The sequence below is a fragment of the Paraburkholderia sediminicola genome (assembly GCF_046026855.1).
GTDB lineage: Bacteria > Pseudomonadota > Gammaproteobacteria > Burkholderiales > Burkholderiaceae > Paraburkholderia > Paraburkholderia sediminicola_A.
In genome coordinates this window covers 114,604-172,274 of the sequence record NZ_JAQQET010000010.1, presented here as the reverse complement: position 1 = coordinate 172,274, position 57,671 = coordinate 114,604, and the positions used below count along the sequence as shown (strand labels likewise).

51 protein-coding genes and 3 pseudogenes (2 of these 54 only partly in view) are annotated in these 57,671 nt (G+C 61.2%); 43 read left to right on the top strand and 11 right to left on the bottom strand.

Annotated features, from left to right (window positions below):
* The 6 genes and pseudogenes from PQR40_RS13630 to PQR40_RS13605 form a co-directional block, all read left to right on the top strand.
* A protein-coding gene (locus PQR40_RS13630; protein WP_408509180.1) for an aldehyde dehydrogenase family protein crosses the window boundary here: on the top strand, nt 1-622 show its 3' portion. It extends 809 nt beyond the left edge of the window; 622 of the gene's 1,431 nt are visible here — the last part of the coding sequence; its start codon lies off the left edge, out of view; its stop codon occupies nt 620-622.
* 162 nt (nt 623-784) lie between these two features.
* Entirely contained in the window at nt 785-1,870 is a 1,086-nt protein-coding gene (locus PQR40_RS13625; protein WP_408509206.1) for a DSD1 family PLP-dependent enzyme, read from the top strand.
* A gap of 53 nt (nt 1,871-1,923) precedes the next feature.
* Nucleotides 1,924-3,102, top strand: a complete 1,179-nt coding sequence (locus PQR40_RS13620; protein ID WP_408509179.1) for a porin — start codon at nt 1,924-1,926, stop codon at nt 3,100-3,102.
* 13 nt (nt 3,103-3,115) lie between these two features.
* Nucleotides 3,116-3,301, top strand: a pseudogene (locus PQR40_RS13615) (IS6 family transposase); the annotation flags it as partial.
* Nucleotides 3,302-3,965: 664 nt separating this feature from the next.
* Nucleotides 3,966-5,453 (top strand): catalase, encoded by a 1,488-nt coding sequence (locus PQR40_RS13610; RefSeq protein WP_408509205.1) that lies wholly within the window; start codon nt 3,966-3,968, stop codon nt 5,451-5,453.
* Nucleotides 5,454-5,521: 68 nt separating this feature from the next.
* Entirely contained in the window at nt 5,522-6,136 is a 615-nt protein-coding gene (locus tag PQR40_RS13605; RefSeq protein ID WP_408509178.1) for an ankyrin repeat domain-containing protein, read from the top strand.
* Nucleotides 6,137-6,158: 22 nt separating this feature from the next.
* Here the strand turns inward: PQR40_RS13605 and PQR40_RS13600 are convergent, their stop codons facing one another.
* The 4 genes from PQR40_RS13600 to PQR40_RS13585 form a co-directional block, all read right to left on the bottom strand.
* Nucleotides 6,159-8,423 (bottom strand): xanthine dehydrogenase family protein molybdopterin-binding subunit, encoded by a 2,265-nt coding sequence (locus tag PQR40_RS13600; RefSeq protein WP_408509177.1) that lies wholly within the window; start codon nt 8,421-8,423, stop codon nt 6,159-6,161.
* Nucleotides 8,423-8,872 carry a (2Fe-2S)-binding protein gene (locus PQR40_RS13595; RefSeq protein WP_408229441.1) on the bottom strand — a complete coding sequence of 150 codons (450 nt, stop codon included), beginning with the start codon at nt 8,870-8,872 and terminating at the stop codon, nt 8,423-8,425. The genes PQR40_RS13600 and PQR40_RS13595 overlap by 1 nt, the downstream gene beginning before the upstream one ends.
* Before the next feature lie 73 nt (nt 8,873-8,945).
* Nucleotides 8,946-9,257 (bottom strand): high-potential iron-sulfur protein, encoded by a 312-nt coding sequence (locus PQR40_RS13590; RefSeq protein ID WP_408229438.1) that lies wholly within the window; start codon nt 9,255-9,257, stop codon nt 8,946-8,948.
* A gap of 16 nt (nt 9,258-9,273) precedes the next feature.
* Complete coding sequence (locus PQR40_RS13585; RefSeq protein WP_408509176.1) at nt 9,274-10,272, bottom strand: aldo/keto reductase; 999 nt, start codon at nt 10,270-10,272, stop codon at nt 9,274-9,276.
* Between the two features lie 157 nt (nt 10,273-10,429).
* Between PQR40_RS13585 and PQR40_RS13580 the strand changes: the two genes are divergently transcribed.
* The 5 genes and pseudogenes from PQR40_RS13580 to PQR40_RS13560 all read left to right on the top strand — a co-directional run.
* Entirely contained in the window at nt 10,430-10,864 is a 435-nt protein-coding gene (locus tag PQR40_RS13580; protein WP_408509175.1) for a winged helix-turn-helix transcriptional regulator, read from the top strand.
* 113 nt (nt 10,865-10,977) lie between these two features.
* Nucleotides 10,978-12,195 carry an MFS transporter gene (locus PQR40_RS13575; RefSeq protein ID WP_408509174.1) on the top strand — a complete coding sequence of 406 codons (1,218 nt, stop codon included), beginning with the start codon at nt 10,978-10,980 and terminating at the stop codon, nt 12,193-12,195.
* On the top strand, nt 12,192-12,710 hold the full coding sequence (locus PQR40_RS13570) for a helix-turn-helix domain-containing protein (protein WP_408509173.1): 519 nt from the start codon (nt 12,192-12,194) through the stop codon (nt 12,708-12,710). Before PQR40_RS13575 ends, PQR40_RS13570 begins: the two co-directional genes overlap by 4 nt.
* 87 nt (nt 12,711-12,797) lie before the next feature.
* Nucleotides 12,798-12,884, top strand: a pseudogene (locus PQR40_RS13565) (ABC transporter ATP-binding protein); the annotation flags it as partial.
* Nucleotides 12,885-12,967: 83 nt separating this feature from the next.
* Nucleotides 12,968-13,051 (top strand): annotated as a pseudogene (locus PQR40_RS13560) (IS6 family transposase); the annotation flags it as partial.
* A 4-nt stretch (nt 13,052-13,055) separates the two neighbouring features.
* On the opposite strand, the gene PQR40_RS13555 reads toward PQR40_RS13560, so the two are convergent.
* Nucleotides 13,056-13,673 (bottom strand): hypothetical protein, encoded by a 618-nt coding sequence (locus PQR40_RS13555; RefSeq protein ID WP_408229426.1) that lies wholly within the window; start codon nt 13,671-13,673, stop codon nt 13,056-13,058.
* A 43-nt stretch (nt 13,674-13,716) separates the two neighbouring features.
* Nucleotides 13,717-14,412 (bottom strand): NADPH-dependent F420 reductase, encoded by a 696-nt coding sequence (locus tag PQR40_RS13550; RefSeq protein WP_408229423.1) that lies wholly within the window; start codon nt 14,410-14,412, stop codon nt 13,717-13,719.
* 112 nt (nt 14,413-14,524) lie between these two features.
* On the opposite strand from PQR40_RS13550, the gene PQR40_RS13545 reads away from it, so the two are divergent.
* A complete protein-coding gene (locus PQR40_RS13545; RefSeq protein ID WP_408509172.1) occupies nt 14,525-15,433 on the top strand; it encodes a LysR family transcriptional regulator in 909 nt (302 codons plus the stop codon).
* A 70-nt stretch (nt 15,434-15,503) separates the two neighbouring features.
* On the opposite strand, the gene PQR40_RS13540 is transcribed toward PQR40_RS13545, so the two are convergent.
* Entirely contained in the window at nt 15,504-16,406 is a 903-nt protein-coding gene (locus PQR40_RS13540; protein ID WP_408509171.1) for a LysR family transcriptional regulator, read from the bottom strand.
* Nucleotides 16,407-16,663: 257 nt separating this feature from the next.
* Here PQR40_RS13540 and PQR40_RS13535 point away from each other — a divergent pair, with 257 nt between their 5' ends.
* From PQR40_RS13535 to PQR40_RS13525, 3 genes are all read left to right on the top strand, one after another.
* Nucleotides 16,664-18,433: an adenine deaminase C-terminal domain-containing protein gene (locus PQR40_RS13535; RefSeq protein ID WP_408509170.1), complete on the top strand. Its 1,770-nt coding sequence runs from the start codon at nt 16,664-16,666 to the stop codon at nt 18,431-18,433.
* Nucleotides 18,434-18,619: 186 nt separating this feature from the next.
* The gene (locus PQR40_RS13530; RefSeq protein ID WP_408509169.1) at nt 18,620-19,345 is read left to right on the top strand and encodes a YczE/YyaS/YitT family protein; all 726 of its coding nucleotides are present in this window, start codon (nt 18,620-18,622) and stop codon (nt 19,343-19,345) included.
* 315 nt (nt 19,346-19,660) lie between these two features.
* Nucleotides 19,661-20,737, top strand: a complete 1,077-nt coding sequence (locus PQR40_RS13525; RefSeq protein ID WP_408509204.1) for a porin — start codon at nt 19,661-19,663, stop codon at nt 20,735-20,737.
* Nucleotides 20,738-20,851: 114 nt separating this feature from the next.
* On the opposite strand, the gene PQR40_RS13520 is transcribed toward PQR40_RS13525, so the two are convergent.
* Nucleotides 20,852-21,694: a helix-turn-helix transcriptional regulator gene (locus tag PQR40_RS13520; RefSeq protein WP_408509168.1), complete on the bottom strand. Its 843-nt coding sequence runs from the start codon at nt 21,692-21,694 to the stop codon at nt 20,852-20,854.
* Between the two features lie 295 nt (nt 21,695-21,989).
* Between PQR40_RS13520 and PQR40_RS13515 the strand changes: the two genes are divergently transcribed.
* From PQR40_RS13515 to PQR40_RS13480, 8 genes are all read left to right on the top strand, one after another.
* The gene (locus tag PQR40_RS13515) at nt 21,990-23,111 is read left to right on the top strand and encodes a polyamine ABC transporter substrate-binding protein (RefSeq protein WP_408336118.1); all 1,122 of its coding nucleotides are present in this window, start codon (nt 21,990-21,992) and stop codon (nt 23,109-23,111) included.
* Nucleotides 23,112-23,147: 36 nt separating this feature from the next.
* Nucleotides 23,148-24,686 (top strand): DUF3138 family protein, encoded by a 1,539-nt coding sequence (locus tag PQR40_RS13510; protein WP_408509167.1) that lies wholly within the window; start codon nt 23,148-23,150, stop codon nt 24,684-24,686.
* Between the two features lie 57 nt (nt 24,687-24,743).
* A complete protein-coding gene (locus PQR40_RS13505) occupies nt 24,744-26,036 on the top strand; it encodes an NAD(P)/FAD-dependent oxidoreductase (protein WP_408509166.1) in 1,293 nt (430 codons plus the stop codon).
* 73 nt (nt 26,037-26,109) lie between these two features.
* Complete coding sequence (locus tag PQR40_RS13500; RefSeq protein ID WP_408229397.1) at nt 26,110-26,541, top strand: cupin domain-containing protein; 432 nt, start codon at nt 26,110-26,112, stop codon at nt 26,539-26,541.
* Between the two features lies 1 nt (nt 26,542).
* On the top strand, nt 26,543-27,970 hold the full coding sequence (locus PQR40_RS13495) for an amidase family protein (RefSeq protein WP_408509165.1): 1,428 nt from the start codon (nt 26,543-26,545) through the stop codon (nt 27,968-27,970).
* 109 nt (nt 27,971-28,079) lie between these two features.
* Nucleotides 28,080-29,573, top strand: a complete 1,494-nt coding sequence (locus PQR40_RS13490) for an aldehyde dehydrogenase (protein ID WP_408392800.1) — start codon at nt 28,080-28,082, stop codon at nt 29,571-29,573.
* A 232-nt stretch (nt 29,574-29,805) separates the two neighbouring features.
* Nucleotides 29,806-30,000: a heavy-metal-associated domain-containing protein gene (locus PQR40_RS13485; RefSeq protein WP_408229388.1), complete on the top strand. Its 195-nt coding sequence runs from the start codon at nt 29,806-29,808 to the stop codon at nt 29,998-30,000.
* 389 nt (nt 30,001-30,389) lie between these two features.
* Nucleotides 30,390-32,564, top strand: a complete 2,175-nt coding sequence (locus PQR40_RS13480) for a carbohydrate-binding protein (protein WP_408336135.1) — start codon at nt 30,390-30,392, stop codon at nt 32,562-32,564.
* Between the two features lie 338 nt (nt 32,565-32,902).
* Here PQR40_RS13480 and PQR40_RS13475 read toward each other — a convergent pair whose 3' ends face one another.
* Nucleotides 32,903-33,460: a sugar O-acetyltransferase gene (locus tag PQR40_RS13475; protein WP_408229383.1), complete on the bottom strand. Its 558-nt coding sequence runs from the start codon at nt 33,458-33,460 to the stop codon at nt 32,903-32,905.
* A 599-nt stretch (nt 33,461-34,059) separates the two neighbouring features.
* On the opposite strand from PQR40_RS13475, the gene PQR40_RS13470 reads away from it, so the two are divergent.
* From PQR40_RS13470 to PQR40_RS13395, 16 genes are all read left to right on the top strand, one after another.
* Nucleotides 34,060-35,262 carry a pyridoxal phosphate-dependent aminotransferase gene (locus tag PQR40_RS13470; RefSeq protein ID WP_408509164.1) on the top strand — a complete coding sequence of 401 codons (1,203 nt, stop codon included), beginning with the start codon at nt 34,060-34,062 and terminating at the stop codon, nt 35,260-35,262.
* A 100-nt stretch (nt 35,263-35,362) separates the two neighbouring features.
* Nucleotides 35,363-36,547: an acetylornithine deacetylase gene (argE, locus tag PQR40_RS13465; RefSeq protein WP_408509163.1), complete on the top strand. Its 1,185-nt coding sequence runs from the start codon at nt 35,363-35,365 to the stop codon at nt 36,545-36,547.
* A gap of 81 nt (nt 36,548-36,628) precedes the next feature.
* Nucleotides 36,629-38,017 (top strand): MFS transporter, encoded by a 1,389-nt coding sequence (locus PQR40_RS13460; protein ID WP_408509162.1) that lies wholly within the window; start codon nt 36,629-36,631, stop codon nt 38,015-38,017.
* 109 nt (nt 38,018-38,126) lie between these two features.
* Complete coding sequence (locus PQR40_RS13455) at nt 38,127-39,215, top strand: porin (protein WP_408336150.1); 1,089 nt, start codon at nt 38,127-38,129, stop codon at nt 39,213-39,215.
* Nucleotides 39,216-39,271: 56 nt separating this feature from the next.
* Nucleotides 39,272-40,414 (top strand): aminotransferase class V-fold PLP-dependent enzyme, encoded by a 1,143-nt coding sequence (locus tag PQR40_RS13450; protein ID WP_408509161.1) that lies wholly within the window; start codon nt 39,272-39,274, stop codon nt 40,412-40,414.
* A gap of 61 nt (nt 40,415-40,475) precedes the next feature.
* Nucleotides 40,476-41,894 (top strand): amino acid permease, encoded by a 1,419-nt coding sequence (locus PQR40_RS13445; protein WP_408229365.1) that lies wholly within the window; start codon nt 40,476-40,478, stop codon nt 41,892-41,894.
* A 14-nt stretch (nt 41,895-41,908) separates the two neighbouring features.
* On the top strand, nt 41,909-42,145 hold the full coding sequence (locus PQR40_RS13440; RefSeq protein WP_408509160.1) for a hypothetical protein: 237 nt from the start codon (nt 41,909-41,911) through the stop codon (nt 42,143-42,145).
* Complete coding sequence (locus PQR40_RS13435; RefSeq protein WP_408509159.1) at nt 42,142-43,239, top strand: LLM class flavin-dependent oxidoreductase; 1,098 nt, start codon at nt 42,142-42,144, stop codon at nt 43,237-43,239. The genes PQR40_RS13440 and PQR40_RS13435 overlap by 4 nt, the downstream gene beginning before the upstream one ends.
* Before the next feature lie 11 nt (nt 43,240-43,250).
* The gene (locus PQR40_RS13430; RefSeq protein ID WP_408336165.1) at nt 43,251-43,436 is read left to right on the top strand and encodes a hypothetical protein; all 186 of its coding nucleotides are present in this window, start codon (nt 43,251-43,253) and stop codon (nt 43,434-43,436) included.
* 83 nt (nt 43,437-43,519) lie between these two features.
* On the top strand, nt 43,520-44,221 hold the full coding sequence (locus tag PQR40_RS13425; RefSeq protein WP_408229353.1) for a GntR family transcriptional regulator: 702 nt from the start codon (nt 43,520-43,522) through the stop codon (nt 44,219-44,221).
* Nucleotides 44,222-44,289: 68 nt separating this feature from the next.
* On the top strand, nt 44,290-45,036 hold the full coding sequence (locus PQR40_RS13420) for an HpcH/HpaI aldolase family protein (protein ID WP_408509158.1): 747 nt from the start codon (nt 44,290-44,292) through the stop codon (nt 45,034-45,036).
* An 86-nt stretch (nt 45,037-45,122) separates the two neighbouring features.
* Nucleotides 45,123-46,466 carry an MFS transporter gene (locus PQR40_RS13415; RefSeq protein WP_408509157.1) on the top strand — a complete coding sequence of 448 codons (1,344 nt, stop codon included), beginning with the start codon at nt 45,123-45,125 and terminating at the stop codon, nt 46,464-46,466.
* A gap of 5 nt (nt 46,467-46,471) precedes the next feature.
* Entirely contained in the window at nt 46,472-47,896 is a 1,425-nt protein-coding gene (locus PQR40_RS13410) for an FAD-binding oxidoreductase (RefSeq protein ID WP_408229344.1), read from the top strand.
* 97 nt (nt 47,897-47,993) lie between these two features.
* On the top strand, nt 47,994-50,216 hold the full coding sequence (locus PQR40_RS13405; RefSeq protein ID WP_408509156.1) for a thiamine pyrophosphate-dependent enzyme: 2,223 nt from the start codon (nt 47,994-47,996) through the stop codon (nt 50,214-50,216).
* On the top strand, nt 50,209-51,843 hold the full coding sequence (locus PQR40_RS13400) for an indolepyruvate oxidoreductase subunit beta family protein (RefSeq protein WP_408509155.1): 1,635 nt from the start codon (nt 50,209-50,211) through the stop codon (nt 51,841-51,843). The genes PQR40_RS13405 and PQR40_RS13400 overlap by 8 nt, the downstream gene beginning before the upstream one ends.
* A gap of 120 nt (nt 51,844-51,963) precedes the next feature.
* Entirely contained in the window at nt 51,964-52,743 is a 780-nt protein-coding gene (locus tag PQR40_RS13395) for a cyclase family protein (RefSeq protein ID WP_408484644.1), read from the top strand.
* A 154-nt stretch (nt 52,744-52,897) separates the two neighbouring features.
* On the opposite strand, the gene PQR40_RS13390 is transcribed toward PQR40_RS13395, so the two are convergent.
* Nucleotides 52,898-53,536, bottom strand: coding sequence for a TetR/AcrR family transcriptional regulator (locus PQR40_RS13390; RefSeq protein WP_408509203.1), 639 nt, complete (start codon nt 53,534-53,536; stop codon nt 52,898-52,900).
* A gap of 227 nt (nt 53,537-53,763) precedes the next feature.
* Between PQR40_RS13390 and PQR40_RS13385 the strand changes: the two genes are divergently transcribed.
* Nucleotides 53,764-54,165, top strand: a complete 402-nt coding sequence (locus PQR40_RS13385; protein WP_408229329.1) for a nuclear transport factor 2 family protein — start codon at nt 53,764-53,766, stop codon at nt 54,163-54,165.
* Nucleotides 54,166-54,206: 41 nt separating this feature from the next.
* A complete protein-coding gene (locus tag PQR40_RS13380; protein ID WP_408509154.1) occupies nt 54,207-54,962 on the top strand; it encodes an SDR family oxidoreductase in 756 nt (251 codons plus the stop codon).
* A gap of 128 nt (nt 54,963-55,090) precedes the next feature.
* Here PQR40_RS13380 and PQR40_RS13375 read toward each other — a convergent pair whose 3' ends face one another.
* The gene (locus PQR40_RS13375; protein WP_408509153.1) at nt 55,091-56,095 is read right to left on the bottom strand and encodes an aldo/keto reductase; all 1,005 of its coding nucleotides are present in this window, start codon (nt 56,093-56,095) and stop codon (nt 55,091-55,093) included.
* Between the two features lie 434 nt (nt 56,096-56,529).
* On the opposite strand from PQR40_RS13375, the gene PQR40_RS13370 reads away from it, so the two are divergent.
* Nucleotides 56,530-57,432 (top strand): LysR family transcriptional regulator, encoded by a 903-nt coding sequence (locus PQR40_RS13370; RefSeq protein ID WP_408229320.1) that lies wholly within the window; start codon nt 56,530-56,532, stop codon nt 57,430-57,432.
* A gap of 126 nt (nt 57,433-57,558) precedes the next feature.
* On the top strand, nt 57,559-57,671 hold the start of the coding sequence (locus PQR40_RS13365; protein ID WP_408229317.1) for a glucose 1-dehydrogenase. Its footprint extends 649 nt past the window's final position; only the first 113 of its 762 coding nucleotides appear in the window; it begins with the start codon at nt 57,559-57,561; its stop codon lies off the right edge, out of view.

Sequence of the window (57,671 nt, the reverse complement as noted above, 5' to 3'; positions counted from 1 at the left end):
GATCCTGCAAAACGCAGGTCAGACGTGCTCTGCCGGTTCGCGGTTGCTGGTCCACGAGAGCCTGCACGCCGTGATGGTGGCGCGCGTTGCGCAGGCCTTCGCCAACGTGGAGATCGGTCCCGCGCTGAATGACCCGGCACTGGGCCCGCTGATTTCGAAGATCCAGCGCGGCCGCGTCATGTCGTTCGTCGAACGGGCTCGCGGCCACGGCGCAAAAATCGTCGTCGGTGGCGATGCGCTCAACGGCGGTGCACTTGGCGACGGATTTTTCTTTCAGCCGACACTGATCGACAACGTCGATCCGTACAGCGCGATCGGTCAGGAAGAAGTATTCGGGCCGGTACTGGCCGTCACGCCGTTCCACGATATTGATGAGGCGGTGCGCCTCGCGAATGGTACCGACTACGGTCTTGTCGCCGGCGTATGGACGCGCGACATCGGCATCGCGCACCGGATGATCCGGGAGGTGCTGGCCGGACAGGTCTTCGTCAATACGTACGGTGCGTCCGGTGGCGTTGAGCTGCCCTTCGGCGGCTTCAAGCGCTCGGGCTACGGCCGCGAAAAAGGGGCTGAGGGGCTGCGCAGCTTTGCCCAGATCAAGACCGGCGTCGTCGCGCTGTAAGTGCGTTCACTTCTTTCTACATTCCGACTCATGACCAGCATCATGCCAACACCGCGCTCGCGCGGTGAGCCGAACATCGTCGGCGATTCGCAATACGTTCCTGCTTCAACCCGATCAATCGAACATCTGGCCACGCCCTCGCTACTGCTCGACGAAAGCCGGATGACCCGCAACATCGCCCGTCTGCGGGGAATGCTCACGGGGCTCGGTGTCAATTTGCGTCCGCACCTGAAAACGGCGAAATCTCTCGACGTTGCACGCCGTGTCATGGATGGCCCAGCCGGCCCAGCGACGGTATCGACGTTGCGCGAGGCCGAGCAATTCGCGGAGGGCGGCGTGCGCGACATCCTCTATGCCGTCGGTATCGCGCCGGGCAAGCTCGAGCGCGTGACGGCATTGCGTCGGCGTGGGATCGATCTGTCGGTGGTGGTCGACAACCTGGATGCCGCCCACGCGGTCGCGAAGCAGTCACGCATCAGTCGCGATCCCATTCCCACGCTGATCGAGATCGACTCGGACGGTCATCGTGCTGGCGTAAGCCGCAAGGCCTCTGAGCAACTCGTGGCCATCGGTCGTGTGCTGCGTGAGGGCGGTGCGCTGTTGCGCGGCGTCATGACCCATGCGGGCGAGTCGTACGGGTGCGACACCGTCGAAGCAATCAGCGCGATGGCCGAGCGCGAGCGTTCGGAAGCGGTTGCGTGTGCGGCCGTGTTGCGCGATGCGGGTCTCCCCGCGCCGGTAGTGAGCGTGGGGTCGACGCCGACGGCTCACTTCGCGCGTGATCTGAGCGGCGTCACGGAAGTACGCGCCGGGGTGTTCGTGTTCTTCGATCTCGTGATGGCGGGTCTCAACGTGTGCGCCATCGACGACATCGCGCTCAGCGTGCTCGCGACCGTGATCGGCCATCAGCCCGACAAAGGCTGGATTCTGGTCGATGCGGGCTGGATGGCGATGTCGCGCGATCGAGGCACGGCCTCGCAGAAGCTCGATCAGGGCTACGGCGTGGTCTGCGATGTCGATGGCGTGCCGTACCCCGACTTGATCATGGTCCAGGCGAATCAGGAGCAGGGCATTCTCGCGCTGCGCAGCGGGGCGGACGCCCAGTTGCCGCGGCTGCCGATTGGGTCGCTGGTGCGCATTCTGCCCAATCATGCGTGCCCGACCGCCGCCCAGCACGATCACTACACGGTCATCAGGACGGGATCGCATGAAATTCTCGATCACTGGTCGAGATTCCGGGGATGGTGAAGATGCAGCCGCATTTGGCAGAAGCCGTTCCAATTCAACGAAGAAGAGATCAGATGAAGATTAAACTCCTGGCTGGGCTAGCATGCGGTGCGCTGGCCAGCGCCGCACAGGCGCAAAGCAGTGTGACGCTATACGGCACGCTTGATACCGCCATCGGCTACGTGAGCAATCTGCCGAAAACGAATGGCGGAACGGGCAGCGCGTTCCAGATGATAAACGGGACGCTGAGCGCCAACTCCTGGGGCTTGAAGGGCACGGAAGATCTGGGCGGCGGACTCTCCGCGGTATTCAGGCTCGAAAACGGCTTTGTTCTCAGCAACGGCGCGCTGAACAACAACGGGCGGGAGTTCGGCCGCGTTGCGACCGTCGGCCTGGCGAGCGTTCCGCTCGGCACCGTCACGCTCGGACGGCAATTCGATCCGCTAGTCGACCTCATCGAACCGCTGACGGAGGACGCGATCTTCGGTTCGGCGTTCGCGACGCCGGGCGATCTCGACAACTACGACGAAAGCCTTGGCGTCAATAATGCCGTGAAGTATGTGAGCCCGAGTTACGCGGGCTTTCAGTGGGAAGGAATGTATGCGCTCGGCGGAGTCGCGGGCAACGCGTCGAGCGGTCAGACCTATGCGCTTGCAGCGGCATATGCGAACGGTCCACTGAATCTTGCCGCCGGGTATCTTCACGCGAACTTCGCGAACGATTTCGTGTTGACCGGCAGCGGTGTGTCGCTCGCACCGGGCGCTAGCGCACCGACGACCGACAACCCCTATTTTTCGAGTATCAATCGCGGACTATTCTCGGCAAAGTCGGTGAGCATGATTCGTGCGGCCGCGAGTTATCAATTCGGCTTGTTCCAGTTCGGCGCGGCATACAGCAATGTCGCATACGGAGAAGGGTCGCTGTCGGCCGATACCCACTTTAACAACGCTACGGTCTATGTGAACTACAAACCGGTTCCCACGACGACACTGGGCGTCGGCTACAACTTCACCAAGGGCGACGGCGGCGCGCAAACCGACGCAACCTACAATCAGGTCAGCCTGGGTGCCGATTACACCTTCTCGAAGCGTACTGACGTCTACGCGCTCGCTGCATATCAGAAGGCATCTGGTCGAACGGCCGATGGCACAGGCGGCAGTACGGCAGCTACCGCGTCAATCGGCTCCTATGGCCTCGATTCGGGGAAGAACTCGGAGACGATGGTACTGCTCGGCGTGCGGCATCAGTTCTAAAGCGCAGCGCTGTCGCTTGCGTGGCTTTCGCGATCCCGAACCCACGCAAGCGTTGCTGTCGAGCTTCAACCCGATTCGCCAGCACTACGCGCTCAGGCGACATCTACTGTGCATCCCGCTCTATCGAAAACGACTCGGCGAGCGCTTTGTTGCAGGAATGGTTATCGATAGCACCTCAATTCACATTCGAGACGATTGATGAAATCAGGAAAGGCATCTCCAATTATTGGTGCGCATGCCTGCGGTCCTGATTTAATTGTCATTATTTCGTGCAATGATAAGGTTAACTTAAGGCGATTTATAAAATAATTAAACGTTTTCTGGATGTGATGGATAAAAACATATCATTCATAAGGGTATGCGCGAAAATAATAAATGAAGTTTAAATTATTCGAACTGAATAAAGTGCACACGGCGCCTGCCCACATATCGATCACGTGGCTTGCCCGGCATATCGTCGCACCAGGTTATCCACACGGCATACCACGGCTCAGTCCGACGAGCCACGCACGGCGCCTAGGCGGGCCGCCACGCGCATGACGCGGCGTCATTGTTGGGAAACGGCAATGCAACAAGACCCATGACAGATTCTCTCTTCGAAATTCCGAATAATCTTTTAATTCATATTTTCGTCATGGAATCCGCAATCTATTTTCATTTCAATTCGTTTAAATTGTCAACTTTATTTTTGTAATTTTTATTTTTCAGGGTAATTCAGTGGCTATTGAAATGATAGGAAAAAGAGATTGGATAATCGAATGACTGAGTCATAGGATTCTTCTGGTTTCCCCATGAACCAGGAATCCAACGTGAAAATACTGAAGACACAGATTGCAGCAAGCATTTTCTCGATCGTCTCGGCAATGGCGATCGCTCAGCCGGCGTATGCCGTGGATATGACCCAGGATAGCGGGTCGCCTGTCGGCGATAACCAGAACTCCCAGACGGCAGGCCCCGAAGGTCCGGTTCTTTTGCTGGACTCTCATCTCATCGAGAAACTGCAGCGCTTCGACCGGGAACGGATACCCGAGCGCGTCGTGCATGCGCGTGGCACAGGTATCTTTGGCGAGTTCGTGCCGACTACAGACCTCAGTTCGCTGACCGCTGCCCAGGTGTTCACGCCTGGAACGAAGACCCCGGTCTTCGTCCGATTCTCGACGGTGATGGGCTATCGCGGGTCGCCCGAGCAGGCACGAGACCCGCGCGGTTTCGCTATCAAGTTCTACACGCAGCAAGGCAACTGGGACATGGTCGGCATCAACTGGCCGATCTTCTTCATTCGGGACGCCATCAAGTTTCCAGACTTCGTGCATGCGAACAAGCCATCGGCAGTGACTGGCGTGCAGGATCCGAATCTGGCGTTCGACTTTTTCGCCCATTCGCCCGAAGCGACGAACATGCTGACGCACCTCTACACGGACGAGGGCATGCCGGATTCGTATCGCCACATGGACGGCTACGGCGTGCACGCCTTCAAGTTCGTCAATGCAAAAGGGGAAGTTCACTACGTGAAGTTTCACTGGAAGAGCCGTCAGGGTATCGAAGGCATTCGTCCCCAGGATATCCCGCATTCGATCGGCGCGGACTGGAATCTGATGACCAATGACCTGTACAACTCGGTCAAGGCGCATTCGTATCCACAGTGGGATCTTTACATCCAGGTGCTCTCGCCGAAGGACCTGGACAAATTCGACTTCGATGCGCTGGATGACACGAAGGTGTGGCCGTCCTCCATCCCGGAGCAGAAGGTGGGCACGATGACGCTCAACCGCATTCCGGACAACTATTTTGAGTCCACGGAAGAGTCGGCTTTCGCGCCGTCGCGGCTCGTGCCGGGGATCGAACCTTCCGAGGACCGGATGTTGCAGGGCCGCCTGTTCTCCTATGCCGATACGCAGATGTATCGCCTCGGCCCGAACTACAACCAGTTGCCGATCAACCGCCCCATCGTCCCGGTCTACAACAACAACCAGGACGGCTTCATGAACGAGGGGGATCGAAAGGGCGAAGTGAACTACGAGCCGTCCGGAGTCGCCGAAATCTCGCAGCAGGACAAGTACAAGTCCGTGCAGACGCCGCTGAAAGGGACAACCCAGCAAAGAGCGATCCACAAGACGCTCGACTTCCGTCAGGCCGGCGAGTATTACCGGACGCTGTCTGAGTCCGGCAAGACCGATCTGATCACGGCGCTGTCGGGCGACCTTGGCCGCGTGACCAACGATGCGAACAAGTACGCAATGCTCTCGTACTTCTATAAGGCCGATGCCGACTACGGTCCCCGCCTCGCGCGTGCGACCAACGCGGATGTCACCCGTGTGAAGGATGCGGCAGCACACCTGAGCGATAACTGAAGCATGCACGGGAGCCTGCGCAAGCAGGCTTCCCAGCTGATTAGACAGGCTTTCTTACGGAGAACGTAATGCGATGCTCTTTTACTGCCCGACGCCTTGTTCGGACCGTGGCGGTCGCCACCCTGGCCGCACTGTTGACGGCGAGTTGCGCACAGCATGTGTATCAGCCGGGAACGTATTCGGCCGTGACGGACACGCCGCGTTACACCGAAGACTGGTTTGTCGCGGCGCGTGCAGGACGCACGGATATCGTTCAGGCGTTGATCGATGCCCATTTCCCGCTCGAGACAACGACACCCGAAGGCTATACCGCGCTGATCCTTAGCGCGTATGACAATCACCCGGAGACATTGAAGGTCCTTCTTTCTGCAGGCGCCAACGCTTGCGCTGCCGACCGGCATGGCAACACGGCACTGATGGGGGCGCTCTTCAAAGGCGAGACGAATATTGCGACGATGTTGCTCGACACGCATTGCGACATCGATCAAACCAACAACGCGGGGGAAACGGCATTGTCGTTTGCCGCGCTATTCGGCCGGCTCGATATGATTCCGGTGCTTGTCGCGCGCGGCGCCAACGCGAATCATGTCGATGCGCGCGGCGGGACCGCGTTGCAAATGGCGATCGCACAACACAACCCGGCTGCGGAGGATGCATTGCGGCACGCCGGCGCGACACAATGAGACGTGACCGATAACGCACCGTTCACGCCCGCTTTAACAACGCGCTATCGACCGGCAACGCCCGAATCCGCGTGCCTGTCGCATGGAAGATCGCGTTGCAGATCGCAGCCATTGCCGGCGGCACACCCGGTTCGCCAACACCGCCAGGCGGTGCAGCGCTCGGCACGATATATACGTGCGTTTCCGGCACGGAGTCGATACGGGCGACACGGTAGTCGGTGAAGTTCGACTGGTCGGCCGCGCCGCTACTGAAGGTCAGTTCGCTGTATAGCGTGTTGCCGAGCGCCATCACGACAGCCCCTTCGAATTGCGCGATCACGCGATCGGGATTGACGATACGTCCGCAGTCGACCGCCAGATCGATACGCGTCACGCGCACCGAGCCATCGTCGGCAACCTGCACCTGCGCGACGGCGGCGACGTACGACAGAAAGCTGCGATGAACAGCGATGCCGCGCCCATGGCGAGCGGGCAACGTGGCGGACCAGTTCGACCGCACCGCGGCCGCGCGGACCACCGCGGCATAGCGTGCGGTATCGATCGGATACTCGTCGATCGACGCGCCGTAATTCGGATAGTCGACCCCCAGCGCATGCAGATCGACATGGCGCGGACTGCCCAGCAGCGCGAGCAGATGCTGCACCGGATCCTGTCGCGCAGCAGCGGCGAGTTCGTCGACGAACGAGCCCAGCGCGAAGCCGTGCGGAATGTTGTACACCGAGCGATACCAGCCGATACGTGTATGCGCCGGCGCCGCCCCGTTTTCGCACTGCACGTTGGCGACGTCATAAGGCATGTCGGTCACACCCTGACCGAGTTCGCCCGCCGAACCATAAACGACGTTCGGCGTGAACGTCGAACCGATCGACGGAAACACGCTCCGGTGCAACCACGCAATGGTCCTGCCCTGCGCATCGAGTCCGCCTTCCATGTGCTGCGCGCACACGGCATGGAAGTAGTCGTTTCGAATGTCGTCTTCGCGTGTCCACGTCAGCTTGACGGGTGTGCCGACTTCGCGCGCCAGGAACGCGGCTTCGGCCACATAGTCCGGTTTCGACTTGCGGCCGAAGCCACCGCCGAGCAACGTGACATTGATCGTCACGGCCTGCTCCTGCAGGCCGAGCACCTGTGCGACGGTTGTACGCGCTTGCTGCGGATTTTGCGTCGCGGTCCAGACCTCAACCACGCCGTTCGCAAACGATGCAGTCGCAGCCAGCGGCTCCATCGCCGCGTGCGCCAGATGCGGCACGTAATAGTCCGCTGACACATGTCGTGCAGCGTTTTTCAGCGCGCCCGCGGTATCGCCGTTGTTGCGCACAACTTTCCCAGGCTGCCGCGCGGTGTCCTCAAGCGCCTTGCGATACGCGTGGCTATCGTAAGTGCCGTTCGGCCCGAGGTCCCATCCGAGCTTCAGTTTCTGACGCCCTTGCTGCGCGGCCCACGTGTTGGTCGCTATCACTGCAACGCCGCCCAGCGGCCGGAAGCCGGCGGGCAGCGGGGTGGAAGCAATGCGCACCACGTGCAACACGCCGGGCACCTTCATCGTTTCGGTCGAGTCGACGCTTTTGAGCGTTGCACCGTACACGGGCGAACGTTCGACCGACGCATACGTCATACCGGGTAATACGACATCGATGCCGTACGTCGCACAGCCGTGAACAATGTCGTCGAGATCGACGATCGGCAGCGACTTGCCGATATAGCGCCACGTGTCCTCATTTTTCAGGTGCAGCGTGTCGCGGCCGGGCACTGGCTGACGCGCCGCGGCTACGGCCACCGCGCCGTATGAAAGGCGCCGCCCACTCGCCGCATGCACCACATGACCCGGTTCAGTCCGGCAACTCGCCGAGCTCACGCGCCACTGCGCAGCGGCGGCGGCCATCAACATCTGGCGCGCGGAGCCGCCTGCCTCGCGCAGTGGCTGGAAGAACTGGCGGATGCTGCGCGAGCCGTCGGTATTCTGGTCGCCGTACTTCGCATCGCCTTGTGCCTGCACGACCTTGACGGTGTTCCAGTCGGCATCGAGTTCGTCGGCGAGGATCATTGCGAGGCTGGTGCGAATGCCGGTGCCCATCTCGGAGCGATGCACGACCAGCACGATCTCGCCCGACGGCGCGACCGATACATAGACGTTCGGTGCAAATACCGTTCTGGCGCCGCTCGCCGAAGCGAGCGGGCTCGCTGCGAACGCCATGCGTGCGCCGCCGACTTGCAGGCCCAATACCACCCCGCCCGCCAAAGTGCCCTTCAGCACCCGGCGCCGGCTCAGATTGACAATCTCGCTCATTACGCCTGCTCCGCCGCTGCCTTGATGGCAACCTTGATGCGTTGATAGGTGCCGCAGCGGCAGACATTGCCGGACATCGCTTCGACGATCTGCTCATCGCTCGGTTTCGGCGTCTGTTTTAGCAGCGACGCAGCCTGCATCATCTGGCCAGGCTGACAGTAGCCGCACTGCGGCACATTCGCGGCTTTCCACGCTCGCTGCACGGGATGCTCGCCGCCTTTGCCCAAGCCTTCGATCGTCGTCACGGGCTTGCCCTGCACATCGCTCAGTGAGGTGACGCATGAACGCACCGCCACGCCGTCCAGATGTACGGTGCAGGCGCCGCATGCGCCCACGCCGCAGCCAAACTTGGTGCCATGCAGGCCTAACAGGTCACGCACCGCCCATAGCAGCGGCATGTTCGCGTCGGCGTCGAGGTTGTGATGCACGCCATTCACAATCAGTTCCATCGGTTCACTCCTTGTTGTCGACGCACGCCACACCCGTCGGCGCTGCCTGGCATCGCCTACCTGCGCACGCCGTTCATGCTCTTGCCTGATAAGCGTTGCACCATCCCGTACCGCTCACTTGTTTTGCGCCGAACAGCGCACAGAGCGCGCTGGTGTCGGCTGGCTTGCCCTGGAAGAACTGGCAGTTCGTACAGCGCTGGTTGTCGCTGAAATGGGGATATTTTGTGCGGTCGACATGGGCTGCATCGGTCTTGTACCCGAGTGCCTGCGCAGCGGGATCGCTCTCCAGAAGCTGCGGGGGCGCCGCCCAGACGGTGCGTCCGCTGATCGCGAGCGCTGCGGCGCCGATTGAATGGAGCATGAAGGTGCGTCGATGGGTTCGCATGTTCGATGGCTCCCTGTCATGCTACGAGCACACGTTCTGGGGGCGCCATGAATTCCGGCCCAACCGGATCCTTGACGAACTGCGCAACAATCGCGTCAATTTGCTCGAACGCCTTCTCGTCGAGGCGCCAGCCGAACACATCTTCAATCCCGTCCAACTGTGCCGGGCGACGTGCGCCCCACAGCGCGATCGTCGGGCCGCGGTCGAGCACCCAGCGCACCGCCAGCGCGAGCACCGATTTATCGAAGTTATCGCGCGCGAACACGTTGAGTGCTTTTACGGCCGCGACATACTGCTCGCGACGCGGCTCGCGAAACTTCGGGTCGCGCTGGCGCAGATCGTCGCCCTCGAACCGCGTCTCGACACCGATGCGCCCGGCCAGCAGTCCGCGGCATAGTGCCCCATAGGCAAGCGCGACGAGCCCATGCTGTTTTGCGTACGGCAGCACATCACGATCGATATCGCGCTCGAACAGGTTGTACGGCGGTTGCGTGGCTGACAGCGGCGCCACGCGCCGGAATGCATCCATTTGCGCAGGCGAGAAGTTGCTGACGCCCAGCGCCTGCACCTTGCCTTCCTTGCGCAGATCGTCGAGCACCGCGGCGGTCTCTTCGATCGGCACGAGCGGATCGGGCCAGTGCACCTGATACAGATCGATGTAATCTGTCCGCAAGCGCCGAAGCGTATCCTCTACTTCTTGACGAATGCGCTCTGGCGACGAATTGCGGAACACCGCACCGTCGTGCCATTCCAATGCGACCTTGGTCGCGATGACCGCCTTGTGCCGATACCCATCGGCCAGCGCCTTGCCGACAATCTCCTCCGAAGCGCCGAAGCCGTACACCGGCGCTGTGTCGATCAGATTGACACCGCTGTCGAGCGCCCGGCGGATCACCGCGATCGAGTCTTTCTCGTCGGTGCCGCCCCACATCCATCCGCCGATCGCCCAGGTGCCAAGGCCGATGCGTGAGACGGGGGTCGTTAAACCTTCAATTGCGATTGTTTCAATAGTCATGTGAAGCTCTCTAATCAAAGCACTACGTAAAGCACCGCATCCGGGTCGAATGCAATCTGACTAACGGCGACGTGCCCATCGGACGGGCAGGCAAGTCGATTATTTCAGCGGCATCCGGCGATCACAAGAAGGCACCTGACGGTTTCATACTTTCCCCATGGAAACTAATTGCTACGACGGCGCTTACGCGCACGACAACCCACAAAAAAAAACCGACGACCTGGCGCGGAACATCATCGAGCAGATCGCGGACAAGTGGACGATCCTCGTCATCGACGCACTCGGTACGCATGGCGAGATGCGTTTTTCGCGGCTGCGCGAAGTGGTGGAGGGCGTGAGCCAGAAAATGCTCACCAAGACACTGCGGCAGCTCGAGCGTGACGGCCTCGTTACGCGCTACGTGCATCCGATGATCCCGCCGCGGGTCGACTATCAGCTGACGCCACTGGGGCGGAGCCTGCTCGACAAGATCTGCGGGATATGGGATTGGGTCGAAGTCCACATGAGCGAAATGGAATTGGCGCGGCGCGAGTTCGACCACGGCGAAAAGCGGGTCGATCACCTACGTCCGCGTGAGGTGCCAATCGCTTAGCGCCGCCGCTGGAATGCAAGGTCGAAGCTGACCGCCACGGTCGAGCCGCCAGCAAGGCCGTGAGAAATTGCCCATAATTGCCCGCAATCTTCGAGCAACCGTTGGGACGTTTCATGAAAGCAGCTGCTGTCACACCGCAATCCCCGATTGCATTTCTGGCTGTCGCGTTGGCGTTCGCGATCAACATGATGGGTACAACGCTACCGACGGCAATCTATCGGTACTACCAACTGCAGTATGGTTTTACACCGACCATCATCACGGTGATCTACGCCTCGTATGCAGTCGGGGTGCTGGGTGCACTGCTACTGGTCGGCAACTGGTCCGATCAGCTAGGCCGTCGTCGTATGCTACTGGCGGGACTGTGTGCGTCGGCCGCATCAGCGCTGACGTTCCTGCTTGGCGACGGGTTGGTGCTTCTGATGCTCGGCCGCCTGCTGTCGGGAATTTCCGCCGGCATCTTCACAGGAACCGCCACCGTAGCCGTGATCGAACTCGCGCCGCCTGCGTGGCGCGGCAAAGCCATGCTCGCGGCCACGGCGTCAAATATGCTCGGGCTGGGTTGTGGTCCTTTGCTAAGCGGCATCCTCGTCGAATTATTCCCCTGGCCAACGCGCTTGCCCTATGCGGCGCATCTCGCGTTGGTGGGCGTCGCCGCGCTAGTTGTCCTTGGCGTGCCGGAGACCGCTACGATTCCTGCCCGGGTGAAGCTCGGCATCCAGAAAATTTCGCTTCCTGCCGAAGTACGCCGTGCGTTTATTCCTGCCGCGCTGGCGGGGTTTGCCGGTTTCGTCGTGGTGGGCTTCTTTGCGGCTGTCGCCCCGCAACTGATTCGGGTCGTACTCGGCTTTCACAGCGGCATCGTGACCGGCGCGATCGTGTTCCTGCTGTTCGCGTGCTCCGCACTCGGGCAAATCGTACAGACGGTCATTGCTGCCCGATGGAGGCAAGCGGCTGGCTGCGTTGGACTCGTCGTGGGACTGATATGTGTTGGTCTGTGCGTGCCGGAGCGCTCGCTCGGTGCGCTTTTGCTCGGCACCGCCCTGGCAGGAATCGGGCAGGGCATCAGCTTCCGCGCCGGGTTGGGCGAGATCGCGTCCGCGGCGCCGGCGCACAGGCGAGCGGAAGTCACGTCCAGCTTTTTCGTCGTGCTTTATGTGGCGATCTCACTACCCGTGATTGGCCTTGGCATCGCCGTGCAGCTCGCCGACATTCAACGCGCGACGCTGCTCTTCGTTGGCTTGACGATCGTGCTTGTGCTTATCGCGCTGCTCCTGCTGATGCGTGAGCAGGCGAACCAGGGGCAGGACAATGAAGCGATCCGGGATTGAATGCGAAACTCCAGCAGATCAGCTGCCGTGTTGTCTTTCGACGCGATTCCACGCTCGGTTCAGGCACCTTGATTCTCGAAGCAATGCTGGTGCCGACCGAATACGAGTTGGGCGGACGCGACGAGCGTCTGATGCTGCTGATTCTCGACGAGATGGTGCGTCTGCCGACCGCGCCCTTGTACCTGCGGATGCCCGCCGATGAACGTCTGCTACGCGTGTGCCGCGCGCTCGTCGCAGCGCCCGACGATGCGTGCGACATGGACGAGTGGGCTGCTCTCGCGAACATGTCGCGTCGCACGTTTACGCGCACGTTCAGGAACGAAACGGGATTGAGCTTTTCGGACTGGCGCCAGCAGGTGCGGATCTTCGAGACGCTGGCGCTGCTCGCGACGGGGAAGTCGGTCACGGCGACGGCACTCGAAGTCGGCTACGGCAGTGTGAGTGCGTTCACGGCGATGTTCCGCCGCAGCTTCGGCATTGCGCCAACCGCGTATTTGAATGAGCGTGTGGACTAGGATGGACCCTTGTTGTCTGCGGCCGGCCGTGCTGGCGATCGTTCGGCGCTACGGTGTTTTGTTCACCGGGCGTACGCATGCAGATTTGTTTCTCAGTCGCACGCGCTCTGTCCGCGCATGACGCTGTACGACAACATGGCGTTCGGCCTGAAACTCGCGGATGCAAGAAAACCAGGCTCGCCTAGGTAGGTCATGTCACGTTGCTGAGATGGTCGAGTAAGGTCGCGTGAGGAAGAATGCGAGATCGCTTTACCACGATCAAGGCTGCGCGTCGCAAGCCTGGCTCGACCTGGCACCTCGACGAAATGTGCGTGACACTGTGCGGCGAGTCTTATCTGCTCAAGTTCATTGACGACGCGTGTAGCTATAGCGGTTGCCAAGCCACTTGATGGGTGCACTCCCGGCAGCCGTGAAGTACTGGTCCTTCAATTCATGATCGGCGTCCTGACGCAGGATCACTTGCTCCATGCGGAGCATTTGCCCGTTTGCGCCGGCCCCGGTGCCGCTCGGCGTGGCGAAGGGCAGGAAGCTCATGAACACGCGCTGCTCTGGGTCCGCGTCGAGGCTCCAGGCAGACATCAATCCGTCCGGAACACGGCTGTCCATGGACATATATTGCCATCGCCCTTCGAGCCGATTGAAGGTCAAATAGTCTGCACGACTGAAGGACGCCCTGGTTGTGCCAGGACTCGGTTGCAGGACCTCTTCGAGCATCGGCCCGATCATTCGGCGTTCGGCCACGAGCCCAGTGATGACGACAGGCGCAGCGCCCGGCGCATCCCAACTCGTGATCGTGACGTCCCAGGTTCCGACGCGTCGGGCCAGGGCCTCGGCTTCCGGGCCCGCCTGGTTCAACCGTTCGATCAGCGTTGGCGGCTCTTTGGCCACTGCGTGCACGCCGGCGAGGTTCGACGATACAACCAGAATGGCCGCAAGGGTGCGGAGAGAGCGATTGAGGTTCATGGGAGATCCAGGTGATGACACAAGCAACCGGCGATGCGCTGCCTCAAATAGGCGACTCGAACGAGCCCGGGCTGCTCGCGGTCCCGGACCACTCGGCGGTACGCTCTCGCCGAGCCTGCTGCAGCGCTGCGCGCACTCCTGCGGAGTCAAAGTCCTGGAGGTAGCCTGGCGTGCCCGGTTGCTGGCGCCAGGAGTCGGCGATCGTGCCGGCATCCACGGTGTCGAAACCGATGTCGTCCAGCAGCTTCATGACGACAGTTTTCTCATCCGCCTCGTCGCCGGCGACCGCCAGCGCAATCCGCCCCGGCGTGCCCGCGGGCCGTCCGTTCTCAACGAGACTCTGCGCCAGGATCGAGTTGAACGCCTTGACGACGCGGTGTCCGATACGTTGCTGCACCCAGCCACTTTCGGTGGTGCCGGCTTCGATATCGCCGATGCGACCGTCGCGCTGACGCGGATAGTAGTTGCTGGTGTCGATGACGATCGGGCCACGCGCTGCACCGGAAAACAGACCGGCGGGCAGGGACTCGACGTTCTTCAGAGGTATTGACAGGACCACGACCTCGGCGCTTTGCGCGACCTCGTTGACCGAAGAAGCGCGTGCACCAGTCTCGCGCTCCAACTCGGCCAGGGAAGCCGGGCCACGCGAGTTGGCAACGGTGACTTCGTGTCCGGCCGCGCGGAAAAGGCGCGTGAGGGCGCCGCCGATGTTGCCTGATCCGATGATTCCGATTTTCATGTTCATTCCTTTCGTCCGTGTCGATATGACATCCGATGCGTTTGAGTGTATCAATCTCGTTTTCGATAATAATTACTCAATTGAGCATTAGTCTCACCACCGGGAGTAGTGAATGGATCGGCTTGCCAGCATGACCACGTTCGTCAAGGCCGTGGACCTGGGTTCGTTCGCCGCCGCGGCCTCAGCCCTCACGATGTCGCCGCAAATGGTCGCCAAACACGTCAGCTACCTCGAAGCGCGCCTTGGCGCGCGGCTTCTCAACCGCACCACCCGGCGCCAGAGCCTCACCGAGATCGGCAAGACCTACTACGAGCGCTGCAAGCTGGTGCTGGCGGAGGCAGAATGGGCGGATGCGGCTGGCGACAACGCTACAGGCACCCCGCGAGGGCGTCTGCGAGTCAATGCCCCGGTGTCGTTCGGCACACACACGCTGATGCCTCTCGTGACCCGCTACCTGCGCCAATATCCCGAAGTCGAGATGGAGTTGATCCTCACCGACCGATATGTCGATCTGGTCGAGGAAGGTTTTGAGGCCGTCTTCCGGATCGGCCGGCTGGCAGACTCGTCGCTGACGGCGCGCGCGCTGCGTCCATTCCGCCTGGTCGCCTGCGCATCACCGGCGTACCTGAATCAACGGGGAATCCCGCGCGACCCGACAGACTTGAAGGCGCATGAATGCCTTGGCTATGCCAGCACGTGGGCATCGTCAGTCGACTGGCGATTCTTGCGCGACGGTCGCAAAATCGACGTCCGGGTTCGCAGTCAGCTACAGGTGAACAACGCCGCCGCCTTGCTCTCAGGAGCGCTCGAAGGGTTCGGGATCGCCTTCATCGCTGAAGATCTCGCGCGAGCATCCATCGCCAGCGGCGAGCTCGTCCGGATCCTGCCGGACTTCGACACCCCGTCGCGACCGATGCACCTGCTCTTCCACGCCGACCGGCGGCAGACCACGAAGCTGCGCAGCTTCGTGGACGTTGTCATGCGGGAACTCGGCTCCGAGAACATTGCGAAGGCACCCTGAGTAAAAATTCAGGAGCCCAAATATTTCCTGAACGACTTAACGCGACAGATCCCCATTTCATGGGCCAGCGTCATCCGCTCATTGCCCCCAATACGCCCATGATTTCCTCAGCGAGCAGCAAGCTCGCAAGGCCGTGTCCGAGCTTTTCGCGGCGCACGAGGGAGAGGACATTCTTGCTGAAGACGCGGTCACGAATCTGTCGGTAAGTGAGAATCTCCTGGCGGTGCTCCTCCGCGATGTCGAACTTGCTGAGAAACGCAATGCTTTCGCTCGCAGCGGCGAGGCGTTTCATCGTCTCGATCGAATTCGTTCGAAAGGCTGGCTCGACACTGAGTCCCGCTTCCACGAAAGTATCGGCGACGATGCCGTGCATAAGCATGGATCGGTCGGCGAAGATGAGTGGATAAGAGGTGCAGTAGGCGAGCGGTATGGACTCCATTCGCGCCAATGCATGGCTCGGTGCGATCACAGCACCGAGGCGCGTGTCCATCTCCCAAAGGATTTCGAGTTGTGGCGATGGCGCCAGGTTGAAGCCCAAGCCCAGATCGGCTTCACCGCTGACAAGCGCGTCCAGGATTTCGCGCGCGGACATGGCCGTGATCGAAATCTTGATATGAGGGTGGTCCGCACAGAAACTTGCTGCTGCAGTGGAGGCGATTCCGCTGGCCAGCCCGGTCACGGTGGCAATGATCACCTCGCCCTTCTGCAGCGTCTTGAGGTCGCGTATCTCGGCTTCGACCTGGCGGTATTCCAGAATGGTTTTGCGCACATGGGCAAGGAGGATTTCCCCTGCCTGCGTCGGTCGCAGTCCGCGCGGCAGGCGCTCGAACAGCGGTTCGCCGATCTCCTCTTCAAGGAGCAGCAGATGCTTATTGATGGCAGAAGGGGCAATGTGCAGTTTTTCGCCAGCACCGCGGATCGAGCCGGAACGTGCAACTTCGTCGAGGTAGCGTAGCAATCGTGAATGGAGCATGTTCGGCGGCCTCCCTGGTCGGCATAGCGTACTCGAAAAGTGCACGCTCCGTGCAAAAAACGCTTCTTTTTAGAAACGCTCACTTCAGTCTTAATTGCACCAGTCGCGTTGGTTGGCGATTGGATGTGAAAGATGTCGATTAAGCATGCTTTCGACCTGCCTTTCCGTGAATATTGTTCCGCATCTACGCTGACCAATTTGTTCGTCGCGACGCGGCAAGAAGCAGGCTCAAACTAATTGATGAAAGTGAGACAACCATGTATCAAGAAGTCAGCGAGAGAAACGTCACAGCATCCGGGCAACATGGCCAGGCGAATACCCACTATGACCAGGTGAGAGCGATTTTCGAGGTTCTCAATGGAAGAAAGGAGGCCGATCTTCTCCTGAAGAATCTGAATATCCTCGACGTCCACAGCGAAACCGTCTATCAAGGATCCATTCTTATTTACGACAAGCGCATCGTTGCATTGAATCCTGACGAAACGGCTATCAAGGTGCGCGAGGTTTTTGACGGTGAAGGCCTTTATGCCATCCCGGGCCTGATCGACGCCCACGTTCACTTCGATGCGCAATTGGCCCATCCGGCAGCGTTTGCCGAGGCCATCGTCCCTTGCGGTACGACTACCATTTTTTCCGAATGCCTCGATTTTGTGAGTGCGGCGGGCTCAGAAGCGGTGCAGGCCACCGAGCAACTGTTCAAGAACCACGAACGCCTACCCTATCGGGTGTATGCGTTCGCACCAGGAAAGAAAACTTCCGTGGAGGTCACCGATGCCCTGCTGAAGATGGATCCGGTGATCGGCCTGGGCGAGCTCGCGCACCTGACCTATAGCGTGGGCAATGACGACGACTTCCGCAAATCGGCCTTGGGGCGTGCCAAGGGCGGTTTCATGAACACTCACTGGGGCGTGACTGCGCTATCGGACATGATGCTGAACTACATGCCCGCGATCGGCGCCTTCGCCAACCACGATGTCTGGAAGGAGGACGACATCGAGAAAAGCGTCCGCTACGGGCTTCAGACGCAAATCAAATTCGGCGTCGGCAGCAGCGACGTGATTAAAATCATGCTGCGCGCGATTGTCAAACGTAAGTGGCCTGCCGAGAATTTTCAACTGTGCGCGGACAATATCTCGGTCGACCGCCTGTTGACCAAGGGCCACATGGACTGGATCGTTTCGCTGTGCGCCGAAATGGGCATCGATCCGATCAAGGCGATCAAGATGGCGACCCTTTATACGGCGCGTGCATTCCGGATGGACAACAAGTTCGGTTCGCTGACACCAGGCCGGTTTGCCGATATCGTGCTGACCGACAGCCTGTCGAAGATTAACCCGCGCTTTGTTTTCAAGGATGGCGAACTGGTCGCCAAAGATCGCAATCTGTTGAAGCAAGCCGATATCGACTATTCCAGCATGGTGAAAAAGCCGGTTCCGGGTCTTGGCGATCTGACGCCGGAACAACTGGACCTTGTTCCGCTGGAGATCTCGGCAGATGGCGAGCAGGCGAAGGTGTACCTGTTCGACGTCTATGGCCGCGGCCACGAGAAGTTCTATCAGGAAGTCTGGGTGCCGTTGCGGGACGGCAAAGTCGTCGCCGAAGTAGGGGGCGTCAAGCTCAACCGGATTTCGGTCGTACAGCGCTATGCCGACGGCAAGCGCCATGTGGTCAACGGTCTGTTCAAAGGCGTTTACATCGATCGCGGCGCCGTGGCAACGTTTTGGCCTGCGCCCAAAGCTTACTTCGTCGCGGTCGGACAGGACAGCGCAGAAATGTGCCACTGCCTTCAACGGGTCGACACCTATGCGGGTGGGTGCGTCGTCACCGACAACAAGGAAATCAAGGCGGTGTTGCCCCTCGACATCTACGGCATCCAGGCCAACATGAACCTTTCCGAGTTGCTCAGCGCGACCCGCGCCGTCGACGCCGCGTTGGAGGCGATGGGCAACCGCAATGAGGGCGAGCCCGTGGTGAACAAGCTTTTGACCTTGTTCATCTCTCTCGACCGGTTCGGTTTCATGGTTTGATGTTAACCCGATAGGAAGAGAAGGCCGGCGGGTGCGCTAGATTCCCGCCGGCCGTGGGAGCTGAGGATGGAACCGGCACGTTCACTCCGGTACATCGCGGAAAACGCCTCACCATAGCGCGGTGCCCCATCATCAAGAAAGGCGAACAGCACCGCACAAAAGCAGGAAGACAACCAAGGGGCAGTAATGGCGCACCATGCAAGGGAAGCTGAAGTCATTGATACCGGGAGCCTGAAACGGCGCTGGATCACCTACGTCATTGGCATTTACATACTGACCTTGGGCATCAGCCTGGCGATCAGGGCTGGCATAGGCATTTCACCGCAAAGCAGCCTGACCCGGACGATGACCCTCGTGTACCCGCGTCTGAGCCAGGGAACGTACAACTTCATGCTTGAGTTGTTCATGCTGTTCCTGACTTATCTGGCCGCGCGGAAAGACTTCAAACTGAAGAACTTCGCCTCGTTGATTCCGGCATTTGTGCTGGCTACGTGCCTGGATCTGAACCTGATGCTGACCAGGTCGATCGGTTTTCAGGACTATCTCCCGAAATTCTTCCTGTTAGCTTTCGCAGATGCATTGCTGGCTTTCGGCCTGTTCCTGATGATCCGCGCGAACCTCGTGCTCATGCCGATCGACATGTTCGTCAATACACTTTTCAAGCGCACGGGACGAAAGTGGGGTGACATAAAGTCGGCCTTTGACTGCACGCTTTTGATCGTCAGTGCGGTGATCGGGTTCACCCTGCTTGGCGGCCCCAAATTCATCCGCGAAGGCACGTTCATGAACGCCATTCTGGTGGGGCAGTACATCAAACTCTATTTCTTTCTGTTCCAGAAAATCAAAACTGCGATCGTGTTGTATCACCGAAGATCGTTGGAACATCGGTCCTATTCGCGTCAGCGCTTCTGAACCAGGGCGGCTGCCAGCGACGGAGTCGATGGCAATCGTCCTGGCTTTGCGTGTCGCACCAAACTCGACGCTGCACACATACCAACGCGGGGAACATCAAAGGCGGCTCCCCAAACAATCGATTGTTTGTGATCGTGTGATCGCCTGCAGGTCGCATCCGGCACGCTGCCGCATTTGATTGGCGGCCAGACCACCGGCCTTGAATTCCGCCTCAGGTATAAGTTGCGCCCGCAATTACCCCCGGCTTCGAGACGTCAATCATGACGTCGGCATCCATTCGTCATTTAAAAGAGCGAAAGAGGTAATACTATGCTTATAGAAAGTGCTTGCACTGTTTTGCTGAAAAGGATCTGCCGCATTGCTGCGATAATCGTCTTTATGGTGGTAGGCGCTCATTCATACGCGCAATCGAGCGTGCAGCTGTATGGCATCGTCGATACATGGGTCGGCGTCCAGAAATATCCCGGCAAAGCTGCTAGCTGGCAGGAAGGCGGCGGTGGTCTGTCTACTTCGTTCTGGGGCTTCGGTGGTCAGGAGGACCTGGGTGGCGGCTACAAGACGATCTTTGCTATCGAGGGATTTTTCCGTCCTCAGAATGGCGCGTACGGCTCCTTCAACGGCGATCCGTTTTTCTCACGTAACGCCTATGTCGGTCTCACGACACCCGCCGGCACTGTCACGCTTGGACGCCAGAGCAGTCTGCTGTATTTGCAGGCATGCCAGTTCAATCCGTTTTACGCTTCTTTCACGTTCTCGCCGACCATCGCCCAGATGTATGCAGGCCTTGGCACTTATCCGGCGTACAAGACAGATCAGGGGATTGTCGGCGGGACCGCCTGGAGCAATGCGGTCCAGTACGCCACTCCCGATCTGCACGGATTCACCGGTCACGCGATCTACGCGTTCGGCGACAGCAACTCGGGGAACGGCAGCAAGCAGTATTCACTGCAGGCTTCTTATCGGAACGGTCCCTTTGCCGCCGGCGCTGTCTACCAATACGCGAACTTTAACTCGACGGCGGGCGACCTGAATTCGCTGCTGAAGGGTTTTCACAGTCAGACGGCGACTCAGCTCGCGGTTTCGTACGAGTTTTCGTTTGCGAAGCTATACGGCGAATACACCTATACGGACGACAACGTGGTCAGCAAGGATTTTCACGTCAACATGTTCGAAGGCGGCGCGGCAATCGCTGTCGGAACGGGCAGGATTCTGGCGTCGTATGCGTATTCGCGCGATTCCGGCGGACTCAATCAGACCCGCCAGACTGCATCGCTCGGATACGACTACCCGCTCTCCAAACGCACCGACCTGTACGCCGTATATATGTACGACCATTTTGCCGGTTTGTCGTCTGGCGAGACTGCGGGAGTGGGGATTCGCGCGCGGTTCTAGGCATAAGCGGCACCGCCATCAAAGTCCACCGGACGGTGGCGGTTTTTAGCAGATCCGTTTCTCGAGGAAAATACCCACGAAGCCCGTCGGACAGCCGCGCGTCATCTGGCTCCACTAAACGCCCTCGCTGTCATGTCTTAGCGGTGCGCTCTTCAGCACGAGCGCCATCAACTGTCGCCGCGAATCGACGCCGAGCTTCGCTAATGCCCGCTTCGCATAGGTCTCGACGGTCGAGGGTTTCAGTCCCATCGATTGCGCGATCGCCGGTGTCGTCATTCCCTGGATGAACGACGAGCACACGTGCGTTTCGCGTGACGTCAGCTTGCCGTGCAACTGCGGAAGCCACTGCGCGAGCAGGTTGTTGTCCGACGTATCCGGGCGGCCATCGTCCGGCGAGATCGCGCCGATCAGTCGCTTGTGTACCGCCGACAGCGGTAGCACGACGTGCGCGAACTGCTTCAGCAGGCTCAACTCCTTCAGCGAAAACGATGGCAGGCGCCGTGAGCGCGCCATCGATATCGAGTATCGCGTGCCGTTCGTCACGCCGAAGACCACGCATTCGTCGTGGATGTTGCCGATGTCGAAGAACAGATGCCGGAGCTCGCTCGCAACCTTCTGCGCGGAGATCTGGATCAACTGCACGTCGCGCCTGTCGCCGATTCCTTCGTATGTCGCGTCCTCGCTCGCATAGCTCCGGTAGTAGTGCCGCATCACCTGCTCGACGAGCTCACGATCGCGACCGAAACTCCCGATCCAGCCGATGCTGCGCTGGCCGGACGGGGACACACGTTCGTAGTCCAGATGCACCGCGTCGAAGTCGACGAAACGCACGAGACTTTCATACACGACCTGAATGAACTGCGGAGCGCCGACGGCTTGCGCGACGTCGCCCAACGTCTCGGTCACGAACGCGACCTGACTGAGCTGGAGATCCGGGGAGGTGGGCGCGGCGTTCATCACTTCGGCTCTCGATGGTTTCTGGGTGGCGCTACTGGTACCACGACAAATTCCCCATGCCTACACGGGAATGCACCCAAACCGCCGTCATAGGCGATGACGCTTGTCCTTTGTTCCAGGGACAGACGATGCGTACCCCGATCTTTACAGTGCGATACAGCACCGCGCGCCGATACCCGTTACCCAACGTTCTCTCTGCACGTCGACGATTGCCTCGCGACGCTTTAACGACTTTGCTTATCGGCAGTATCCGCATTGAACGGGGCGGCCGACTCACCCTACCAGGAGATTTTCTATGCGTGCCCGTTTTCGTCGCCGCCCGATCGTCAGGATCGTGTTCGCCGCATCAGCCAGCCTCGCGTTCGCGGCGAGCCAGTCCGTCCAGGCCGGCGACACCAATCTGAACGTTTACAACTGGTCAGAGTACATCGCGAAGGACACGGTGCCAGTCTTCGAGAAGCAGACCGGCATTAAGGTGCGCTACGACAGCTATGACAGCGACGATACGCTGCAGACCAAGCTGCTCACCGGCAGTTCCGGCTACGACATCGTCGTGCCGACGTCCAACTACCTCGCGCGGCAGATCCAGGCGGGCGTCTACCAGAAGCTCGACAAGTCGAAGATCCCGAACCTTGCGAACCTCGACCCGGCGCTGATGAAGATGATGGCGAAGGCCGATCCGGGCAACCAGTACGGCGTGCCGTGGGCGTGGGGCACGACGGGGGTTGGCTACAACGTTGAGGCCGTCAGGAAGCGGCTTGGTGACAACGCGCCGACCGACAGTTGGGCGCTGCTGTTCGATCCGGCGAACGTGTCGAAGCTGAAGGGCTGCGGCGTGTCGCTGCTCGACGCGCCGGACGCGGCATTCGCGGCGGTGCTGCAATACATGGGCAAGGATCCGGAAAGCAGGAACCCGGCGGACTATCAGGCGGCCTACGACGTGCTGAAGACGATTCGTCCGTACATCACGCAGTTCAATTCGGTGGGCTATGCGGACGATCTGGCGAACGGCGACGTGTGCGTGGTGCTCGGCTGGTCGGGTGACGTCAGCCTCGCGCGGCGGCGCTCGGCGGAGGCGAAACACGGCTACGAGGTCCGCTACGTGAATCCCAAGGAAGGCGGCCTGCTGTGGTTCGACGCGATGGCGATCCCGAAGGATGCGCCGGATCCCGAGGCGGCGTTGAAGTGGATCAACTACATCGAGGATCCGAAGACTAACGCGGCAATCACGAACGAGATTGCCTACCCGACCGCGAACAAGGCCGCGCGCCCGTTCGTGAAGCCGGAGATCTCGCAGGATCCGGACGTCTATCTGCCTGACAGCGTGCTTGCCAGAATGTCGCTCGCGATGCCGATCAGTGCCGAACTCACGCGTTTGCAGAACCGCCTGTGGCTGCGCTTGAAGTCCGGCGGTTGAGGAGTCCGAATCGAACAACAACAAGGAGACGGTTTCATGAAGAAGAGGTTAATCAGCGCGCTGGTGGCCGGGGTGCTGCCGGGGCTGGCCGCGGCGAGCCCGACCGGCGATCAGATCAAGGCGCTGCAGCAGCAGCTCGCCACGCTGCAGCAGGAGGTCAGGGGGCTGCAGTCGCAGCTTGCCGCGAAGCCCATCGCCGCGCAGGCGCCAGCGAGGACGGCCGCAGTCGATCCGTCGTCGGCGGACTACGGCCAGGCGCCGGCAGTATTGACCAACGACGACGTCGCCGAGTTGAAGCAGCAGACCGCGAGCCAGCAGCTGAAGGTCGATGCGCTGACCGACGCTGCTCAAACTGGCCCGATTGCGGGGCTGTCGGTGACCGGCTACATCGATCCCTCCTATCTGTATAACCGTGCGGCGGGCACGTCGTCGTTCCAGTTCGCAAACCACGAGAACGCGTACCAGTACTACAACAGCACGTTCGGCGATCTGTACCTCGACATCAAGAAGACGTTCGGCGGTGGTCCGATGGCGCCCTCCGTCGAAGTGACCTTGATGCCGAACCGCGGCGCCGGGATGTACCTGATGAACGAACACGGCGACAGCGGGCTCAACATTCTGAACACCGCGATCGCGACGGTGCCGCTGACACAGACCACGTCGGTCGTCGCCGGCCTGATGGCGGGGCTGAGCGGCTACGAGATGCAGCAGTCGAACCAGATGCTGGCGCTCACGCACAACCTGCTGTACGACTTCTCGGATCCGGGCAGCTCGATCGGCGCCGGCGTGAACTACACCGGTGACCAGTGGGCATGGAAATTCCTGCTCGGCAACGAGCAGTTCCGCACCGCCGGCTCGGTTACCCAGACCGGCACGAACGCGCTCGGTGACCCGATCACGACGAGCAACCGCATGCCGACGTTCACCGCGCGGGTCGACTACTTCCGCGGCAGCCAACTCGACGTCGGCGGCTCGTTCGCGGTCGGACGGCAGACGCTGCCGAGCGCGATCGACCCGCCGACAGGCTCGGTTAGCTACGGCTGGGGCGGCCAGGCGTCGAACGGCTACGGCACGTTCTTCTTCACCGAGGCCGATGCGACGTACGCGCTGGCCGACGTACAGTACAACGCCGAAATCGACTACGGCCAGCAGCAGAACGCCGCGTGGAACGGCGGCCAGGCGCAGTGGTACGGCCTGTCGCTGCTCGCGCACCGGAAGTTCAGGCTGCCGGTGATCGGGAGGATAGGCGTGACGGCCCGCTACGATCTGCTGGTCGACAGCAAGAGCGGCGGCGGGGGCGGCGGGATCGCCCTCAACGGCAATGGCATGGATCCGTATAACGGCTTCGGCATCGACGTGAATTGCCTGGCGGCTTCGAGCAACCACGGTTTTGAGTGCAAGGGTGCGACACGCCAGGACGCCGCGCTCGACCTGCTGTTCTATCCGACCCAGCAGGTCACAGTGAAGGTCGAATACCGGCACGATTGGGCGAGCCATCAGGTGTTCCTGCGTAGTGACGGTACGTATGCGAAGTCGAACGACCTCCTGGCCGCGCAATTCATCTACTCTTTTTGATGCGATGCCGGCGTCGGCCTGAGGAAACAGGGCCGCTGCCGATCGCGAGGCTTTTTCATGCTCAAGTTCGAAAATCAAGCACACGTCCCGTCGTATTACGCGGCCACCGCGAACGACCGGACGTGTTATCCACCGCTCAATGCGTCGGTATCCGCTGACGTCTGCGTGATCGGCGGTGGACTCACTGGCCTTTCCAGCGCGCTCAGTCTCGCGGAGCGCGGTTACTCGGTCGTGCTGCTCGAGGCGTCGAAGATCGGCTGGGGCGCCAGCGGACGCAACGGCGGCCAACTGATCGCGGGCTATTCGTGTGACATCGATACGTTCTCGTCCTACATGTCGCAAGAGGACGTGCGGCGCGTCTGGGCAATGGGGCTCGAGTCGGTCGAGATCGTCAAGGAGCGGATCGCGAAGCACCAGATCGATTGTGACCTGACTTTGGGCTACGTGACCGCGGCAAACAAGCCGCGTCACGTCGACGCGCTGCGTGCCTGGCGGGAAGCCGCCGAGAAGCGCTTCGGTTGTAGCGCGTACCGGTATGTCGAGCGTGACGAGATGCGCCAGGTGGTCGCTTCGGATCGCTACCTGGGCGGGCTCCACCATGCCGGCAGCGGCCATCTGCATCCGCTCAACTACACACTCGGTCTGGCGCGCGCGGCGCGCGACGCAGGGGTGTCGATCCACGAGGACACGAGCGCGCACGCAATCGTGAAGACCGCGCAAGGCCATCGGGTGACGTGCGCGCTCGGGCTGGTGGACGCGCGCTACGTCGTGCTCGCGGGTAACGCCTATCTCGGCCGGCTGGCGCCGGCGCTTGCGCGCAAGATCATGCCGGTGGCGACCTACCTGATTGCGACCGAGCCGCTCGGCGACGCGAGGGCGGCCAACACGATGCCAACGGACGTGGCGATCAGCGACTGCAATGCAGCGCTCGACTATTTCCGCCTGACGAAGGACCGCCGGATGCTGTGGGGCGGCAAGGGGAGTAGCTCGACGCGCACGCCGCGCGATCTCGCCGCCGTGATGCGACGAGACATGCTGAAGACGTTTCCGCAACTCGCGGACGTGAAGATCGACTACGCGTGGGGCGGGTTCGTCGACGCGACGATGAATCGCGCGCCGCATTTCGGCCGCATCGAGTCGACCGTGTATTTCGCGCAGGGTTTTTCCGGGCACGGCGTGAACGTCACGGGGCTCGCGGGACGGCTGATCGCGGAAGCGATCGACGCACAGGCCGCCCGCTTCGACCTGTTCGGCAAGATCCGGCACCGCGACTTCCCGGGCGGCCGCCTGTTGCGCACGCCGATGCTGATGCTCGCGATGACCTGGCACCGGATGATGGACGTGCTTTGAGCCGGCGCCGGCCGGCACGTTCGGCCGCACGGTACCTGACCCATATCGAACACTGCATACCTTGGATGCATTCATGACAGACATCACGAATATCGTTGACCTGATGCGGGACCCGGCGGAGCTGACCCAGTCCCGCGTGCCGCGCGGGCTGCTGCTGGGCGGCAATCCGATGCAGACGCTCACGCATCACTACATCAGTCCTTGTGGACAGTTCAGCTCCGGCATCTGGGAGAGCACGCCCGGCCATTGGACGATCGAGTACGATGAATCCGAGTACTGCGAGATGTTGAGTGGCGTGGCGATCGTGCGAGACATGCAAGGGAACGAAAAGGTGCTGCGCGCCGGGGATCGCTTCGTGATTCCCACTGGTTTTCGCGGCACCTGGGAGGTGGTAGAGGCGTGCAGGAAGATTTATGCGTCGCATGCCCCGCAGGTCGATCCGTCGCATGCGCAGCGCGACGGCTCGACCTGCAACGTCAATCATCGGAATCAACCAGGAGCATGACATGACTCAGGATTTGTGGCGTCTGAGCGCTGCGGAAATGGTCGAGCGCGTCGCGCGTCGCGACGTGTCGTCGACGGAACTTACGCAGAGCTGCCTGCAGCGACTCGAGGATGTAAATCCCGGCATCAATGCGATTGTCGACGTACTGGCCGACAGCGCGCTGCTGGCCGCGTCGCAGGCCGACGCGGCGATCGCGCGGCGCGAGCCGGTCGGCCCGCTGCACGGCGTGCCGGTGACGGTCAAGATCAACGTCGATACGGCTGGCTACGCGACCACCAACGGCGTGAGCGCGTTCAAGGACCTCGTCGCGGACGAGGACAGCCCTGTGGTCGCGAACCTGCGCAAGGCCGGCGCGATCGTGATCGGCCGCAGCAACGCGCCGGCGTTTTCCTATCGCTGGTTCACCGACAATGATCTGCATGGCCGCACGCTGAATCCGTGGAATCCGCACCTGACGCCGGGAGGTTCCAGCGGCGGGGCTGCGGCTGCGGTCGCAGCCGGCATCGGTGCGATCGCGCACGGCAACGACCTTGGCGGCTCGATCCGCTATCCGGCCTACGCGTGCGGTGTCGCGGGACTGAGGCCGAGCACCGGCCGCGTACCCGCGTACAACCCGACGCAGGCGAAGGACCGGACGCTCGCGGTCCAGCTCGCGTCGGTGCAGGGGCCGCTCGCGAGAACGGTTGGTGACCTGCGCATTGCGCTGGAGGCGATGGCGGGCGGCGATCCACGCGACGCATGGTGGATGCCGGTAGAGCCGGTCGGCGATCGCGCGCCGTTTCCTGCGCGTGTCGCCGTCTGTGCGGAACTGCCCGGTGTCCGTTCCGACCCGGCGGTCGTCGACGCGATCCGGCAGGCGGCGGCCTGGCTTGAGGACGCGGGTTGCATCGTCGAAGAAGCCGTCCCGCCGCAGATGGCCGAGGCGAGCGCGTTGTGGCTGGACCTCGTCACCAACGAAGCGCGGAGCGGGCTTGGCGGCGTCATCATGCAGCATGGCGATGACGCGATCCGGACTGCGTTTGCCAGCCAGCGCCGCCTTGCTGCACCGCTCGACCTGACCGGCTACATGAACGGTCTGGCGCGGCGCACCGGTCTGTTACGGGACTGGCAGCGCTTCTTCGGGCGCTATCCGCTGCTGCTGATGCCAGTCTCGTGTGCGCAGCCGTTCGCAATCGACGAGGACCAGCGCGGCGACGACGCGATGCGGCGCATCCTCGACATGCAGAGTCCGCTGCTCGCGACCGCGCTGCTCGGACTGCCGGGGCTGTCCGTACCGACCGGTATACGCGACGGCGTGCCGACGGGCGTTCAGCTTGTCGCCGGTCGCTTCCAGGAGGCGCTGTGCCTCGCCGCGGGCGAAGCGATCGAGGCGCGCGTGGGAACTTGCACACCGATCGATCCAGTCGGTGCGGTGCGTTGCGCGGGTTGAGCGAAGGCGCCGGCATCGCGCCGGTCCATTCGTTGCAGATGTGATGCGCATGGCGCGGCGGTACCGATCGCGCCGTGTTTGATCAATAAATATTCATATAGGTATCCTGATGAATAAGAAAAATTTCTCAGACTGGAAGAATAAAGCCGCCCTTATGAAATTCGAAGGGCGTGCATTTATCGATGGCACACTGCGCCATGCGCACAGCGAAAGGACATTCGCCTGTGTGAGTCCGATCGATGGCCGCGTGCTCGTCCACGTCGCCGACTGTCGCGAGGCGGATGTCGACGCGGCCGTGAAGTCGGCCCGGCGGGCATTCAACACGCAGACATGGGCGGGCATGAATCCACGCGATCGCAAGGCCGTGCTGCTGCGCTGGGCGGCATTGATGCGTGAGCACCTCGAGGAGCTGGCTTTGCTCGAGACGCTCGATGTGGGCAAGCCGATCGGCGACACGACGGCCATCGACGTACCGGCTGCTGCGCACTGTGTCGAGTGGTATGCCGAGGCGATCGATAAGATGGGTGGTGAGCTCGTGCCGACCGACCATCATCTCGTCGGTCTTGTGACGCGCGAGCCCGTTGGTGTGGTCGCTGCGGTGGTACCGTGGAACTTTCCGCTCCTGATGGCGGCGTGGAAGTTTGCCCCGGCGCTTGCTGTCGGCAACAGTGTGATTCTTAAACCATCGGAAAAATCGCCGCTCACCGCCATTCGCATCGCTCAATTGGCGCGCGAGGCAGGCCTGCCGCCCGGTGTATTCAACGTCGTGCCGGGTGGCGCTGAGCCGGGCCGGCTGCTCGCACTACACCAAGATGTCGACTGCATTGCGTTCACCGGTTCGACGAGAACCGGAAGGCAAATCATGGAATGCGCGGCGCAATCCAACCTGAAGCGCGTGTGGCTCGAACTCGGAGGTAAGTCACCGAACATCGTGCTGCCAGACTATCCCGATCTCGATCGTGCAGCGAAGGCGGCCGCCGACGCGATTTTCTTCAACATGGGCGAGGTGTGTACGGCGGGCTCGCGGCTTCTCGTGCACCGGGATATCAAGGACGCATTCGTCGCGAAAGTGGCTGCCGCGGCACGTGCCTATGAGCCGGGTCATCCACTCGATCCGTCTGTGACGATGGGACCCATCGTCGATCGTATCCAGTTCGAGCGCGTGACGGCTTATATCGACGCGGGTCGCCGGGAAGGCCGGCTCGTGACGGGAGGCGCACGCGTCAGGGAGGAGACCGGCGGTTTCTATGTCGAACCGACCGTGTTCGAGGTCAAGCCGGATGCACAAATTGCCCGCGAAGAAATCTTCGGACCGGTTCTGGCCGTGATCGAGTTCGATGACGTTGACGAAGCGGTGCGCATCGCGAACGACACGGAATACGGCCTCGCGGCCGCTGTATGGTCTGGCGATCTGACGACTGCGTACGAGGTGGCGAGGCGCCTGCGTGCAGGAACAGTCTGGATCAATGGCTACAACGAAGGGGCTGACGACATGAATTTCCCATTCGGTGGTTACAAGCAGTCGGGCAACGGCCGCGACAAGTCTCTGCATGCGATCGAGAAATATACGGAGTTGAAGTCGACGATTGCGCGGCTGCAATAGGTGGTGTTCAGGTGATCCAGAACGTCCCAGCATTGATTTCCTCGCATGACGCGCTGCACGCGCAAACGCTGGTCAGCGTTCTTCGATGGTCATCCCTTCCCGGGTTCGCCCAAACGCGGGGCAGGCATTTCGCCATCGAAGTCGAAGTAAAAAAATCGTTAAAAAGCGGTTGACCTTACCACGCTGTCAAACCCCATCTTAGTCAGACACGGTAACCAACCAGGAGATCAAGATGCTGCGTTTCTACATTCCAAACATGACCTGCGACGGCTGCGCCAAGTCTGTCACCAAGGCGCTGCTGAGCGTCGACCCGCAAGCCCGCATCGAAGCCGATCCGCCCTCGCGTGAAGTTCGGGTCGATAGCGCCTTGGACGAGAGCGCTTTCATCGCAGCGCTTAGCGAGGCCGGGTACCCGGACAAGCAGTGACCCGAAGCGGCGAGCGACTGATCGGCGAGTGGGGCCCATACACATCAGGCATCTTCTAGCGATCGGCGGCACGCGACCCAGATGGGGTGGGTGCCGCCCTCGACAGCAGACATTCGAGCGATACGTGTCGCGACGCACGCTATATGCCGCATGACTGGTCAACCCATATTGCCGTCAGCATGGCGAAACGAATGCCTTTGAGGATCCGGTCGCCGTGTCGATCAATCAAGTGCGTGTGATTTATCTTTTACGCATAGATTTCTGTATCCCTAAACATTCCCACCTGATGGGATAACAAAAAAATTTTGGAGTTCCAGAGCAGACCTGAATATAGTCATCCCCGAAAACAGCCCTGCCGCAAGAGTCAAGCGTTCAACCAGGAGACAGACATGAACCTGCTCGTGTACAGACGTTGTGCCATTTCGCTATTAACCGCATTAACCGTGAGTGTGTCGCTGGGTTTGTCGGGTTGTGGCGGCGATGCGCCGGGCGGTAGCGGCGCCGTCGCTTCGGTGAATAGTCAACAGGTCGCGGCGGCCGCTGCCGCGCAAAGCGAATCTGCGGCGCCGCAAAACCGCCCCCGCTCGCGTCAGATCGCCGTGGTGCCGCCGCCAATGGGCTGGTCGTCATGGAACAGCCTTGCGGAGAACGTGAATTACAACACGATCAAGGCCGAAGCCGATGGCCTTTCCGCACTGAATGCGCAGATAAAATCCGGCGCGCAGTACGAGTATGTGAACACTGATGAAGGCTGGTGGACCTCAGGGACGAGGGACGCCAACGGCAACTTCGTCATCGACAACACGCAATGGCCGGGCGGCATGCCGGCCATTGCGCAATATATCCACAGCAAGGGACTGAAAGCGGGCATCTACATCGACGCCGGCCCGCAGGGCTGCGGCACGCGGACCAACGGCACGCATTTCGTCGGTAGCGGCTTCGCGCATTACGATCAAGACTTTCTGCAATTCGCGCAGTGGGGATTCGACTTCGTGAAGGTCGACTTCTGCGGGGGCAGCGCAGCCGGCTATGATCCGCAGCAAGCCTATACGGCCATCGCCGATGCGATCGACAAGGCATACGTGCAGACCGGCCACCGCGTGACGCTCAGCATCTGCGACTGGGGAACCATCGGCAATAACAGCACGTACCCCGACTTCAACGAAGGACCATGGGCGTGGGCCGCCGGCGTTGGCCGGATGTGGAGAACCACGGGCGACATCTATGGGCCGAACAGCGGCGCGCCGAACTTCGGCAGCGTGACCGGCAACTTTTTTGGCAACTACCACCCCGAGGCCCAGCACACCGGCTTCTACAACGACCCCGACATGATGGTGGTCGGCATGGGCATGACGGCGGTTCACGATCAGGCGCACATGAGCCTGTGGGCGATCGCCGGTGCACCGCTGATTCTCGGCAACGACCTGTCGAAGCCGCTGACCGCGGATGCCACGCGGTTGACGACGAGCACCGACGTCATTGCGGTCGACCAGGACCCGCTTGGCACACAAGGCGTAAAGGTCGCACAGTCCGGCGCACAGCAGGTGTGGGCGAAGCTTCTGGCCGGCCAGGGGCAGCGTGCTGTTGTGCTGTTCAACAACGGCACGACTGACGCGCCGATGACGGTCACGTGGCAGCAACTCGGCCTGGTGCCAAACGCGCGCGCGGTCGTGCGTGATCTGTGGGCCGGCAAGCAACTCGGCTCGTTTGCCACTTCGTATACGGCGCCCGCGGTGCCGGCGGGCGGCGCCGTGATGCTCTCGGTAAGCGGACAGGACGTCGCTGCGACGACCTACCAGCCGACCTCACTTGGCGGTGGCGCATCGTATACGCACTGCCCGGACTGCGATGGCGGCAGGATCGTTCGGGGACTTGGCACTGTCACCTTCGGTAACGTCGCATCGACTGGCACTGGCGGCTACGTTGAGATTGCCTATGCGAACCGCTCTCACGAAACGTTGACCGCACAACTTTCGACAGACGGCGGCCAGGCGACCACCGTGGCATTTCCGCCGACCGGCGGCGAAGGGCGCGTTGGCACGGTAACGGTCTACGTGCCGCTGCAAACCGGGGTTAACTCGCTGACGCTGTCGAGCGCGGACAGCACCGCGCCTGCGCCCGAGATTGGCACCGTCTCTGTCGTCGCCGGCCCGGTGACGCTACCGCCGTTCAAGGCCGCCTATGAAGCAGAAGCGTCGAGCAGCGTACTCGCCGGTGGCGCGCGTATTTCGGCATGCAGCGGGTGTTCGGGCGGCTCGGACGTTGGCTATATTGGCAACGGCGGGACACTGACGATCAACAACATTAGTGTCGCCGCGGACGGCACCTATACCGTGTTGATTGGTTATGCGAATGGCGACTCGTCGCCGCGCTCCGCGGACATCAGCTTTAATGGATCAACGCCTGTCACTGTTTCGTTTCCGCCGAGCGGTGGGTGGGGCACCGTCTCCACTCTCGCTGTGACGGGCACATTCAAGTCGGGCAACGCGAACGCGCTAATCTTCTCGAATCCTTCGGGTTGGGCACCGGACATCGATGGCGTTGGCGCGCCGGCAGCGCAGTAGCTTCAGTTGAAGGACCTGCGCCGCCGTCTCCAGCGGCGGCGCAAACGTCAAGCCAGGGAAGCAGGCAACGTTGAGGTTGAAGCAGTGCGCGAGCGGACAGCCATATAGCGTTTGCAGCAGTTCGCGTGGACCGTTACGGTCTGCATATTCGCGCTGCCACCCATTGTGACGCGCATTACCTGAAGACTTCAGTTGCTTCGCAGTTCGACTATCCCCATTCTGCCTGCGAGTTCGGCAAGTTTGAAAAGCAGTTCTGATGTTACCGCCGGCCTTCGATGTAGCGGATGCGTGCTTAATCCGCTTTTTAGCACCGGAATGGACCTCTTGCGGACATTCCCTTAGTCAGCAATCGAACGAATGACCCGCGCCGGATTCCCTCCGACAAGCGTATTCGGGGGAACGTCCCTAGTGACTACCGACCCTGCCGCGACGACCGAATTCTCGCCTACTGTTACGCCACCGATGATGGTCGCGCCCGTCGCGATCCACACGCCTTTCTCAATCACGATCGGCTTTCCGATTGTGGCGGCGCGTCGCTGCGAGGGATCGAGGGGATGGCCCGTCGTGATGATGCTCACGTTCGGCCCGATCATCACATCGTCTGCGATGTCGAGGCCGCCAAGGTCATAGAACGTGCAGTTCTGATTGACGAAGACATTATGTCCGACACGGATTTCGTCCCCACCGGCCGTATAAAACGGAGGGATCAATAAAAAGCTCTCATCTACCTCTTTACCGATCAGTTCGCTGAACAGGATACGAATTTCGGCCGCATCGTTGAACGTCAAACGGTTAAGTGTGGCGGTGATCGCCATCGCTCGTTTGACGTTTGCCAACATGGCCGCCGATTCCGGCGTCCTGCTATAAATTGTCCTGGTGCGATCGTCATTCGCCATTCTCTATTTTCCTCCGGTTGCGCGAGCGTGCGGCGCATGACGGCCGTGCGAGCGCTGAGTATAGTCACAAAAATGGCGGGGAAATTCCAGCCTTATGTGACGCCGATACCGAGGGTGCTGCGGGGCGGCTTCGACGCGATGATCCAAGGGCCGGTTGCGCCTACAACGGCGATGAGCTTCTGAGTGTTCGACATGGTTGTTCTCCAGGGCGTATTTTGTTAGGGCGGTGCTACCGCACGCAGCGAGCGCGGCGGTCTCTTTCTCTTTCTTCGCCGCAGCGCTGACCAACTTCTTGCCGCCGCACAGTCCGGCCGGCCGTGCTCTTCGTAGCGGAATTCGATGCGTCGCATCGATTCACTGAACTCATCCAAAATCCCTCCGCGTTCAGGCATCGGCAAGCGCCGCTATCCCCCCGAAAGTCGTGCCCCATCGGCCTTCCGGCCCGCTGATGGCCGCGTATCCGTGCAGACCCCTAGCCGGGAAAAGCTTGACACCTAAATTATGTGCAAATAATCTGAATTCAGAATGTTGAATTTAGTTCGAAATCCCGGCGGGTGATCTCATGGAGGATCACCCCGTCAAACTGGAAAGGACTAGCCGTGCCAGACGCATTGCAGGCTGCGCGCATCGTGAAGCCGACGATCTCAGCGCTTGAGGATTCACCCATCATCGACGTGTGGCGGCTCGGGATCGACCGCCCGGACGTGATCGGCTTGTGGGCCGGGGAGAGCGACTTGCCGACTCCCGCGTTCATTTGCGAGGCCGCCAGTGCCGCGCTTGCGCAAGGCAAGACGTTCTACTCGCAAAACCGCGGCATTCCCCCGCTGCGCCAGGCCATTCGTGACTATTACGCGCGTCTGTGCGGCGTCGGGATCGATGACGCCCGCATTTCCGCGACATCGTCGGGTATGAATGCGGTGATGCTGGTCGCGCAGGCGATTGTCGGCGCAGGCGATAACGTCGTTTGCATCACACCCTCGTGGCCGAACATCTTGCGTGCGATTTCGATCCTCGGCGGTGAGGTGCGCGAAGTGCCTCTCGGCCACGACGAAAGCGGTTGGTCGCTCGATCTGGAACAGGTGTTTGCGGCCTGCGACGGCCGTACCCGTGCCGTTTATTTCGCGTCGCCCGGCAATCCGACCGGTTGGATGATGGAGCGCGAGGAGCAGCAGCGCCTGCTCGACTTTGCGCGGCAGCGCGGCATTGCACTGATCGCCGACGAGGTCTATCAGCGCATTGTCTACGACCGTGCCTACGCGCCTTCAATGGTTGAAATCGCGCAAGCCGACGACCCCGTCTTTGTCGTCAACAGCTTTTCAAAGGCCTGGGCGATGACGGGCTGGCGCATGGGTTGGATGATTTTCCCCGAAAGCATGACGGCGGACTTCGAGAAACTGATCCAGTTCAATACGAGCGGCGGCCAGGTCTTCACGCAGGAAGCCGCCGCACTCGCGCTGACCGAGGGCGAGCCGTTCGTGAAGTCGTTCGTCGAGCGGTGCAGGCGCGGACGTCAGATCGTGCTCGACCGTTTCGCCCGGATGCCCGGCGTGCGGGTCGTGCCTAATCTCGCATCGTTCTATTTGATGTTCGAGATCGAAGGCGTAACGGACACGCTCGAATTCTGCAAGCGGGCGGTGCTCGAAGCCGGCGTCGGCCTCGCACCCGGCATTGCTTTTGGCGCTGAATCGGCGCAGCAGATCCGGCTTTGCTATGCGCGCAGCGATGCCAGCCTGAGCGAAGCCATGGACCGTCTCGCGCCGTTCATCGCACGCGTCGCCCAACCCGTCATACAGACCGGTTAGCGGTTCTCGCCGCTTTTCCCTCTGACTCGCATCGATCGCAGGCGCCATCCGCCCGCGAGGGTGCAACACGCATGCAGTTTGACCGTATCGGGGATTCCAGATGACAGACACTGCCAACGTCCGACCATCGCAAGCGACGCTCGATTGCCTGAGTCAGCTGATCGGTTTCGACACCACAAGCCGCAATTCCAATCTCGTGTTGATCGAATGGGCTGCCAACCGCCTCGAGTCGGCCGGCGCGACGCTGCGCTACGACTACAACGTTGAGCGTTCGAAAGCGAATCTGTTCGCCACCTTCGGCAATGGGCCGGGCGGCGTTGTGCTGTCGGGTCACACGGATGTTGTACCGGTGGATGGTCAGGCGTGGACCAGCGACCCGTTCACGGCACAGATTCGCGATGGCCGCGTGTATGGCCGCGGCGCGTGCGACATGAAAGCGTTTATCGGTGTCGTGCTGGCGCAGGCCCAGCGCCTTGGCGCAGCAAAGCTGCGCGAGCCGCTGCACGTCGCGCTGAGCTATGACGAGGAAGTGGGTTGTCTCGGCGTGCCCGGTCTGATCGCGGCGATGAAAGACGCGGGACTGACGCCGTCGGGCTGCATCGTCGGCGAACCGACGGACATGCGCGTGATCGCCGCCCACAAGGGCGGGCGCATCTACCGTTGCCACGTGCGGGGCTGTGCGGCGCATTCGTCGCTGACGCCGAAGGGGTTGAACGCGATCGAATACGCGTCGCGGATCATCTCGCGCATCCAGGATCTCGCGGACGAAGAAGAGGCGCACGGCGAGCGCGTCGAGGGTTTCGACGTGCCGTTCTCGACCATCTCGACCAACACGATCGAAGGCGGTAACGGCCGCAACATCATTCCCGCCGACTGCGAGTTTTACTTTGAGTACCGCTTCCTGCCGGGTGTCTCGCCGGACCGTTTCATCGACGCGCTCAAACAGTATGTCGACGCTGCCGTGCTGCCCAGAATGCGTGCCCGCAACGGCTTGGCCGAGGTTTCTTTCGAATGCGTCGGCAATATTCCCGCGCTCGACGCGAGCGAATCGGATGAGATTCACCGTCTTGCCATGGCGCTCCTCGGTGACGCGAACGGTCGCGGCGGCAAGGTGGCCTACGGCACCGAAGCGTCGTTTTTTCAGAACGCGGGAGTGCCGGGAATCGTGTGCGGACCGGGTTCGATCGATCAGGCGCACAAGGCCGACGAATACGTGTCACTCGATCAGCTTTACCAGTGCGAGCGTTTCATCGGCCGCCTGATCGAGCGGGTGAGCCTGGTCTGAAAGCCGTCGCGATACCTTCGTTTTCGCCTTGACGCCGTCGTTCCCTGAGTCGTTCCATTTCGCGCCACACGACAAGCATTCATGCCAACCGCCCATTCTTCACTGCCGATGCCCGACACGATTGAAACCGCACGCGACGCCGATCTGTTTCGCAAGGTGACGTGGCGGTTGATGCCGATTCTCTTCATCAGCTACATCGTCGCGTATATCGATCGCGTCAACATCGGCTTCGCGAAGCTGCAGATGCTCGACGATCTGCATTTCAGCGCGGCGGTCTACGGCTTCGGATCGGGCGTGTTTTTCGTCGGTTTCCTGCTGTTCGAGGTGCCGAGCAATCTGATCCTGTACCGCGTGGGTGCCCGCGTATGGATTGCACGAATCATGGTCACGTGGGGCGTGATTTCGATGCTGACGCTGTTCGTGAAGACACCGGCGGCGTTCTACACGATGCGATTTCTACTGGGCGCGGCCGAGGCGGGATTTCTGCCTGGGGTGGTCTATTACCTGACCCAGTGGTATCCGAAACACCGGCACGGCCGCGTGATCTCGCTGTTGATCACGGCGGCGGCGGCCGGAGGTGTGGTCGTCGGTCCGCTGTCGGGCTGGATGATGGATGTGTTCACCGACGTCGGCTCGCTGCGTAACTGGCAATGGTTGTTCCTCCTGCAAGGGATTCCCGCGCTGATCGTCGGAGCCGCGGTATTTCTCGGACTCGCGGATTCGCCGCGCAAGGCGAAATGGTTGAGCGAAGCCGAACGGGAGCGCCTCCTCACGATCGTCGAAGCGGATCGCAGCGGTACACATCAGCGTGCCCGCATTCGGGACGCATTCGGCGAAAGCAAGGTCTGGCTGCTCGGCTCCGTGCTCATCGCATTGAATCTCGGTATCTATGCGGTGGTGTTCTGGACGCCGACGATTATCAAGGCCGCCGGCTTTGTGCATTATCGGACCATCGGCCTGATTTCCGCGATTCCCTATCTCGCCTCCGGCGTGGCGATGCTTTTGCTTGGACGCAGTTCCGATCGCTTTGGCGAACGACGCTGGCATATCGCCGGCGCCTGCATCGTCGGCGCGGTGGGACTCGTTTTCAGCGTGATATTCGCCGGCCGGCCGTTCTTCTCGATCGCGGGCATCGTGCTCGCCACCGCGGCCTTCATTGGTGCGACGCCGCTGGTGTGGGCACTCGCCTCGAACTTCATGAAAGACCGCGCCGCGGCCGCCGGCTTCGCGCTGATGAATGCGCTCGCGGCACTCGGCGGTCTGTTTGGCCCCTATCTGATGGGGCTGGCGCAGGACCTCACCGGCAACACGGCGGTATCGATGCTTGGTGTGGCCGCCTGCGCGGTGGCGGGCAGCCTCATCGTGTTGCTTCTGCCTACGCCGCGTCGCCTCGCGGACGAGCAGGCGCCACGCTTTAACCCGGACGCAGGCGGCTCGCGTCAGGTCACGGATCACAGCAGGACGCAGTAAGACGTTTCGTTTTGAAAAAGCAACCGGTTCGCCCGCCGACGCGGTGATGTTGCGCGTCTCCTTCAATTCGCCTGACGCATTCGTCTCACCCCTAACCTGATCGCGATCGATGAAACCGACGCCTAAAAATATTGCTGCCTCTACGCTCTTCGCCGGCTGCTGTGCCGGCATGTCGATGGCCGCACACGCGCAAAGCACAGTCACGCTGTACGGCATCCTCGATGCCGGGATCACATGGGCCAGCAACGAGGGCGGCCACTCCGTGCCGTTTCTCGACACCGGCGTCATGCAGGGTAACCGCCTCGGCTTCAAAGGCGTTGAAGACCTGGGCGGGGGCATGAAGGCCATCTTCGACCTCGAGAACGGCTACCAGTTGCAGAACGGCAAACTGGGGCAGGGCGGTGCGCTGTTCGGCCGCCAGGCGTGGGTTGGATTGTCCGGCGACCGCTGGGGCGTGCTGACCGCTGGGCATCAGTACGACTTCATGTGCGACACACTGGAGACCTACTACACGCCGACATGGTCGGCGGGCGGCTACGCGAACAATCCGCTCGATAACGACCGGATGAGCGGACAGCGCGTCGACAACTCAGTCAAGTACATGTCGCCCGATCTCGCCGGCTTCAAGTTAGGGGCGATGTACGGCTTCTCCAACCTTGCCGGCAACATCAACGGCAATGGGCGGACCTACAGTTTCACGGGTGTCTATGCGCGCGGCAACTTCAGCGCGGGCGCGGCCTATACGGAGATCAGCGGCACCACGCTCGATATCTCGCCGCTGGTGGGATCGGCGACGCCGGTCAACGTCGGCGGCAGCAAGCTGAGGACCTGGGGCGCGGGCGCGGACTATCAGTTCTCGCAGGTGACGGTCTATGGCGTGTATTCGCAGGCGCAGTACGAGTCGGCGAACGGACTGCCCTCCGCGATGTTCCGCAATTACCAGGGCGGTTTCAATTACACGCATAACGTCGCGCAGATCTACGGCATCGGCTATGGGCTCACCACCCTGGGTGCGAACAGGTATCACCAGTTGAATCTGACCTTCGATTATTTGCTGTCGAAGCGCACCGACGTGTACGTGCAGTCGATCATCATGCACGCGACCGGCGAATCCGCAACCGCTGCAATTATCAGCATTCCTGCATCGTCGAACGGCAATCAGGTGTTGCTGCGCCTCGGTATGCGCCACAAGTTCTGAGCGACTCCACGGCGCTCAGACCTCTACCGCGACACATCACACACACGTACTCACTCATGCAATCGAATGCAAATCAATCGCCGGGTAGTCACGACGGCTGGCTCATGTACCACTCGGTCGGTCTGTTTCCCGGTCAGGAAACGGCGGTGCGCGACGCGCTGGCGCAGTTCGCCTCGAGCTGGTGCGCACCCGGTCTCAAGCGCTGGGACGAAGGGCTCGCCGCACGGCAACGCGTGCTCGACGACTGGGCACGCCTTGTCAACGCCGATACGCGCAACGTGTTTGCCGCTGAAAACGTCACCGAGGCATTCGGGAAGTTTGTCGCGGCGCTCGGCACGCGGTTGACAGGCCGCAAGGTGCTGATCGCCGCCGATTGCTTTCCGAGTCTGCATTTCCTGCTGTCGGGCCTGGCCGGCACGTTCGGGTTCACGCTCGAAACCGTGCCGCTTGCAAGCGGTGCCTCGTGGGTCACGGACGACGCGTTCATTGATGCATGGCGTGACGATGTCGCACTCGCCATCATCACGTGGGTCACGTCGACCGCGTCAAAGCGCGCGGATCTTGACCGGCTCGTTGCACACGGCCGCAAGCAGGGCAGCCTGATCGCCGTCGATATCACGCAAGGCGCGGGCATTCTCGATTTCGACGTGATCAGGCCGGCGGTCGATTTCGTCGCGACAACCACGCTGAAATGGTTGTGCGGAGCGCCTGGTACCGGCCTCGGTTATGTGTGTCCCGCGTTGCTCGACAGTGGTCTCGCACCGCAGATGACCGGCTGGTTCAGTCAACCGGATCCGTTCAATTGGGATATCGCACGCTTTTCGCTGGCGGCGGAAGCCCGCCGGTTCGATACCGGCACGCCGTCATTCCTGCCGTTCGTGGCGTCCGCGCCGGGTCTTGCGTGGCGCCTGTCCAGCGCGGCCGATGGACTGCGCGAGCGCAACCTGCGCCTGTGCCGCGCCGTGATCGACGTGCTCGACGCCAAGGGTTACGCGTTGCATTCGCCACGCGCCGACGCGGCACGCGGCGGCAGCGTGATGGCGACACTGCCCGCGCATATCGACCCGCAAGCACTGGAAGCCAGTCTCGTCGAGAGCGGCGTTGTGGTCGATACGCGAGGCCGCGTGATGCGCTTTTCGCCGGGTGTGCTGACGCACGATTCGATCGCGAGCCGGCTCGCCGCACTTTTGCCTGACTGATCCGCGCGTTCCTGTCGACGCGCTCTGCACGCGTTTTGCACCAGTTATTGGGAGTCTTCAGATGGAAGTCACACCCGCAACAAACCGGGAAGCCGGCCTCGAAAAAGCGCTGAGCCAGCGGCAGATCACCATGATCGGCATTGGCGGTGCGATCGGCACCGGGCTCTTCATGGGCAGCGGTATTGCCATCGGGTATGCCGGCCCCGCTGTGCTGATCAGCTATGCCATTGCCGCGCTGGTAGCGGTCATCATGGTGTTCAGTCTCGCCGAAATGGCTGTTGCCCATCCGTCGGCGGGATCGTTCGGCACCTATGCCGAGATGTATCTGAACCCGTGGGCCGGGTTCGTCGTGCGTTACACGTACTGGGTGATCGAAGTCGTCGCGGTGGGCGGCGAGGCGCTCGCGGTCGGCATCTACATGGGCTTCTGGTTTCCCGGCATACCGGTGTGGTGGTGGTCGCTCGCCTTCGGCGCGGTGTTGGTGTACGTGAACTGCCGCTCGGTGAACAACTTCGGTTCGTTCGAGTACTGGTTCGCGCTGATCAAGGTCGTCGCGATCATCGCGTTCATCGTGTTCGGTCTTGCGGCGATTTTTGGTTTTGGCGGCCTGGGAATGTTCGGGGCGGGCGTGCATACGGAGCCGGTGGGGATGCATAACCTGACCGGGCTGCCGGGCGGCTTCATGCCGCATGGTTTCAGCGGCGTCTGGATGGGCGTACTGATGGCAATCTTCTCGTTCTACGGCGTTGAAGTGGTCGCGGTGACATCGGGCGAGGCACGCGATCCGCAGAAGGCAATCCCGCACGCATTGCGTTCGATGGTGCTGCGTCTCACGCTGTTCTATCTCCTCGCGCTCGGCATCATGATTACCTATCTGCCGTGGACGGAAGCCGGCGCGAAGATCGTTCAGCAAAGCCCGTTCGTCAGGTTGTTCGAACACGCGGGTGTGCGCCATGCCGCCGGGCTGATGAACTTTGTCGTCGTCACCGCGGCGCTGTCCAGCATGAACACGAACCTGTACCTGTCGTCGCGGATGATGTTCTCGCTGGCCCGTGGCGGTTTCGCACCCCGCTGGCTGGGGAAGCTGACGGCAAGAGGCACGCCGCTCGCCGCGACGCTGGTTTCCGGACTCGGTGTACTGGTGGCCGCGCTCATCTCGTTCCTGAGTCCGCTGGCGTACAACTATCTGTTCGGCATCGCGTTGTTCGGCGGGATCATGGTGTGGATCGTCATCCTCGTGACGCACTTGCAGTTCCGGCGCGCGTGGCGCGGCCGCAAGCTGCCGGTGCGCATGCCGTTCTTTCCGTATGCGCAGATTCTCGGCATTGGCTTGCTGGCTGCCATCCTGATCACGATGGGGCTCGATACCAGCTTCTGGAACATCTCGTGGATCGTCGGCGTGCCGTGGCTGCTGCTGGTGTCGCTTGTGTACTTCCTGTTCCGCAAGCGGCTTGCCGGGCTTTCCGCCGTCTCGACTTGAGCCGGATACCGTACATGCAGTACTGGACGAGCGCTTTGCATTATCTACGCGCACAGGCCGCGCAGCGCAACAAGGTCGTATTCGATGACCGCGCCGCGTTGACCCGCGCGCTGCATTCGCCGGTGCGGCACGCGCTACGTGAACATTCGCTGCATGCACCGTCGCTGAGTGGCAACAGCACCCACTATCCGATGACAAGCCGGTCGCTCCAGTTGCCGTTACAGCCGGTCAAAGACAGGGAGACAACGTGAGCCTGATTACCAATCCGATGCGCGGATCCAACCCCTTCAAGGTGGGTGTTTTCTCAGCCAATGCCGACGGTGGCTTAAGTTTTACGACTGTTCCCGAACGCTGGCGCGCTGGCTGGGACGACGTGCAGCGCGCGGCGCAAATCGCTGACCAGGGCGGGCTCGACTTCTTCCTGCCGATCGCCCGCTGGCGAGGTTTCGGCGGCGCGACGGACGTGCGCCAGTGGTCGTTCGAAACCTTCACGTTTGCTGCCGCGCTGGCCGCGGTGACACAACGGATCGCGCTGTTCATGACGGTTCACGTTCCGCTCGTGCATCCGCTGTATGCGGCCAAAGCGCTGGCGACCGTCGATCACATCAGCCATGGGCGTGCCGGGCTGAACATCGTCTGCGGCTGGAATCCCGACGAATTCGCGATGTTCGGCATGCAACTGAATCCCGAAGGCTACGCGCAGGCCGCCGAATGGACGGAGATCCTTCAGCGGCTCTATACGTCGGCGGAACCGTTCGATTTCGATGGCCGCTTCTATCAACTGAAGGAGGCCATTTCACGACCTGTAGCGGTGCAGACGCCGCGTCCGGTGACGATGAATGCAGCGTTCGGAGCGCCGGGGCGCGATTTCGCCGCACGGCATTGCGATTGTCTGTTCACGACGTTCTCCGAACTCGACGCGGGGCGTCAGCACATCGACGATATCCGTCAGCGCGCGCACGCGGTGCAACGCGACGTTCTGGTCTACACGGTAGGGCACGTGGTGTGCCGCGAAACCGAAGCGGAAGCGCGCGCCTATTACGACCATTATTCGCGCGATCACGCGGACGAAGCCGCGCTCGATTACCACATGCGCCAGAAGAAAGGCTTTAGTCAGAGCCACGACGACGCAGCCTATCGCCTGTACCGGCAGCGCTTCGCCGCGGGCACGGGCACCTTCCCGCTGGTCGGCACGCCGCAACAGATTGTCGATACGCTGGTGCAGATGCATCAGGCCGGCTTTGCCGGTGCGGCGCTCTCGTTTGTGAATTATGTCGAAGAACTGCCGTTCTTCTGCGAGCGCGTCGTGCCATTGATGCGTGAAGCCGGCCTGCGCGTCGATTGAGGATACGAAAGATGAACCCGACCTCCGAAGCGTTCCTTTCCACCGACCTGCCGCTCGCCGAAGCGTTTCGCGGCGGAATGCGCCGTCTCGCCTCCGGTGTGTGCGTGGTGGCCGCACGCAGTACGCACGGCATACCGCTGGGCGTCACTTGTCTATCGCGACGGGGAATTTCATCCGCTCCCCGCCGCACAAGCTGAAGGTAACGCATCTACTGCTTGACTAACGCGTCCCTTCACCATAATCTGAATTCAGAATTCGTAAATTAGAAAAAGGAATCATTGTGGCCCAGTCCGACGACAAGGTTGTCAAACTTCCGCGGCGAACCGCACTCAAGCCGACCACGCTAAGCGAAAGCATTTATCAGGAAGTGCGCGGACGCCTGCAACGTGGCGAGATCGGTACTGAAGAGCGCGTGCTCGACTACGAAATCGCCGCGGAATTCGACTGCACCCGCATGCCGGTTCGTCAGGCGCTGTTGCGGCTCGCGAACGAAGGCTATCTGGTCGGTACAACGCGTGGCTTTGTGGTGCCGACCATCACAAGCGACGACATTCACGAGATTTTCGAAGTGCGCCGGCTGCTCGAACCGGCTGCGGCGGCAAGCGCGGCGGCGGTGCTGACGGACAAGCAGGAAGCCGAGCTCAAGAAGGCGTATCAGAAGGCGCGCCGCGCGTACGACAAGCAGGACGTCGACCAGATGATTTCGGCCAACGTCGAGTTTCGTGCCACGTGGCTCGAGGCAGTCCAGAACGCGCGCCTGCGTTTCACCATCCTGCGCTTCGTCGATCACGCGCAGCAGGTCCGCCTCGGCACGCTCAACAACCGTTCAACGCAGAAGATCGTAATCGACGGCATGCGGGCGTTGCTCGAAGCGTTTGTCGAACGCGACCCGAAGCTGATCAAGGTGGCGATGCTCGAATTCATGCTGAACGCCGAACAACAGTATTTCGCATTGCTCAACGGTGAAAAAGCGGACGAATGACCGCAGGTAACACTTCAAAGCTAAAGGTGCCGCTGGCGCCGAACTTCAGAACCAAAGCAGGAGACAGTGTGCACGACACCCCGATTCTTTCGATGCTGCATGACAAACAACCGATCGACCTCATCTGGCTTGCGCTAGGCAGTCCGGCAATCGCGGAAATCGCCGCACAGGCGCGGCCAGGTGCAATCGTGATCGACATGCAGCACGGCTTGTGGGACCGTGCATCGCTTGAAGCGGCGGTGGGGATCGTGCGCAACAGTACGCGCGTCATCGTGCGCTGCGCCGACGACTCGCCGACTTCGATCGCACAGGCGCTCGATTCCGGCGCGCATTCGGTCCTGATTCCCTTGATCGAAAGCGGGCGCGCCGCGGCGGATGCCGCGTCGGCGAGCCGCTATCCGCCGGAGGGTACCCGCTCCGCGGGCGGTGTGCGTCCCCTGCTGCGTGGCGTCGAGACACTGCTCGAAGCCAACCGTGAAGTGGCGGTCGGCGTGATGATCGAAACCGTCGCGGGTGTCGAACATGCAAGCGCGATTGCGCGGACGAAGGGCGTGGACTACATATTTATCGGCACGGGAGACCTCGCCATGTCGCGCGGCGCGACCCTGCCTGCCGACATTGAACGCGATTGTGAACAGGTCCGACGGGCCGCGCTGGAAAGCGGCCTGCCGTGCGGCATTTTTACGTCCAGCGCCGCGGATGCCGCCATGCGGCTCGAAGCCGGCTACGCGCTGGCGGTGGTAGCGAACGATATCGAGCTGGTCAGACGCGGTGTGGTCGATGCGCGCGCCGCTTTGAAGACCCGCACCGTGTAACGAAGCAGACAGTGGTAGGGATTTGCGGCGACGCGTCATGCGTGCGCTGCGGCCTGAACACGTCCATCCTTTGGTCTGGAGTCACGATGACTGCACGCAGCACTGCTCTCGCGTCCGCGCCGACGCTCGAGTACGGAGTCGAGCAGGCGCTGTTCGCCAGGATCGCGTGGCGCCTGATGCCATTTCTGTTCTCCTGCTATCTGATCGCGCAGATCGACCGGATGAACGTGAGCTTTGCCAAACTCGACATGCTGCAGGACCTGGGCTTTTCGGAAACGGTGTACGGCCTCGGCGCGGGCATCTTCTTCGCGGGCTATGTGCTGTTCGAAGTGCCGAGCAACATGATGCTCAAGCGTTTCGGCGCGCATCGATGGATCGGGCGCATCATGATTTCGTGGGGACTGCTGTCGGCCGCCACACTGTTCGTCACCACGCCCACGCAGTTCTACATCATGCGTTTCCTGCTCGGTGTGGCGGAAGCAGGGTTCTTTCCAGGCATCATTTTCTATCTGACGCAGTGGTTTACCACGCGCTATCGCACGCGGATGACCGCGATCTTCATGACCGCGATCGCGGTGGCGGGGCTCCTCGTCGGTCCTGCGTCGGGGTTGATTCTGCACAGTCTGCCGGGATGGCTCGGTTTGCATGGCTGGCAGTGGCTGTTTCTGATCGAGGGCGTGCCCGCAGTCGCACTCGGCGTTGCTTCGCTCTTCTATCTCGACGCCACACCACAGCAGGCGAAATGGCTGAGCGCCGAGGAGAAGCTCGCCCTCAGCGAAGCACTCGCCGCTGAGCAAACCGGTGCGGCGGATTCGCGGCTCGCCGACGTGTTCCGTTCGCCGCGCGTCTGGCTGCTCAGCGCGATCTACGGCTGCTACGGTATGTCGTTCTTCGGTTTTGTATTCTGGTTACCGACTATCGTCAAATCGGCGGGTGTCGATAACCCGTTGCAGATCGGGTTGTTGACCGCCATACCGTGGTCCATCGCCGTACTCGCGATGATGCGGATCGCCAGTTACGTGGACCGTCATCGCAACACGCGGCCTGTGCTGATCGTACTCGCCGTGCTCGCCGCGTTCGCGTGGGCGTTGAGTCCGCTCGTGCTGCACAACGTCGTACTGTCGATGCTCGTGCTGACTCTGGCGATGTTCGGTTTGATGGCCTCGTTGCCGGTGTTCTGGAATTTGCCGACCACACTGTTTCGCGGCTCGGCGGCCGCGGCGGCGATCGCGATGATCACCTCGCTCGGCAATCTGCCGGGATTCTTTTCGCCCTATATCGTCGGCTGGATCAAGCAGACCACGGGTTCGATGAACCTCGCGATGGTGTTGTTCGCCGCCGTCACCCTGCTTGGCGCGGTCCTGCTCGCCGTGCTGCGCGACGACCCTCGCGAGTCGGCTCAACCTCAGCCTCCCACCGGACACGCCTGACGATCATGACCCAGCCTACCCATGAAGACGCGGCATCGCCAGTTGACGTCATTAGCGAATTGATCGCGCAGCTTGGCGCCGATGTCGTGACGCTGCCAGACGCATTCGGCAGCCGCAGTTTCGCGGACTGGAGCGGTGTGCCGAGCGCGCTGCCCCGTGCGCTGATCCGTCCACGCAGCACCGCCGAAGTAGCGCGTGCGATGGCGATCTGCCAGCGGCACCGGCAACCCGTCGTCACCCAGGGGGGGCTGACCGGGCTGGCGGGCGGCGCCTGTCTGTGCGGCGGGGAAGTGGCGCTGAGTCTCGAACGCATGAACACGATCGAGTCGCTCGATACCGTGTCGGGCACGATGACGGTTCAGACCGGCACGCTGCTGCAAACCGTCCAGGAGGCTGCGCTGGCGGCGGGATGGTTCTTCCCGCTGGATCTCGGTGCGCGAGGCAGTTGTACGATCGGCGGCAATCTGGCGACGAACGCGGGCGGCAATCGCGTGATCCGCTACGGGATGATGCGCGACCAGGTGCTCGCCGTCGAAGCAGTGTGTGCCGACGGCGCCGTGATCGGCGAGTTGCAGCCGATGATCAAGAACAACAGCGGCTACGACATCAAAAACCTGCTGATCGGCAGCGAAGGGACGCTTGCCGTGATGACCCGGGCAGTGCTGCGCTTGCGGCCCCGTCCGCGTTCGGTGGCAACGGCGTGGTGCGGACTCGCCGACTACGCAGCGGTGACGCGGTTGCTGACGGTGGCCCAGGCGGAACTGCCGGCCGGTGTATCGGCCTTCGAAGTGATGTGGCCAGGCTACTACGATTTCGTGCTCGACAGGTTGCCCGCGCTGCGCGCGCCACTGGAGGAGCGTCACGCATTCTACGTGCTGCTCGAAAGCACGGGGGGCGACGCAGCGCGGCATGCGGAGGACTTCGAGAACGTTCTTGCGCGTCTGCTCGAAGACGGCACTGTGGCCAACGCCGCGATTGCGTCGAACGAGCGCGATGCGCTGGCGTTCTGGGCGATCCGCGACGCACCGGGCGAGTACCCCAAGCTGATTCCCGGTATGGTGGCGTTCGATATCAGCTTCTCGATCGCACAGATCGGCGAGGTCGCGCAGCGTTGCGAGGCGGCGCTGAAAACGCGCTGGCCGGACTGCGTCGCGCTGGTCTACGGCCACCTCGGTGACGGCAATCTGCACGTGGTCGTGCATCGTCCGGATATCTCGAAGGAAACGGCACGGGAAATCGAAACGCTCGTCTATGACCTCACACGCGAATACAACGGTTCGGTGTCCGCCGAGCACGGGATCGGGCTGAAGAAGCGTGACGTACTCGGCCATACGCGCAAGCCTGAGCATGTCAGATCGATGCGCGTCATCAAGGCCGCGCTCGACCCCTGCAACATTCTGAATCCGCACAAACTGTTCAAACCGGACTGAGCGGTACCGAACGACGCAATATGAACGGGGCAACGGCTCGCAGCAGGCCAGCATGTGTGCCGCTCCCGGTACGCTCATCGCACAGGAAAGCATCGACATGGCTGAAAGATCGTTTAAGGCGGAAGTAGAGAAACTGCGTACGCCGGCAGGCGAGGAGTTTCGCGGTGAAGGCATTCTGGGCGTCACCAAGGCATTGCTGCAATCGGGCGTGTCGTACGTGGCGGGTTATCAGGGTGCGCCGATTTCGCATCTGATGGACGTGCTCGCCGACGCGAACGATATTCTCGAAGAGCTCGGCGTGCACTTCGAGAGCAGCGCGAGCGAGGCGACGGCCGCGGCGACGCTGGCGGCTTCCGTCAACTATCCGCTACGCGGCGCGGTCACGTTCAAGGCGACCGTTGGCACCAACGTGGCCTCCGACGCGCTCGCCAATCTCGCCTCGGGCGGCGTGACGGGCGGCGCGCTGATCATTGTCGGCGAGGATTACGGTGAGGGCTCCAGCATCATGCAGGAACGCTCGCACGCCTTCGCCATGAAGTCGCAGATCTGGCTGCTCGACCCGCGCCCGAATCTGCCTTCGATCGTCCATGCCGTCGAGAAGAGTTTCGAACTGTCCGAAGCGAGCAATACGCCGGTCATGCTGCAGATGCGGATCCGCGCGTGCCATGTGCATGGGCGCTTCATCGCGAAGGAGAATGTCCGGCCGGCATTCACGCTCAAGGATGCGATCGAGAACCCGGTGCGCGATGTCAGCCGGATCGTTCTGCCGCCCGCGAGTTTTCTTCACGAAGAAGAAAAGATCCAGCACCGCTGGCCGGCCGCGATCGATTTCATCAAACGTGAAAAGCTGAATGAATTCTTCGGCAGTGAGCAAGGCGATATCGGCATCGTTACGCAAGGCGGCATGTACAACACGCTGATGCGCGCGCTGCAACTGCTCGGGCTCGCGGACATTCACGGCAATACCGATGTGCCGCTCTATGTGATGAATGTCGCGTACCCGCTTGTCGACGACGAGGTTCGTGGCTTCTGCGAGAACAAACGCGCGGTGCTGATGATCGAGGAAGGGCAACCGGAGTTCGTCGAGCAGTCCGTCAGCCTGATCCTAAGACAGGCGGATATTGGCGCGCGGCTGCACGGCAAGGACATGCTGCCGCGCGCCGGCGAATACACGCCAGTTGCCGTGATGAAGGGGCTGTTGAAATTCTTCGAACGCTATTGGCCTGACTGGAATGGCCGGGCGGGTCTGTCCGAGGGCGTGCTCGCGGCTATCGCGCCGCATCGGCCGGTGTCCGTACCGGTTCGCGTCGCAACGGCCGGCGACGAGGCGGCGGTAGCGCCGCCTGTTGCCGCAGTCGCTGAGCCCGCGCCTGAATTGCATCCAAGACCGCCGTCGTTCTGCACCGGCTGTCCGGAGCGCCCGATCTTCACCGCGATGAAACTGGTGGAGCGCGAACTCGGACCGCACCATGTCAGTTGCGACATTGGCTGCCATCTGTTCTCGATCCTGCCGCCGTTCAATCTCGGCGCGACGACCATGGGTTACGGACTCGGCTGGGCCGGTTCCGCGGCGTTCAATACCCGCGAAACGCAGCGCCGCACGATCAGCATGATGGGCGACGGCGGCTTCTGGCATAACGGGCTGACGAGCGGTGTCGGCAATGCGGTGTTCAACAAGAACAATAACGTGCTGGTGATCGTCGATAACGGCTACTCTGCCGCGACAGGTGGTCAGGACATTCTGTCGTCGCGTGCAGCCAATGCGATTCGTGCGACTAATAATCCGATCGAAACGGCAGTGCGCGGTGTTGGCGTGAAGTGGGTCAAGACGATCACGCATACCTATAACGTCGCGCAGATGCGTGACACGTTGCGTGATGCACTCACCACGCCCGAGACGGGGCCGAAGGTCATCATCGCGCAATCCGAATGCATGCTGAACCGGCAGCGCCGCGTCAAACCGCTGGTGAAGAAGCTGGCAAGCGAAGGCAAACGGGTCGTGCGCGAGCGTTTCGGCGTGGATGCCGATACCTGTACGGGCGATCATTCGTGTATCCGTCTGTCGGGCTGTCCGTCGCTGACGGTGGCGGACAATCCCGATCCGCTGCGGCGCGAACCGGTGGCCGCTGTGCTGAACAGTTGCGTGGGCTGTGGGCTGTGTGGCGAGGTTTCGCATGCGGCTGTGCTGTGCCCGTCTTTCTATCGCGCGGAAGTCATTACGAACCCCGGCCGGTGGGACAGGTTATCGACGCGTCTAGCGGGCGCGGTGATCGGCTGGTTGCAAAAGCGCGTGGCCGCGCGGGAGATCCGCTATGTCTGAGCGTCCGATCGGCATTGCGATTCTGGCGATGGGCGGCGAGGGCGGTGGCGTGCTCGCCGACTGGATCGTCGATCTGGCAGAACATGAAGGTTATCCGGCGCAGACCACGTCGGTGCCCGGCGTCGCGCAGCGTACCGGTGCGACGATCTACTACGTCGAATTTCATCCTCACGCAGTCGATGTTCACGACCGCGTGCACGAACCGATCCTCTCGCTGGTGCCGACGCCGGGTGACGTCGACATTGTGCTGGCATCCGAGTTGATGGAGATGGGCCGTGCGATCCAGCGCGGTCTCGTCACGCCGGACAGAACCACGTTGATCGCTTCCACTCACCGCGTGTATTCGATGACGGAGAAGACGTCGATGAGCGACGGCCGCGTCGATCCCCGGCCATTTGTCGCGCAGGCGGAGAAAGCGGCGAAGCATTTCGTACACGCCGATTTCGCGCAGATTGCCGAGCATAACGGGAGCGTTATCAGTGCGGCTTTGTTCGGCGCGCTGGCAGGCGCCAACGCGCTGCCGTTTTCACGCGAACAGTTCGAAGCCGCGATCAAACGGGCGGGCGTCGGCGTGCAAAGCAGTCTCAACGCCTTTGCGGCGGGCTTCGAAACGGCGGTGAGGTCGAACGGCGATACGGCTCAGCCCAAGGCCAGGATATCGAGCGATGCCACTCCGGCACGGGGAAGTCAGCCATTCGATATCGGCGCGACGAACCATCCGGAGATTGTCACGCTCGATCGACGCATACAAAGCGAGTTTCCCACTGAAATCGCGGACATTCTGCACCGCGCGGTGCGCCGCCTCGCGGACTATCAGGACGTGAGTTACGCACACGACTATCTCGACCGGCTGAAGCCGCTGCGCGCGGTAGACGACGCCGCCACCTATGCAGTAAGGGGCGACGCCTTGCTGCTTGCCGAAGCAGCGCGCCATCTCGCACTCTGGATGTCATACGAAGACACGGTACGCGTCGCCGAACTGAAAATCCGTGCCACCCGTTTCGCCCGAGTGCGAGATGAGGTCAAAGCCGCGCCCGGACAACTGCTGCACATCAACGAATTTCTCCACCCTCGCCTCGAGGAAATCGCTGATACGTTGCCTGCCGCGCTGGGCCGCTGGCTGCTGAAACCGGGCGCGCTGCGTTCAATGGTCGAGCGCATGACGTCGCGCGGACGCATTGTGCGGACCACCTCGTTGCGCGGCTTTCTGATGCTGTACGGCGTGGCATCGCTACGTGGCATGCGGCGCCGCTCGTTGCGCTACCAACGCGAGCACGCGGAAATCGACGCGTGGCTGGCACGCACGCTTCGCTACGCGATCCACGATTACCCGCTGGCGCTTGAAATTGCACGCAGTCAGCGTCTCGTGAAGGGCTACGGCGATACGCACGCCCGGGGCATGCGTAACTACAGGAAGATCGAAGCCGTCATGCCGCTCGTCGCCCAGACCGTCGCGCCTGCTGCTCGTCTGAAAGCGCTATGCGAAGCGGCATTGGCGGACGAAGAGGGTACGCGTCTCGACACGCTTCTCGATGATCTGCGGCGCAGCGAGGGTGAATCGAATACGCACACGGGCCAGGAAAGCGCGAATGTCGCTTCGGCCACTTTGAGCTCCGCCACACATTGACAGCTTGCACAACTGGTTGCGGACGCATTCATCATGATCCGCAACCGTCCGTATCGAACTGACACTCGGCCGTAACCCGGCTATAACCCAGCCGTAACTCGACCGTACAAGGAACCCGACATGCCGACTCTGCTGAACCAACTCGCCCATGCGCTCGGAACGGGCACGATCCAGGTGATCGATCTGAGCCAGAGCCTTCACCATCGCACGCCGATCATCTCGCTGCCGCCGCAGTATGGGCAAAGCGCGCCGTTCCGCATGGAGGAGATTTCACGCTACGACGAACGCGGCCCCGGCTGGTACTGGAACAATTTTTCCTGCGGCGAACATACGGGTACGCACTTCGACGCACCGGTTCACTGGGTTACGGGCAAAGACTTTCCCGACAACACGACCGATGCGATTCCAGTCGGCAACTTTATCGCGCCGGCCTGCGTGATCGACGTGTCGGCGCGCGTCAAGGACGATAGCGACTATCTGCTGACCGTTGCCGACGTGGCGGCATGGGAAGCGGAGCACGGCCGCATTCCGGCGGGCTCGTGGGTGTTGATGCGGACCGACTGGTCGCGGCGTACCGATCCCGACGCGTTCCTGAATGCACGCGAGGACGGCAGTCATACGCCCGGGCCTCATCCCGATCTGCCCGAGTTTCTGGCACAGGAGCGCGACGTGCTCGGCTGGGGCGCGGAGGGCGTCGGCACGGACGCGGGCCAGGCTTACGCGTTTTCGAAGCCGTTCCCATGTCATTCGACGATGCACGGCAACAACAAATTCGGACTCGCGAGCCTCGTCAACCTGGACCGGTTGCCTGCGACCGGCGCGATGCTGATTACGCCGCCACTGAAGATCGTTGGCGGCTCGGGAAGCCCTTGCCGGGTGCTCGCGCTCGTCGAACATTGAATTTGACCCACCACGGAGTTACCGGCCCCTGGCCGTATCCGTCCACATAGGCATTTTTTAACCAGGACAGCAGCCCCTAGGTGTATGACGCTTCGCCGGGGCGCTTGTGACGGGTGCGCAGATCAATGCGGATTCGGCACCCCTGTACATCGGACTACCGTCGCCGCGAATGTTTGCGCGCCTGAATTCCGGGTTGCGTGTCCACGGCGGCGAGAAGTTGCTGGCGGCCTTCGTCAAGAATTTCGTCCGCGAGCGCCGGGTCAACGTCTGCGACAGCACGCGAAAGCAGCAGCGTACCAACCATCTGGCTGAACAATGTGATCGCCTTCCTGCGGCTGCCTTCGCTGCTTCCCCCCGACTCTTCAATGGCCTTGGCGAATCGGTCGAGGTTCGCCGCGAGACCTTCTGCGTAAGAGCCGCGCGCCACGTCGCCAAACCGGCGGGCGTCGCCGACAAAACCCGAGAAGGGGCAGCCCGCCTCGATATTCGCGCGATGCTCGGGGGACAGGTACCACTGAATGTTTTGCTTGACCGGGTCGGCATCAACTGATCTGGCGTTTTCGATTTGGGAGGCAAACGCTTCTCCTCCCTCTTCCATGGCCTTTTCCATCACTGCGGCGACCAGCGCGTCTTTTGATTTGAAGTGGTTGTAGAAACCGCCCTGCGTAAAACCCGCCGCCTTCATCAATTCCGCAAGTCCGACCGCATCGACGCCGCGCTCGCGAAACAGCTTCTCGGCGGCTGCCACGATCGCGTGCCGGTTTTCAACCGCCTGCTGCCTGGAAACACCCACTCTCCCTCCCTTTGGCCTGCGACGGCCCAATCAGATCCATCGAAAAATACAATGTCAATCACCATTGACATTGCCCGGGCGCGCGCCCACTATTCGATGCAATGACAATGTCATTCACCATTGTCTTAAGTATAGCCTTCTTTACCTGAACGGTCAGGCAGCAGGGGGCAAACGGCTATCTGATGCCTGACGGCGTCGCCACCTGAATCTTTGAAGAGGACCGCAACATGACTAAGACAACCCCCGAACAGAACAAAGCGCTCGCGCTGGAAGCATTCGAAACGCTGTTCAACAAGCGCGACTACGTTGCAGCCGAACGCTTCTGGTCCGACCGCTACATTCAGCATAGCGCCCATATTTCACCGGGACGCGATGGCCTGTTCAACCTTGTTCGAGCGCTGCCGGACACCGCGCGCTATGAGAACCATCTGATGGTGGCCGAGGGAGATTATGTGATCGCGCATGGTCGCTTCTCTTCGATCGGCAGGCCCGCTGCGTGGATTGCAGCGGACATCATCCGCTTTGAAGACGGCAAGCTCATCGAACACTGGGACGTCCTTCAGGACGAAGCGACCATGGCCGAATCTGCAAGCGGTCTGCCGATGTTCGGCGACCGCTTCCCGGCCTGACAACGAATCCTACCTATCACAAGCTCAACAGGAAAACGATCATGAAACTCACTGGAAACACGATCTTCATTACGGGCGGCGGTTCGGGCATTGGCCGCGGGCTAGCCGAGGCGTTCCACAAGCGCGGCAACAAGGTCATTATCGGTGGCCGCCGGCGCGGCCATCTCGACGAGGTGGTGGCGGCGAATCCCGGCATGGCTGCGATCGAACTCGACATTGCCGACGCGGCCAGCATCGAGACGGTAGCGGCGCAACTGATCGCCGACTATCCCGACCTCAATGTGCTGATCAACAACGCCGGGATCATGCAACCCGATCGGGCCGGCGGCCACATCGACGACGCGCTGATGGTATCCACCATCACGACCAACCTCATGGGCCCGATCCGCATGACGTCGGCGCTGATCGATCATCTCAGGACGCGCAATGATGCCGTTGTCGCCTATACGAGCTCGGTACTTGCCTTCGTTCCGTTGGCCGTGACGGCAGTGTATTCATCGACCAAGGCAGCCTTGCATTCGTACATCCTCTCGCAACGCTTCATGCTGCGCGACACGAAGGTTCGCGTACTCGAGATCGCACCGCCCTGGGTGCGTACGGACCTCATGAACAGCCGCGAGGCCGAACAGGCGATGCCGCTTGACGCTTTCATCGACGAAACGATCACTGTCCTTGGAACGGATGTGGATGAGGTTCTGGTGGAAGGTGCGAAGCAGTTCCGCGAGAACCCGGGCCCCGGTGAGCATGCTTTCGTCAATGGCTTGAATGCGCAGATGGTGGAAGTGCTGGGTGGGTGAATTGCTGGCTGCCGGATATCTGACGCACGCAAGTCGGCGCAAATTCGGCAACAGTCATATCAAGGCGACGTGCGCTGATATTCATTCGGGAAACACAAGGCTTGGCCCCTAAGACCCGGTTCCTGACTTCAGAAGGCCCGGCGACCTTCAATCGGATATCCCGGATCCGTGTAACCCGGAGTCGATGCGTGGCCGGGCGGCACCAGACTGTCCGCGAACTTCTCGTCTTCGGGTCCTAATTGCACATTCAGCGCTTGAACGTAGCTGTCCCAATGAGCTTCCGTGCGAGGACCGGCGATAGTCGCGCTGACAAGTTTATTCTTGAGCACCCACGCCAGGGCGAAGGCGATCGAAGTCGTACCGCGTGACTCAGCGTGAGCAGCAACTTGTTGTGCGATGGCCAGCGATTCAGGCCGCCATTCAGTTTGCTGGATGCGCTTGTCGCCGCGCCCTGCGCGCGAATCTGGCGGCGGCGCGCCATCAGGCGCATATTTGCCGGTCAGCACGCCTCGAGCCAGAGGGCTATAAGGGACGACGCCGATGCCATAGTGTGCTGCTGCGGGCAACTGCTCGACCTCGGCGGTACGATCCACCATGTTGTAGAGCGGCTCGCTTGCCACTGGCCGATCAATGCCGAGTTGGTCAGCAAGACGCACGATTTCGGCAATGCGCCAGCCGCGGAAGTTGGATAAGCCGAAATAACGGACTTTGCCTTGACGAATCAGGTCGCCAATCGCGCGGACGCCTTCTTCGAGCGGCGCATCGAGCAGTGCGCGATGGAAGTAAAGGACATCGATGTAGTCGGTGCCCAGACGCTTGAGGCTGGCTTCGACCGACTGGATGATCCACTTGCGCGACTGGCCTTGTTCGTTCGGACCTTGAGCTGTCGGATAGCCAAACTTGGTGGCGACCACCCAACTGTCGCGCCGCTCGCCAAGCGCACGGCCGACGATTTCCTCGGAGCGGCCGCCGTGATAAACGTCCGCCGTATCGATGAAATTGACGCCCTGATCGAACGCTTTATCGATGATGCGTTTCGACGTGGCTTCGTCCGTTTCGCCACCGAACATCATCGCTCCCAGGCACAAGGGCGAAACCTTGAGGGCGCTGCGGCCCAGATATCGGTAATCCATTCGCTTTCTCCATGCTATTGACCGCGACATTGCTGAATGCCTTCACGCATCTCGATGCGGCATCAGATGAAATGATAGACATATACCGCCTATGGATTAAGTCCATGAAACCGCAATCTGTTATGAATGAAATTCATGAATGTGGATGCACGCCTGAGTCAAAAAACGGCGTTTGCGGATACTGGCGATGAAAACGGGCAACCGACGAAGGTCCGTGGTCTCCAGTGAGCCTGTTTCATAAGTGTTTGCGGATTTTAGTGTCTCGGGTGTCGGGTGCTCGGCCTTATGCAATTGGATCAAAGGCATCGCTCGCTCAAGACAGCGGTGTGACTATTGTCGAAATGCAAGCTAGTATTGACCTTGAAAATTTATCGGGTGTGTTCATGTGCGACTAGTGGTTAAATGCCTCAAACACCTATGAGGTCAGTTCACTAATGCCACGCGAAAATTTCAATGACCTGCTTGCCTTTATTGCTGTTGCGCGCGAGCGAAGCTTCACCCGCGCGGCTGCACAGCTAGGGGTGTCCCAATCGGCTTTGAGCCATACGATTCGCGCGCTCGAAACCAGACTCGGGTTGCGGTTGTTGACGCGAACCACGCGCAGCGTATCGCCGACCGAGGCAGGCGAGCGCATCCTGCGGACAGTGGCGCCACGCTTCGAGGAGATCGAAGCTGAACTGACGGCTGTCACCGAGCTTCGTGACATGCCTGCCGGTACGATTCGTATCACAGCGACAGATCACACGACGAACACGATTCTTTGGCCCAGGCTGTCCAAGGTGCTTCGCAAATATCCGGAGATCAAGGTTGAGATCATGACGGATTATGGTCTCACCGATATCGTAGCGGACCGTTTTGACATTGGGATCCGTCATGGGGACCAGGTCGCGAAGGACATGATCGCGGTTCGCATTGCACCGGACATGAAGATGTCGATCGTTGGCTCGCCGGCGTACCTGGAAAAGCAACCGCTGCCGAAAACGCCTCAGGACCTGATGGCGCACAACTGCATCAATCTGCGTCTGCCGACACATGGGGCGTTTTACGCATGGGAGCTGAAAAAGGGAAGTCGTGAAGTTCAGGTTCGCGTGGAGGGCCAGCTCTCTTTTAACGGTACCTACCATATGCTCGACGCCGCGTTGGCAGGCTACGGCCTTGCATACTTACCGTCCGACCTGGCACAGGCTCACGTTGCCGCAGGGCGCCTCGTTCGTGTCCTCGACGACTGGTGTCCGACGTTTCCAGGCTTGCATGCATACTATGCGAGCCGGTCCGAATCCTCGCGAGCCATGGCGCTGGTGATCGATTCGCTGCGCTATCGTTCGAAAACGAGGTAGATCCGCGGCGGATTTCCGGGACTCATTCATGATTGTGGTTCATGACACTTTGCAGTTTCATGGGCTTAATCAATAGGGAATTTCTCCCTATCATCTGGCTGACTGAACGATTGAAGCGAGCCAGATATGAACATTACTTTCGAAGGTCAGGTGGCGCTTGTGACCGGGGCGGGCTCTGGCATGGGGCTAGCCACTGCCAAAGCATTTGCCGAGGCCGGGGCAGCAGTCGTTCTCGCGGA

What these genes read in the sequence shown, in the direction of transcription:
- PQR40_RS13530 (WP_408509169.1), top strand. Translation starts at nt 18,620, where the DNA reads ATGGCGCACCATGCAAGGGAAGCTGAAGTCATTGATACCGGGAGCCTG.
- PQR40_RS13490 (WP_408392800.1), top strand. Translation starts at nt 28,080, where the DNA reads ATGAATAAGAAAAATTTCTCAGACTGGAAGAATAAAGCCGCCCTTATG.
- PQR40_RS13475 (WP_408229383.1), bottom strand. Translation starts at nt 33,460, where the DNA reads ATGGCGAATGACGATCGCACCAGGACAATTTATAGCAGGACGCCGGAA.
- PQR40_RS13485 (WP_408229388.1), top strand. Translation starts at nt 29,806, where the DNA reads ATGCTGCGTTTCTACATTCCAAACATGACCTGCGACGGCTGCGCCAAG.
- PQR40_RS13455 (WP_408336150.1), top strand. Translation starts at nt 38,127, where the DNA reads ATGAAACCGACGCCTAAAAATATTGCTGCCTCTACGCTCTTCGCCGGC.
- PQR40_RS13500 (WP_408229397.1), top strand. Translation starts at nt 26,110, where the DNA reads ATGACAGACATCACGAATATCGTTGACCTGATGCGGGACCCGGCGGAG.
- PQR40_RS13440 (WP_408509160.1), top strand. Translation starts at nt 41,909, where the DNA reads ATGCAGTACTGGACGAGCGCTTTGCATTATCTACGCGCACAGGCCGCG.
- PQR40_RS13385 (WP_408229329.1), top strand. Translation starts at nt 53,764, where the DNA reads ATGACTAAGACAACCCCCGAACAGAACAAAGCGCTCGCGCTGGAAGCA.
- PQR40_RS13610 (WP_408509205.1), top strand. Translation starts at nt 3,966, where the DNA reads ATGGCGATCGCTCAGCCGGCGTATGCCGTGGATATGACCCAGGATAGC.
- PQR40_RS13395 (WP_408484644.1), top strand. Translation starts at nt 51,964, where the DNA reads ATGCCGACTCTGCTGAACCAACTCGCCCATGCGCTCGGAACGGGCACG.
- PQR40_RS13555 (WP_408229426.1), bottom strand. Translation starts at nt 13,673, where the DNA reads ATGAACCTCAATCGCTCTCTCCGCACCCTTGCGGCCATTCTGGTTGTA.
- PQR40_RS13445 (WP_408229365.1), top strand. Translation starts at nt 40,476, where the DNA reads ATGGAAGTCACACCCGCAACAAACCGGGAAGCCGGCCTCGAAAAAGCG.
- PQR40_RS13600 (WP_408509177.1), bottom strand. Translation starts at nt 8,423, where the DNA reads ATGAGCGAGATTGTCAATCTGAGCCGGCGCCGGGTGCTGAAGGGCACT.
- PQR40_RS13540 (WP_408509171.1), bottom strand. Translation starts at nt 16,406, where the DNA reads ATGCTCCATTCACGATTGCTACGCTACCTCGACGAAGTTGCACGTTCC.
- PQR40_RS13380 (WP_408509154.1), top strand. Translation starts at nt 54,207, where the DNA reads ATGAAACTCACTGGAAACACGATCTTCATTACGGGCGGCGGTTCGGGC.
- PQR40_RS13405 (WP_408509156.1), top strand. Translation starts at nt 47,994, where the DNA reads ATGGCTGAAAGATCGTTTAAGGCGGAAGTAGAGAAACTGCGTACGCCG.
- PQR40_RS13625 (WP_408509206.1), top strand. Translation starts at nt 785, where the DNA reads ATGACCCGCAACATCGCCCGTCTGCGGGGAATGCTCACGGGGCTCGGT.
- argE (WP_408509163.1), top strand. Translation starts at nt 35,363, where the DNA reads ATGACAGACACTGCCAACGTCCGACCATCGCAAGCGACGCTCGATTGC.
- PQR40_RS13550 (WP_408229423.1), bottom strand. Translation starts at nt 14,412, where the DNA reads ATGAAAATCGGAATCATCGGATCAGGCAACATCGGCGGCGCCCTCACG.
- PQR40_RS13410 (WP_408229344.1), top strand. Translation starts at nt 46,472, where the DNA reads ATGACCCAGCCTACCCATGAAGACGCGGCATCGCCAGTTGACGTCATT.
- PQR40_RS13535 (WP_408509170.1), top strand. Translation starts at nt 16,664, where the DNA reads ATGTATCAAGAAGTCAGCGAGAGAAACGTCACAGCATCCGGGCAACAT.
- PQR40_RS13585 (WP_408509176.1), bottom strand. Translation starts at nt 10,272, where the DNA reads ATGACTATTGAAACAATCGCAATTGAAGGTTTAACGACCCCCGTCTCA.
- PQR40_RS13495 (WP_408509165.1), top strand. Translation starts at nt 26,543, where the DNA reads ATGACTCAGGATTTGTGGCGTCTGAGCGCTGCGGAAATGGTCGAGCGC.
- PQR40_RS13545 (WP_408509172.1), top strand. Translation starts at nt 14,525, where the DNA reads ATGGATCGGCTTGCCAGCATGACCACGTTCGTCAAGGCCGTGGACCTG.
- PQR40_RS13510 (WP_408509167.1), top strand. Translation starts at nt 23,148, where the DNA reads ATGAAGAAGAGGTTAATCAGCGCGCTGGTGGCCGGGGTGCTGCCGGGG.
- PQR40_RS13620 (WP_408509179.1), top strand. Translation starts at nt 1,924, where the DNA reads ATGAAGATTAAACTCCTGGCTGGGCTAGCATGCGGTGCGCTGGCCAGC.
- PQR40_RS13430 (WP_408336165.1), top strand. Translation starts at nt 43,251, where the DNA reads ATGAACCCGACCTCCGAAGCGTTCCTTTCCACCGACCTGCCGCTCGCC.
- PQR40_RS13515 (WP_408336118.1), top strand. Translation starts at nt 21,990, where the DNA reads ATGCGTGCCCGTTTTCGTCGCCGCCCGATCGTCAGGATCGTGTTCGCC.
- PQR40_RS13370 (WP_408229320.1), top strand. Translation starts at nt 56,530, where the DNA reads ATGCCACGCGAAAATTTCAATGACCTGCTTGCCTTTATTGCTGTTGCG.
- PQR40_RS13575 (WP_408509174.1), top strand. Translation starts at nt 10,978, where the DNA reads ATGAAAGCAGCTGCTGTCACACCGCAATCCCCGATTGCATTTCTGGCT.
- PQR40_RS13400 (WP_408509155.1), top strand. Translation starts at nt 50,209, where the DNA reads ATGTCTGAGCGTCCGATCGGCATTGCGATTCTGGCGATGGGCGGCGAG.
- PQR40_RS13520 (WP_408509168.1), bottom strand. Translation starts at nt 21,694, where the DNA reads ATGAACGCCGCGCCCACCTCCCCGGATCTCCAGCTCAGTCAGGTCGCG.
- PQR40_RS13590 (WP_408229438.1), bottom strand. Translation starts at nt 9,257, where the DNA reads ATGCGAACCCATCGACGCACCTTCATGCTCCATTCAATCGGCGCCGCA.
- PQR40_RS13375 (WP_408509153.1), bottom strand. Translation starts at nt 56,095, where the DNA reads ATGGATTACCGATATCTGGGCCGCAGCGCCCTCAAGGTTTCGCCCTTG.
- PQR40_RS13415 (WP_408509157.1), top strand. Translation starts at nt 45,123, where the DNA reads ATGACTGCACGCAGCACTGCTCTCGCGTCCGCGCCGACGCTCGAGTAC.
- PQR40_RS13580 (WP_408509175.1), top strand. Translation starts at nt 10,430, where the DNA reads ATGGAAACTAATTGCTACGACGGCGCTTACGCGCACGACAACCCACAA.
- PQR40_RS13460 (WP_408509162.1), top strand. Translation starts at nt 36,629, where the DNA reads ATGCCAACCGCCCATTCTTCACTGCCGATGCCCGACACGATTGAAACC.
- PQR40_RS13605 (WP_408509178.1), top strand. Translation starts at nt 5,522, where the DNA reads ATGCGATGCTCTTTTACTGCCCGACGCCTTGTTCGGACCGTGGCGGTC.
- PQR40_RS13480 (WP_408336135.1), top strand. Translation starts at nt 30,390, where the DNA reads ATGAACCTGCTCGTGTACAGACGTTGTGCCATTTCGCTATTAACCGCA.
- PQR40_RS13450 (WP_408509161.1), top strand. Translation starts at nt 39,272, where the DNA reads ATGCAATCGAATGCAAATCAATCGCCGGGTAGTCACGACGGCTGGCTC.
- PQR40_RS13595 (WP_408229441.1), bottom strand. Translation starts at nt 8,872, where the DNA reads ATGGAACTGATTGTGAATGGCGTGCATCACAACCTCGACGCCGACGCG.
- PQR40_RS13505 (WP_408509166.1), top strand. Translation starts at nt 24,744, where the DNA reads ATGCTCAAGTTCGAAAATCAAGCACACGTCCCGTCGTATTACGCGGCC.